The organism is Akkermansiaceae bacterium, from assembly GCA_017798145.1.
GTDB lineage: Bacteria > Verrucomicrobiota > Verrucomicrobiia > Verrucomicrobiales > Akkermansiaceae > Luteolibacter.
In genome coordinates, this window is sequence record CP059069.1 from 3,454,697 (window position 1) to 3,511,250 (window position 56,554).

Here is a 56,554-nt window from a genome sequence, read left to right on the forward strand (position 1 = left end):
GTGCATAAGAATCACCTCCCCCGATGACCGATCTCTCCCCAATCCTTACCGACCGATCGAACCCAATCCACATCCACCTGATCGGCGTCGCCGGATCCGGGATGAGCGGGCTGGCGTTGCTCTTGCTAGGCATGGGGCACAAGGTTTCTGGATGCGACCGCGTCACAACCTCTGAGACAGACCGGATGCAGGGGCAGGGGCTGTTGTTTTCCTGTCCGCAGACGGAGGCTTCCGGAAAAGGGGCGGATCTGGTGGTGTATTCCTCGGCGATCCGTCCGGAAAACCCAGCCTATGCCGCAGCGGTGAAGGCGGGCACCCCACTGATCCGCCGTGCGGAATGCCTCGCGGCCATCCTCCACACCAAGGCGGGCATCATCATTTCCGGCACACATGGGAAAACCACCACCTCCTCGATGGCCGCCCACATCCTCCGTGAAAGCGGGTTGAAGCCATCCTACTATGTCGGCGCGGAAATCCCGATTCTCGGCGCGAACGCCCGCTGGGAGGAGGATGGCCGTTCCATGGTCGCGGAGGGCGATGAATCCGACGGCACCCTCGCCCTCTACCGCCCGGAGCATTCCGTGATCCTCAACATCGAGGCGGAGCACCTCGATTTCTACCGCGACCTCGACCACATCAAGGAGGTTTTCGCGAAGCTCGCCGACCAAACTACTGGAACCATCGTATATTGTGCCGAGAGCGGGGTCGCCCGCGAAATCTGCGCCGGGCGGGCGAACGCGGTCTCCTACGGCTGGGAAAGCACCGACGAGCACACGGACTACACCGCTTCGGAGATCCGGGATCTGAAAGGTTCCTCCGCGTTCAAGGTGAAGAAGAACGGCAAGGTGCTCGGCGACATCGAGCTGGCCATCCCCGGCGAGCACAACATCCTCAACTCCCTCGCAGCGATCGCGGTTGCCGACAGCTGCGGCGCGGAGTTTTCCCTGATCGCCCGCGCTCTTTCCTCCTTCGCCGGTGCCAAGCGGCGTTTCGAGACGAAATATCTCACGCCCGCCTATCGCATCGTCGATGACTACGGCCACCATCCCACCGAGCTGGCCGCAACGTTGCAGACGGCGCGCTCGCTCAAGCCCGCGCGCGTGGTTGTGCTTTTCCAACCGCACCGCTACACGCGCACCCAGGCGCTGGCGGATGAGTTCGGGAAAGTCCTGCAGGCCGCGGATCTCGTTTTCATCACCGACGTCTATCCGGCATCCGAGCCGCCCATCCCCGGGATCACCGGCCAGACACTCGTCGATGCGATGAGGGAAAACGGCGATATCCCCGCGAAGTTTCTCCCCGACCTCGCCACCGCCCACCACGCAGTCGGCAACTCACTCGAGCCCGGTGACCTGCTCATCACCCTCGGCGCCGGCAACGTCCACGAAGCCGGCACCCGCATCGCCGCCGATCTCAAGATCCTCGAGGAAATGATCGCCCTGCTTCCGGAGGGGAACATCGACGGGAAACTCTACGAGCCGATGCGCAAGCACACCACGCTGCTCGTCGGCGGCCCGGCGCAATACTGGATCGAGCCGCATGCGTTCTATGCCTTCGCGTTCCTCGTGGATTACTGCCGGGGGCGCGGCATCCCGATCCGTGTCGTCGGGCGCGGATCGAATATCCTCGTCCGCGACGGCGGCATTCCCGGCGCGGTCATCCATCCCACCGGCGGGGCGTTTTCCGAACTCTCCATCGACGCAAAGGGTCATGTCGTCGCAGGTGTCGGCGTGCGCCTGAAGAAACTCGCATCGTACGCGGGCGCGCACGGGATCGGCGGATTCGAATGGATGGAGGGCATACCCGGGAACGTCGGCGGCTCGCTGCGCATGAACGCCGGGGCCATGGGGATCGAGACCTTCGACCAGGTTGTCCGCGTCACCTTTCTCGACGAGGATGGCGTGATCCGCACCCGCGAGCGGGATGAGATCGTCGCGGACTACCGGAACGTCCGCGAGCTGAGGAGGAACTTCGCGCTCCAGGCGGTTTTCAAGGGCAAGAACGACAGCCACGAGAACATCAGGGAGCGCTGGCAGGAATCCCGGGAGAAGCGCAAGAACACACAGCCCATCGCCGCCTCCGCCGGCTGCACCTTCAAGAACCCGGAGGAAATCCCCGCAGGCCGCCTGATCGACTCGCTGGGACTGAAAGGAAAGGCTGTCGGCCAGGCCGCCGTATCCGACGTGCACGGGAATTTCATCGTCAACAACGGCAAGGCCTCCGCCAAGGACATCATTTCGCTCATCGAATCCATCCGGAAAACCGCGAAGGAAGAACGCGGTGTTGACCTTGAAACCGAGGTCAAGATCATCGGCGAAGAGGAACCCACATTCTAAGACCATGCTCGAAACAACAAAGATCGCAGTCCTCATGGGTGGGCCCGGCGCCGAACGGCAGGTCTCGCTGGCCTCCGGAAAGGCCGTCCTGAACGCCCTCCTTTCGCTCGGTCTCGATGCCGTTCCCGTTGACGTCACCGGCATGGAGATCAATCTCCCGGAGGGCACCGGCCTCTGTTTCAACCTGATCCACGGCACCTTCGGCGAGGACGGCCAGCTCCAGGAAATCCTCGATGCAAAGGGCGTCCCCTACACCGGCGCGCGCGCCACCTCTTCTCGCACCGCCTTCGACAAAGGCCTCGCGAAGCAGGCTTTCCTCGCGGCGGATGTGCCGACCCCGAAGTCCGAAATCATCGACTGCACCGATGGTCCGGTACTGCCGTCGTTTCCGCCGCCCTTTGTCGTGAAGCCACCCCGGGAGGGATCTTCCGTGGGCATCGAGATTGTGAAAACCCAGGCGGAGGCGGAGACCTCCATCGCGAAAGCCTCCGGCCACTCCAAGGATCTGCTCATCGAGGAATTCATCTCCGGCCCTGAGCTTACCGTGCCGGTCATCGACGGGATCGCCTACCCTGTCATCCACATCATCCCTCCGGAAGGAGTTTATGACATGGCCGCGAAATACCCTTGGCTCACCGGGACTTCCAAAGGCTCCCAATACATCTGTCCCGCAGACCTCGATCTGGAGACCACCATGGCCGTGCAGGCTGCAGCCGTCGCCGCCCACAAGTCGCTGGGTCTTGAGGTGTATTCCCGTGTCGATGTCATGCTCGGTGCGGACAACAAGCCCTATGTCCTTGAGGCGAACACCATCCCAGGCATGACGGAAACCTCGCTTTTGCCGAAATCCGCCGCCGCCGCCGGGCTTCCTTTTCCCGAACTCTGCCGGAAGATCGCGGAGCTTTCCCTCGCCATCGGATAAGAATCCGAAAATCGGAAGCTGATTGACAATCAAGGTCAGCTTACTAGGATGCACCCGGCGCTGATTGTATCGTCCGGATTCCGCGATCCGGGCGGTAAGGTGCCATGCATCAGACACCCCGCTCCATGCGCAAACGATCCTCAAGGGCACGAAGCCACCGGCACCATGCAAAGGTTCTGCAGGCGGATGTGATGTCGCCGCGGATCGCATGGTTCACATTCCTCGGCTTCCTGCGGGGTCTCGGCAAGCTGGCGCTTGTCATCGTGGCATTGCTTGCGGCGGCCTACGGGATCCGGCAGGCCGTCGAGCATACCTTCCACCGGAATCCGGATTTCCGCCTCCAGGCGATCAAGCTCAACGAAAACGATGTCCTCGACGAGGAGGAGCTTGTCACCCGCCTGCGCATCGACCTTTCCTCGAACATCTTCGATTTCGACATAGGGCGGCTCGAAAGGGAGCTTTTGGAAATGCCGGCCATCGCCACTGCAGAGGTGGAGCGGAACCTGCCGGGCACTCTGGATTTCCGCATCACCACGCGCAAGCCCGCGGCGTGGATCGCGTGCGCGGAGGAGGGTTTCCAGGCCGGGCGGAAAGCTGGTCTGCTGCTCGTTGACCATGACGGCTTCGCCTATCCATGCCCTGTCGGCCAGGCGGAGCACGGCCAGGATCTTCCCGTCCTCATGCTGGCATCCGATCCCGCCCATCCCATCCGCCCTGGGAAAACCCTCGAACATCCGCAGTACGGGCATTGCCTCAAGTTGCTCAAGGCCATCGTGGCGAACCACCCCGGGGAGCTTCGGATGGTCGATGTGATCTCGCAGGCGAACGAATGGTCCCTTACCATGAGAACCCGCAGCGGAACGCTCGCGACCTTCGGGCTGGGGGATCACGGCAGGCAGCTTGGGAATCTCGCCATTGCGCTCGACCATTCCCGCACCAAAGGATACCACATCGAGACGATCAACCTGATCCCGAAACGCAATGTCCCCATCACAGTCTCCGGGGACGACGCCCCTCCCCGCGCCATCCCAGTGCCGGAGGAAAGCGTCGTGGGGGCACCTGCCGACAGGCGCGCCGAGGACATCCACAACCTGTTGAACCGAAACTGAGGATCCATGGCACGACGCACGAAAATTCATGTCGGATTGGAAATCGGCACCAGCAAGACCTGCATCGTCGTCGGCGAGGTGAAGCCCGACAGCGCGGTGAAAATCCTCGGCATCGGCGTCACGAAATCGGCCGGCGTGCGCAAGGGTGAGCTCTCCGATTTTCCGCAGGCACGCGCCTGCCTGAAGGACGCCCTGGCCAAGGCAGAGGACGCCAGCGACGTGGAGATCGGCTCCGTGTTCCTGTCCGTGACGGGCTCCCATCTGCAGGGGGTCAACAACAGCGGTGCCTTCCGGCTTCCCGAAGGCCAGCAGAACGTGCTTGAGGAGCACCTTGAGGAGGCTTGCAGCATCGCCCGCGACGTGCATTACCCCCAGGATCACGTCTGCCTCCACACGATCATCCGGCAATACCGCGTTGACGGGCTTGAACAGATGGCCTCGCCCATAGGTCTTTTCGCGAAGACCGTTGAGGCCGACTACCACATCGTCCATGGCATAGGCAACCGTATCCAGAACTCCATCAAGCTCGTCCGCGAGTGCCCTCTGGAGGTGGATGACATCGTATTTGCGCCCATCGCCACCGCACAGATGGCGCTCGACCGCGAGCAACGCCAGCGCGGTGCCCTGCTCATCGACATCGGCGGCGGCACGACCGATTACGCCTTGTATCTCGACGGTTGCATCGCCGCATCCGGCTGCATCCCGGTCGGCGGCGACCACGTCACCAATGACATCCACCTCGTCACCGGATTGCCGTTTTCCAAGGCGGAGAAACTCAAGTGCGCGGAGGGCAACGCCTCGAGCGATCCGTCGCTCTCCGTCGGCGTCGCGAAGCTTGCCGATGAGAGCGGCTTCGCGGATGTGGAGGTCAAGCGCTCCATACTCAACGAGGTCATCCGCCAGAGACTTGAGGAAACGCTGCGGCTGGTGCGTGCCAGGCTTCCCAAGGGCGCCGTCGAATCCCTCGGCGCTGGTGTTTTCCTGACCGGCGGAACCAGCCTGATGAACGGATTTTCCGAACTGGCCTTCGATGTTTTCGGGCGCGACATCTACCGCCCGGAGCCGCCCGATTCCACAAGCTCCGACCATCCGTCCTTCAAGGATCCGCGCTACGCCACTGCCATCGGCCTCATCCGCTACGCCCAGATCCTTGAGACGGAAAACTCCAGGCCACCCGGTTGCATCGGGAAATTGCTCGGCCTGTTCTGGCCGTTTGGCAGGTGAGTTGCCATGGTCGTGCATCAAACGCATGACAATTTTCCCGTAACAAATATCCTTTCCCGAAATGATCACATACACACGCGAATCCCTTGAAGACATCCCATCCACGGCCGTCAAGATCGTCGGCCTTGGCGGGGCGGGAGCCAACATGCTGGAGCGCATCGCCCTCGACGGCCTCGAAGGCACGGATCTGCTCGCCCTCAACACCGACATACGCACCCTCGGCTCCTGCCTTGCGAAGGAAAAGATCCAACTCGGCGTGAACCTCACCAAAGGCCTCGGCACCGGCGGGGATCCGGAGCTGGGCCAGCAAGCGGTGCTGGAGGCGGAGAACGAGATACGCAAAGCCCTCAAAGGGCAGGGGATCGTGTTCCTCTGCGCCGGGCTTGGCGGCGGCACCGGCTCCGGAGCTGCCCCCATCATCGCCAGGATCGCCAGAGAGGAAGGAGCCTTTGTGGTGGTGTTTGCGACGATGCCCTTCTTCTTTGAGGGGCGCCGCCGTCGCGAACAGGCGGAAACCTCGCTCAACCAGCTCGCCGTCCTTTCCAACGCCCTGGTCACATTCGACAACAACCGCATGGGCGAGCTCGTCCTTGCCAAGCAGGGAATCCACGAGGCGTTCGCCGCCGCGGACAGGATGATCTCGGAGTCGATCAAGGCGGTGATCCGACTCGTAGTCCGCCCCGGCATCATCAACGTCGGCCTGGACGACCTGATGTCCGCGCTGCGCACCACGCGCTCCCGATGCCTCTTCGGCTCCGGCATGGCGGATGGGAAAGACCGCGCCTCCAAGGCTTTGCGCAACGCCCTCTCCAGCCCGTTGCTCGACCAAGGCTCCTTGCTCAGGGAAGCCCAGACGGTGCTCGTCCATCTTTCGGGAGGCGAGTCGCTGACGCTCTTCGAGATCGAGCTGCTCATGCGCAGCCTCCAGAAGCATGTTCCGGAAAACGCCCACGTCCTCTTCGGCGCGGCGATCGACCCGGCGATGGGAGACAACCTTTCGATCACGCTCATCAGTGCGTTACCCGAGGATGCCCTGGCAGCCGGAGCGAGGGATTCCATCAGTTTTTCCGAGCCTGGCACGGAACCGCCCCGCGCCGAAAATGCGCCGGAACCTCCCATAGAAAACCCCTTCAGCGAGATCGACGGAAAGGAAAAGCAGAAGGAAGCGGAGCAAGCCGCCCCGCAGGAAAATTCTGGAGAAGCATCCGCCGAGGAGCCTCGGAAACAATCGATCCCGGAGCCGCGCTCCAAGATCGCAATCAACATCGGGGAGGATCTCACAGGGCTTTTCGGTGGCAGCGGCGAGGATGCCCCGGAGGAATCCGCCGCGCCGGAGCCTGAGGATAAAGGCGAGGATGAGCGCCCGTTCGCGGAAGTCGCGGCTGCGAAAGGCGGCGAACAGGCCGCGGATGAAGCGGCTGAGGAGAAATCGCCTGCCGAGGAACCGGTGAAAGAGAAAGCCAAGCCCACCTACCCTCCCTCGCCGAAGCGCCGCATCCCCTCGAAGCCGATCTGGGGCAAATCGGATTCATCCACCAAGCCGAAGGTGGAAACGGTCGATCCCTTCGAGGAAGGGGACATCACGGAGGAGAGCGAGCCGCCCGTCAAATCCCCGGGGCCGGATCTGAAGCTTGATTCCAAACATTCCACCGGCCAGAGCGAGCTGTCTTTCGACACCGCGCCGCGCGGGCGCTTCGAGGGTGAGAACCCGAACGTGTTCGATGGCGAGGATCTCGACCTGCCGCCATTCCTCCGCAAGAAGAAGTCCTGATGGAACAAAGGAAAATGCCTTCGCCCGTTTCCGGGGGAAGGCATTGGGAAGAGGTTTGCTTATCCGCGCTTATTTCCTTTTGCGGCGCAGGAGCATCAAACCGGATAGCGCAACCAGGCCCAAAGTGGCTGGCTCAGGGATCGCCTTGGAGCCGCTGAAGCCCACCATGTTCTGGTATTTGGAGTTCGTCAGGTAGGTGATGTTCGCCGCAGAATAACTGTTGATGTTCGTGAGATACTGGTTTGCCAGTGCCCTCGTGCTGGAACTCGGGCTTGTGTTGGTCACACTCACGTTACCGCTGGAGAGGCTGAACGTGGACGAATTCTCTGCCGTGACCTCCCAGATCGCCCATTGGATTGAAGTGGTCTCCTTTTCGTGGCCAGCATTTTTTCTGTTTTATTGATGCCTTTGGCGGGTCTTCGGGGGACTTGGTTGTTGTATTGGTTTCGTAGCGGGTGAGGTGAAATGGAGAGGCTGGAGCGTAGCGGAAGACTAGCAATGGAGCCTCACCCGCTACGCCGCCGCCCCGGTCAGGCGGCTTGGCAGGCTGGCGGTTCGTAAACCGACCACGGTGTGCCGTAGCCGTGAGTCTGGTGCTTCCGGCGGTGGTTGTAGAACTCCATCCAGTCGGCGGTCAGGGCACGGAGTTCGGGGATGGTCCGGTAGCTCCAGAGCCGCAGCTTCTCATACTTGAGGCTGCGCCACAGGCGCTCGATGAACACGTTGTCCATCCAGCGCCCCCGGCCATCCATGCTGATCTGGATTCCATGGCCTTGGAGTTCGGAGATCCAATCCGCCCCTGTGAACTGGCTGCCCTGGTCAGTGTTGAAGATCTTCGGCTTGCGCCCTGTGCTGCGCAGCGCGGCGCGCAGCGTGCGGACACAGAACGCACTGTCCATCGTGTTGCTGATCTCCCAGGCGAGCACGGCGCGGCTGTGCCAGTCCATGACCGCCACCAGGTAGGCGTGGCCTTTTTCCATGGGGATGTAGGTGATGTCGGCGCACCACACTTCATCAACGGTGCTGATGTCCCGGTTGCGCAACAGGTAGGGGAAGATCCTGTGCCCTTTGCAGGACACTCGTCGAGGGCTTCGGCACCAGGGCTTCGAGACCCATGATGCGCATCAGTCGCCGGATGCGCTTGCGACCGAGGAAATAGCCGTGATCCTTGAGGTTTTCGCGGAAGTTCCGCTGTCCGTAAAACGGGCATTCCATATGGAGGTTGTCCATGATGGCCATGATCCTGAGGTCTTCTTCGCTGGTCTTGGTGGGGCGTGCTGCGAGCCGGTTGCGGTTGATCCCCAGGAGCTTCGCCTGCCTGCGGATCGAGAGTTTCCTGTCGCTGGGATCGATCATGGCCTTTCGCTCAGATCGATTCCCAGCTGCTCGCACTTTTTTTCGAGGAACTCCTTCTCGATGAGCAGTTGGCCGATCTTTCGCTCCAGATGCGAAGTCCGGCGCTCCTGCTTCTCGGCGCTTTGGTCCGCCGCGTTCTTGCGCTCGAAGATCGAGGCCATGTGGTCTTCGAGATCCTTCTTCCAGGTGCTGACCTGTGAAGGGGCGATGTCGTTCTCCTGGGCGATCTGCTGGATGCTCTTCTCGCCCTTGAGCGCCTCGGTGGCGACGCGGGCCTTGAACTCGGCGGTGAGGTGTCTTCTCTTTCGTTTCATTGGTCTGATTTCGGGGTAATTCGCCCCTCTCAGACCAGTCAAAGTTTCAATAAACCGCTGGCTCCGTTTTCCGGGGCCACTTCACTGCGTCAAGTCAATCCCCACCCCTCCGCCATACGCTCACCATGGATCTCGTCCACTGGAATTTGCGGGCGGTCTCTCGGATGAGGAACGGCTCGTCGCCAACGCTTTCAAGTTCGAAGCTGTGGCGGAGGGAATCCCTTAGCCATGCAAGCGTATCACCGGTCGGCCATTTTTCAGGCGGTGTGAATTCCCCGAGCCAAGTGCAGGGCGTTGCTATGACCAGCTCGCCACCGGGGTTTAGCAGATCGGGCAGGCGCTCGAGCAAAAGCTTAGGATCCGTAAGGCGGCAGATCAGGTTCGCAGCGTGCACCCTGTCGAATTTTCCCAGATCCTCAGGCAGGTGCATGGCATCGCCCTGCATGAAAGCGGCTTTGGAAAGATCTGTTCCAGCGGGGGCGGTCGCCTTCATTGCAGTCGTGCGGTGTGCCTCTTCACGGCGGGCGTATGTCACGGAGTTTCCTTGTTGGAGTATCTTTGCGGCATCGATGAACGCGTGGGAGAAGTCGATCCCTGTCACTTGCGCGCAAAGGCGCGTCATTTCAAAAGTGGAGCGTCCCACAGCGCAGCCGAGATCTAGCCCGCGGGCGACATGCTTGTCCGAAAAGTGCGAGACGGTGCGCACCGCGAAATCCAGCGCATCATGCATCCCCGCAGGCCATCCCACATCCGGCGGCAGGATCTCCTCCGCACTCCCGTAATGGAAAAGCAAGTAATCGGCGAGCACCCCGCGATCTTCGTAAACGTCGCTCATCATTCAGGGTTCGAGGTTTTCCACGGCTTCCCTCGCCTCATCCAGCCTCGATAACCCGGCCTGCGCCTCTTCGAATGAGATCCTCGCATCCTTGTCGGTATCGTAGAAAGCGATGACATCCCCAACGGGTATGCCGCTCAGGCGCTCCGCATCCGTCAGCTCGGAAGCCGTCAGATGCCCGTCCCCGTTGTAATCCCAGCGGTCAAATTTTTCCAAAAGCCCTATCATCTGGCGCTTGACCGGCCCGGGGCTCGGGGCGCAGGCGGCTAGGGTGAAAACCAAAAGGCAAAACGGCTTTTTCATGTGGGAAGATGCTGGAGTGCCGGGGCGCATTGGGCAAGGTTTGTGCGATGAGATTTCGTGTGGTTGTCGCCGGGAAGCCCGCGCTGGATTATGCCAGGGCGGCGGTGGAGGAATACATGAAGCGCCTGCGAAGGCATGGCACCTATGAAATCGTGGTCGTGAAGGCGGGCGACAGCGAGGCCGTTTCCGCGAGGCTGCTGGATGCCTCCGAAGGCTGCTATCGCATCGCGCTCGACGAGCGCGGCGAAGCACCGGCTACACGCACACTCGCAGCAAGGATCGACGCGTTGGAAATGAATGGGGAGGTCAAGGCTGTTGCATTCCTGATCGGCGCTTCCGACGGCCACAGCCCGGAATTGCGAAAGGCTGCGGACATGGTGCTTTGCCTATCCAGCCTGACGATGCAGCATGAGTTGGCTCTGGTCGTGCTGCTGGAGCAGCTATATCGCCTTGCCACGATCAAATCCGGATCCCCATATCACAGGGACTGACAGAATCAGCGGCGGAACTGGTTTTGCGGCAACATGCCGAATTGCCCGCCGCCCTGCCCTGCGACAGGTGTGTTCCACGGAATGGGGCTCGTATTTGATACCGGGCCGTTGGGCTTAGTGGCCTCATCGGCACAGGATGGGAAGCTGATGGCTGCGATGGCGAGCAGGAGAATGCGTTTCATGGCTGAGAATGGAGCGGTTTTTCCGGCCAATGCAAGCGGCGGGCACAGGGAAGATCAGTTGCTGGAGGGTTTTGCAAGGATCACGCTGTCACCCGGCTGGATGCGGACTCCCGGCGAAAGCGCCTTGAGGTCGATCTCTGCGATGGTCTGCGTCGGTTCGATGGCGGATGGGTTGACCTTTGCAATGAGGCGGCCATCGCGTTTCACGAGCAGTGAAGTCTGCGGGGTGAAGCCGGAGTTGGAGCCGGCTCCGATGACCAGGAAGCCCCAGTCATGGTCAACTGCGGTGACGCGGGCTTCCATCGCATTGCGCGCGATGCGGTTGCTGCGAGCGTCCTTGCGCTCGACGAGGCGCTGCACCTCGGCCTGCTTGGTGGAAAGGGTTGACTTGGCTCCATCGACGAGGGTTTCGAGCTCCTCAAGCTTGGCGCGCCTGGTTTTGATGTCTTCGCTGATTTCGTTCACCTTCTCGGGGAGGTTTTCCAGGGTCACATCTCCACCGAGGTCGCCAAGCACTTTCTGGACTTCCTCGATGGCCTTGTTGAGTTCGGCAAGCTCCGAGTCCTGCGCGGCAATCTCCGCGTCGAGCTTGGCGCTCTCGTTTTTGAGTGCGTTGCCCGTCGATTCAAGGGCGATCACGCTTTGGGTGGCGACCTCAAGGTTGTTTTTGGATGTTTCGAGAAGGGCTTTCTCGTCCACGATGTCGGAGTCAGCCTTGTCAGCGGTAGCGGTGACCTGCTTGTTCGTTTCGATGGCCAGAAGGCGTGCGTCCTGGGTCGCCTGGAATTTTTCAGACATGGTGAAGCTGAAATAAGCGGCTGCGGCGCAGACGAGGATGGCCAGGATGGGAGCGATGAATTTCATGGATATGGGAAGGGGTTTTGGTCCGGTTCTGGGGATCAGTTGGCGGCTGCTTTCTTTTGCTTCGCGGAAGGCACCACGCGGTCTCCGACCATGAGGGTGACATCCTGGGCGATGGAGTCCGGGATGATGCTGGCCGATGCGCTGCGGCTTTCCACCGCCGTGACCAGCAGGCGTGCAACGGTTTCCCCCTCACGGACGACATCGAGAGTGGAGTTCGCGTTGACGCCGGCGTTGTTGCCGTCGTTAAGGGTCACGAAGCCCCATGTCGGGTAGATGCTACGGATGCTGGTATTGAGGGATGGCAGGGACTCCCCGTTGCCGAGGATCTTGAAGTCGTTGTTGCGCTTGTCCGCATCGGCTTGGGCGGCGGCGTTCTGTGCGGTCAGGTTGGCGAGGCTCGCCTCGGTGTCGGTGATGCTCTGGCCGAGTTCCTCGCGCTCCACGCGCATGGCCTTCATTTTGTCGGCAAGGCTGTTGATCTCGCCCACTTCGGCGATCTTTTGGCGGATGTCATCCAGCTGTGCCTTGTTCGCCTCGATGGTGGCGGCCTTGGTTTCGTTTTCCGACTTCATCTTCGCGTTGGCTTCCTGGAGTTTCGCCTCCTCCTCGGATTTCGCGGCAAACTGCTCATCGATGCCGGCACGCTCGATGGGCAGCGCGGCAAGCACCTCCAGGGCGGCCTTCAGGCGTGCCTGGCTTTGCGCAAGGCTGGCCTCCTCGCGGTTCTTATTGGAAATCTCATCCTCCAGGCGAGTTTTGTTTTTCATGGCCACAAATGCTGCGACCGCGAGGATGATTGCTGTGAAAATTCCTAAGATATTGGCCATGGGGTTTGGGAGTCGGATATTCCGGATGTGATGGGAGACTAGGGGCTCCTTCTCCGGGGCGGCAATCCCAAAGTGCGCGAAATTTCAAAATCATCCACAAGCCGAAGCTTGACTTTACAAAGACCTTTCCCACGCCAAGCGTCTGCGCCCAAGGCATGAACTCCGTAATCCGCGTATTTTCCTACCTCCGCCGCTACCCCGGGCTGGCAACCGCGCAGTTTTTCTGCGCCACCATCATGGCGGTTTCGGTCATTTTTTTCCCGAAAATCACCCAGGTCGTCATCGATGACGTCGTCCCCGATCCCGCGAAGCACCCCGATCTCCTTTTCTGGATCATGCTGGCCACCGCCTCCTACTTCCTGAAGGACGGCCTCAACTGCGCCCGCATTTTCGTCAACAACCACTTCGAACAGAACGTCATCTACGACATCCGCTCCGATCTCTACCGGAAAATCCAGCGCCTGCCGCTCAACTGGTTCGACTCCCGCCGCACCGGCGACATCATGACCCGCGTCGTCGAGGACGTCACCTCCATGGAGCGTGTGCTGATCGACGGCATCGAGCTCGGCCTCGTCGCCCTGATCCAGCTCATCGCCGTCGGGCTCGTGATGTATCTCACCGATTGGCAGGTCGCCCTGTGGGCCACGCTTCCCATCCCGATCCTGATCATCGGCGCGTGGATCTATTCGAAGGATGCCCGCCACCGCCACAAGGCAGAGCGCAAGGCCACCTCCGCCCTCAACTCCCTCCTCCACGATAACATTGCGGGCATACGCCAGATCAAATCCTACGCCGCCCAGGACGAGGAACACGCGAATTTCAACAACCTGTCCAACCGCGTCCGCAAAGCCACCCTACACCTCATGAAATGGTGGGCCGTCTACAACCCGTCCATGTCCTTCGCCAGCATGCTCGGCTATGTCCTCGTGCTCGGCTTCGGGGCGCAAGCGATGATCGCAGGCCGCATGACGGTGGGCGACCTGACATTTTTCTTCCTGCTCCTCAGCCTCTTCTACGAGCCGGTCGGAAAACTCCGCCAGCTCAACCAGATGATCTTCTCGTCCCGAGCCGCCGGTGACCGGGTTTTCGAGATCATGGACTCAGAGGACGAGGAAAACGCGGCCGAAGGGGAAACCCTGCCGGAGAGGATCCGCGCCCACGTCCGCTTCGAGAACGTATCCTTCGCCTACGGCAAACAGGCAACCCTGACCGGCCTCAGCCTCGACGCCCCGCCCGGCTGCACCGTCGCCCTCGTCGGCTCCACCGGCGCCGGCAAGTCCACCGTGCTCTCCCTGCTCAACCGCTTCTATGAGCGGGATTCCGGCAGCATCACCATCGACGGCACGGACATCGCCACGCTTTCCAAGAATTCCCTCCGGGAAAAACTCGCATACGTCACCCAGGAAGCCTTCCTCTTCAACGGCACCGTCCGCGAAAACCTGCTCCTCGCCAAACGCAACGCCTCCGAAGAGCAGATATGGAAAGCCCTGGAAGCCGCCAACGCCGCCCCCTTCATCCGCGCCTTGCCCAATCTGCTCGACACCAACGTCGGCGAGCGCGGCGTGAAACTCTCAGGCGGGGAAAAACAGCGCCTCTCCATCGCCCGCGCGCTCCTCAAGGACGCCCCGATACTCCTGTTAGATGAGGCCACGGCATCCGTCGATTCCGAAACCGAGCGCCAGATCCAGGCCGCGCTCGACCGGCTCATGGAGAACCGCACCGCCTTCGTCATCGCCCACCGACTCTCCACGATCCAGAACGCGGACAGGATCTACGTCATGGACAAAGGCAAGGTCATCGAGGAAGGAACCCACGTTGAGCTGCTCGCCCTGGAAGGGAAATACGCGGAACTATGCAGCCGGTCGTTTCTCGCGGAGCGGGAAGGGTGAGCAGGCCCGCATCCGGTTTTCACCGCTGCACCTGATTCGCGCCTCGACATCGCCCGGCCCGGTATCCAACCGTTAGGCCATCCGAACATGAAATTCCGTGCCGTCACCTTGTTCATGGCAGTCCTCTGCTGCGCCCTCGACCTTGTTCACGGCGCGGAGGCAGCCGCAACGGCATGGTCGGATAGGCTCGGCAGCGAAGACCCCGCCGTCTGGAAAAAGGCCGAGGCCGATCTCCAGGCAGAAGGCGCGGCCGCGCAGGGCGCCCTCACCCGCCTCGCGGAAAACCCCGACCCATGGGTCGCCGCCCGCGCCGAACGCCTCCTGATGGCCCTGCGCGGCATCGACCCGCGGCTGCCGCGCAACATCCAGCTCTCCCTCCTCGGCTACCCCGATCTCGGCGCAGCCGCCCGGGCGGAACTTTTGGATACCCTTTCCCGCCCCGGCCCAGGCCATCTCGGTGCCTTGATCTTCCTGATCGGGCAGCCGCAGACGGAGGGAGAAGGATGGAACCAGCGCCTGCGCAACGCCATCGCCCAGAATCCCGCCGACGTGGAACTGATCAAGCCCGAATCCGTCCCTCCGGCAACGCTCGGCCTCCTGTTCTCCTGCTTTCCCGACCACCCGCAGGGAGCCAAGGAGGAACGCTACGCGAAGTGGCGCGCCCTCAACCCGGACATCCGCTTCCACATCCGCCGCGACCAGGTGGAGCTGGAAATCGGAAGATTCAGGGAAAACGCGGAGACCGCGGAGCTGCTCTCATATCTCCCCCGGGTTCGCGACGCCGAAGCGAGGATCCACGCAGCCAGGTTCTCACGCGGCCTGATCATGGCGGACAAGAAGCTCGCCCCCGATTCCCTCGATGAAAACGCCAGCATCGGCCATCTCCTTGTGCTTTCATCGGATTCCAGCGCGGTCGAGTGGTATGCAAAGCACCTCGCCCGCCACCCTGGCATCGCGGATTCGCTGCTTCCCGAACTAACAAGCCTCACCATCAGGCACCTTTTGGCACAAAGGGATTTGGAGAAAGCGATCCTCCTCTTCCTCGCACCGCAGGATGAGACCTGGCACGTGCGCACGGTCGATTGGAATCTCCTCCGTGAGATCGGTGCAGCGCTGGGCAGCGATCCCGCAGCCCTGCCCGACGGCCTTCCCGAGATCAACAACCCATCCCGCTTCCCCATCATGGGCAGCATCCTTGACGCCTGGTTCAAGGCCAACCGCGAAAACAATGATAACGCGGCTCCCGGTGGAAAAACCGAGTGCTTCGACCGCTGGGCGAAAACCGATGAATGGCTGGAAGCCGCACACCGGCACGGCGCCCTCGACCTTTACCAGCGCCTCATGATACGACGCGGGAAATTCACGGAAACGCTCATTCTCCACGAAAGCGACAGGAACCATTACGCACTGATGAACCTCGGTGAGCTCCTCGTGTCCCAACCCAAGCTTGTCCCGCTTGTCCCCGCCGGGAAATGCACCGTGGAAACCCTGCGCTCCCTGCTGCACGGAGCCATTTCGAGCTACGAGTCCGCATGGCGCGAATCCAAGCCGCAGCCCTCCTTCGGGATGGCGGCGGCATGGCTGGAAACCCACCCCAACCTGTTGGAGAAAGACAGCTTCTCCACCGCGCCGCTCTATCAGGCCGCCCTCGACTGGAAGGCCGGCCGCCGCGCCCAGGCCGCCGCCGCACTGCTAGCCACAACCAAACCGATCATCACCGAGTTCGGCGGCCGCACCCACTCGAACCCCAACCCCATCGCCAGCCACGCCATCGCCATGCTCGCGGATCTGCTCGCAGCGTCCCCGGATGCCGACCTGCAAGCCCTGCTCCCCGCCGAAACCGCCACGCGCGAAAACCTCACCTTCATCCTCGAACGGCTCGGCAAACGCAAGAGCCACGCACCCGCTGACATCCGCATGAGCCTTGCCCTGACCGCCCTGATCCGCGAGCGCTTCGACCCCGAAGGCATCCTTTTCGCCATCGATGCATACAAAGGCCGCAGGATCTCACTCGATGCATGGATGGCCGGGGATGAAAATCTCGCCGGGGACATCCTCATCGCATCCTTCCTTTCCAATCCCGACAAGGAGGAGCAATACGACGGCGGGTCGGCATGGGCGATCGCACTGCTGGGACGCGCGGGGGAGGCCATGGAAAAACTCGACTCCGCGAAGGCCTCACTGGCCGCCCCGGTGTATCGCTCGAAACGCGCCCGCCTGCTCCAAGTCCTCGGCCGGACCAAGGAGGCCATGGAAACCGTGTCCCCGGAGCACCAGCCGAACCTACGCCTCGCCCTCGCCCTGGAGACGGGCGAATGGGATGCGGCGGCTTCCGCATCGGCGGCGGCTTATGACGAAATGAGCGCGACCGCAGCGGCGAGATCCTGCATCGATACCCTTTCCGGAGATCCCGACCGCGTCAAAAGGCACATCAACTCGAACCTCGGCACCATCCGCCTGCTCAACGGTGACAGCCTGCGGGAAGATGATCTCGTGGAAATGGCGCGGGATTCGGAGGTCGCCGCCGACTTTGAGCGCATCCTCGCCGCAGCGCTCGCCTCCGGGACGGACGTCCCCTACCTGCAGCTTTCCCAATACCTACAATATCCCGATCTGCTCCCCGACAAGCCCCGCGCCATCCAGCTCGCCGCGGAGGCCGCCGCCAGGGACACCGTCATCATCAACGGCGAGCCGGTCACCGGAGTCCACAAGATGGTCATCGCCGCAAGCCTGCTCAACCTCGGGCGCGGCGATCTCGCCTACGCGGCGGTTCGCCCGCTCTTTGCCTCCTCCCTCCGGGAAAAACCCGCCGTCCCCCTCAAGCGAAGCTACGGCTGGGGATACACGCCCCCGCTGTACGAAGCGTTCAACGCCATCCTCCGCCTCACCCAGATGGAGTGGCCCGATCTCCCTGCGGAAAAGCAGATGGGCAAACTCGATGCCATCCTCAGTCATGGGGATCCCTCGCTCCGCGCCCGCAACATGCTCGGGCTGATCTCGAAGCATCACTTGCAGCTCAACAAAAAGGAACTCCACGAACTTCTCTGGTTGCCGCTCTTCGATCTCTCCCACGCAGGCAAGGTGCCTCAGGAAATGAAAGACCGGGCCCTTGCCCTGATGGATTCCAAGCAGCCCGATGCCAACGACCGCAAGCGCCTCGCCAATGCATGGACACCCGAGATCTGGTTCATGGAAAGCCACCACCCGCCCGGCGGCACCGGCATGAGATACGAATTCGGATACACCCCGAAAGCGGGCAAAAAGCACGCGCCGCGCGGCAAGGATTTCGTCCTGATCGACGGCCTCGACGCAGCCCTCAAGCTCATCGCAAAAGGGGAGCGCGATGCTGCTGCGAAGCTGATCCGCGAATGCGTCATCCGCAACCTGCTAGACCCCGGCCTGACCGAGCAGCGCGTCCATTGGAACTCCAAGGAAGGCAGCGGCTGGGGCTCGGGTCGGGGTCATATCAGCGGCGGTTCATCGACCCTGGTTTCTTTTTTCGAGGCCTACGACCTGCCGCCGGAGATTTGCATCCCTCTCATCCGCGCCTGCACGGACACATGGAACAACACCTCCGACGACAATCGCTATCTCAATGCAGCCAACTACCTCGCTGCGAACGGCAGGCAAGGGGATGCCCTCGGCCTCTATCACCGCTTCCTGGTCGCAAGCAGCGGGGTTACAGGCAGCGGAATCGCAGGCCGCCCGCATGTGAGGAATTTCCTCAAGACGCGCGGCCTTCTGGCGGCACAGCGCGGTGACGGTGCCGCCGCCGTGCATGACATAGGCAGATTGGTGCAACTCGCCCCATACGAGCCGGAATCAGCAGCGGCGATCATCGCAGCCCTCACGGAAGGGGGGGACCAGAAAAGCCTCGACGCCGCCCGTGACGTTACCGACCGCTTCTGGCGCGTCCGCCTCATCGAAATCCCGACCAGCCGCACCTACGCCCATTGGAGGAAACAGTGGGAGAACCTGTTTCCCTGAGGTTCGGCATCGATCGAACGGACTCGGGAAAGCGGCTTGAAATGCCGTGTGTGGGAAACAAAAAACGCCCGGAGTTTCCTCCGGACGTTTCCTGAAATGATTTCCTGCCCGATCAGCGGGAGTAGAGCTCGACGATGAGCTGCTCGTTGACGAGCGGGTCGATCTCGGAGCGCTCCGGGATGCGGGACATCGTGCACTCCATCTTCTCACGATCCGTTTCCAGCCAATCCACCGAGGGGACTGCCTGGGTGAGGTCGAGCATGCGGAGCGCGAGCTGCTGCGAGGATGGCTTGGCGCCGACCTTGATATGGTCGCCGGGCTTCACCTGGTAGCTTGCGATATCAACGCACTTGCCGTTCACGAGCACGTGGCCGTGGTTGACCATCTGGCGGGCGGCCTGGCGGGAGTTGCCGAAGCCTGCGCGGTAGCAGATGTTGTCGAGGCGGCATTCGAGGAGCTGGAGGAGGATCACGCCGGTAACACCGCGGCGGCGGGCTGCCTCCTGGTAATATCCGCGGAATTGCTTCTCAAGCACACCGTATTGGAAACGGAGCTTCTGCTTCTCACCGAGTGCGACGGAGTATTCCGACTTCTTCTTGCGGCCTGCGCGGACGCCGTGCTGGCCTGGTGGGAAATTGCGGCGCTCCAAGGACTTGGATGGGCCGAAAAGTGCGACGCCGAAGCGGCGGGAGAGTTTGGTGCGTGGACCTGTGTAACGTGCCATGATATTAGAAAGTTGGGTGTTTAATGTGTTGGGTTAAACGCGGCGGGCTTTCTTAGGGCGGCAACCGTTGTGAGGGATAGGCGTGACATCGCGGATCGAGAGGATGTCGAGACCGAGGCCCTGGACGGCACGCACTGCGGACTCACGGCCGGAACCGGGACCCTTGACGCGGACATCAACCTCTTTCAGGCCGTGACCCATGGCCTGGCGGCATGCATCCTGGGAAACAACCTGTGCGGCGTATGCGGTGCTTTTCCTCGAACCCTTGAAGCCCATCTTGCCGGCGCTGGACCATCCGATGGAGTTTCCGTTCTGGTCGGTCACGCTCACGAGCGTGTTGTTGAAGGTGGCCGTGACGTGGACGATGCCGCGGGCGACGTTCTTCGAGCCCTTGGCCTTGTGGATCTTGATTTCCTCTTCGCCACCACCGATCTCAGCGAAGATATCCTTCTTCTGCTCTTTCTTCGGGGTGCCGTCGGGATTGAGGGCGGGAGCTGCCTCAGCGGCAGGTGCGGCCTTCTTGGATTCTTCCGGTTTTGCAGCGGGAGCGGCAGCCGGGGTTTCGGGTTTGGCCTCGGCAGCGGGAACCGCCACTTCTTCAGCTTCTGTGTTGTTTGTTTCTTCGGACATATGTCGGGAACGTTTCGGTCACCTCAGGCGACCGGGAAATTGTTGTTGCGCAACAGGCTTGTTACTTCTTGACGCCAACGGTCTTCTTCTTGCCCTTGCGGGTGCGGGCGTTGGTGCGGGTGCGCTGGCCACGGACGGGCAGGCCGCGCTTGTGGCGGATGCCGCGGTAACAGTTGATGGAGGTGAGGCGCTTGAGCTGCACCTGACGCTCACGGCGGAGATCGCCCTCAACCATGATCTGCTCGGCCTGGATCACCTGGGCGATCTTGACGAGCTGATCCTCGCTGAGCTGTCCGGTGCGGATGTCCGGATCGATGCCGGCGTGCTCGAGTATGCGGCTCGCCAGAGGGCGGCCTATGCCGAACATGTAAGTGAGGGAAGCCTCGATGCGCTTCTCGTTGGGGATTTCGATGCCTAGGATACGTGCCATTGTGTGCAGTAGTTCGCGTGTTTCGCGTGCTGCCGATCCATACCGGAAGCCCCGCGGGGCGGGTGATTTACCAGAAGATCACACTCTGGCAAGCCGGAAATGGAAAAAACCTGCACCCCGGGGAAGGTTTTTCCAAAAACTGTCCACACCCTGCGAACTTTCCCCATAACCGCCGTATCCCTTCTCGACAAACCGCGGGCTGCCCCTAGCTTCCTGCGAAACATTACGCACAAATGGACACCCATTCAGAAGCACCAGAGGAAATTCCCGCCGAGCTCGCAGTGGCAGCGGTGCCGGAAAACGCCCCGGACACCAACCCCTACCAGCTTCCGGCCGACGATGTCGCCGCGATCGACGAGCTCGGCAAGACCTACCAGGCCTTCCGTGAGGAACTCGCGAAAACCATCGTCGGCCAGGACGACGTGATCGAGAAGCTCGCCATCTGCCTCTTCGCACGCGGCCACGCCCTGCTCATGGGGGTGCCCGGACTCGCGAAAACCCTGCTCGTTTCCTCCGTGGCGCAGACCTTCGACCTCTCCTTCAACCGCATCCAGTTCACCCCGGATCTCATGCCCGCCGACATCACCGGCACGGACATCATCCAGGAATCCGGCGTGGACGGGAAACGCGAGTTCGAGTTCGTCAAGGGGCCGGTCTTCGCAAACCTCCTGCTTGCCGACGAAATCAACCGCGCCCCGGCCAAGACCCAGTCCGCCATGCTTGAGGCCATGCAGGAAAACAAGGTCACCGTCCTCGGCAAAACCTACGTGCTGCCACCGCCGTTCTTCGTCCTCGCGACGCAGAACCCGATCGAGCAGGAAGGCACCTACCCGCTGCCCGAAGCCCAGCTCGACCGCTTCATGTTCCTCATCGAGGTGGAATACCCCTCGGCTGCGGAAGAGAAGGAAATCGCCCGCTCCACCACCGGAGCCGCAAAGCAGGCGCTCTCCAAGCTCATCGACGGTGAGAAGATCATCGCCTTCCAATCCCTAGTCCGCCGCGTCCCCGTCCCGGACCACCTCTATGACTACGCGGTCGAGATCGTCCGCAAGACCCGCCCGGCCCAGCCCGAATCCCCCCAGTGGATCAAGGATACCGTCGGCTGGGGTGCCGGCCCGCGTGCCGTCCAATACCTCATCCTCGGTGCGAAATCCCGCGCCGCCCTGCGTGGCAATTACATGGCTTCCCTCGAAGACCTCGAGGCCGTCGCACCCGCCGTCCTCAACCACCGCGTCATCACCAATTTCGCCGCCGAGTCCCAAGGCATGACTTCCAAAAAGATCATCAAGAAGCTCATTTCGGAAATGCAGGAGGCCTAGTCCCATGTAGTGGAGAAAATCGCGGGAGCCACCAGTGGGCTCCCGCGAACAGACTACGGATTACCCGGAACCCTAAAATTCCCAGCCTATCGATGCATAGGCGAAACGTCCCGCGCTCGGGATGGCTTCACCCACAGCGAGATCACCTCCCGAGACGCGGTTCACACCTCCAAGATGTTGGGCATACCTTTTGTCCAAAAGGTTCTCCACGCCTACCTCGACGCGAACCGAATCAGCGAAAGTTTTCGCAACGCGAAGGTTGAGAATACCATAGCCCGGAGTCGAAGGCTCGTTCTGGAGTTGTGAAACCCGGTTTTGAGCGGAGGCCCATTCCCATTCAAGATGGGTCTCCCAACTGCTGCGCCTGTGAGCTAAGTCGAACATTCCGTGGAGCGGAGCAATTCGATAGAGACCATCACCCGTATCCTTGTTGCGGCCGCGCACATAGCTGACACTGCCGTCCAGTGACCACTCATCGGAAAACTCCCATCCTCCGGCAAGCTCAAGCCCGTAGAGTTCCGCACGATCGACGTTGTCATACTGAAGAACCGGCAAGCCACTCATGTCGTTCCGGCCGATGGGCATTCCTTGGATGTAGTTGTGCACGCTTTGGTAAAACGGCGTGATACCCGCATTCCAGGAGTCTCCTTGCCGGGTCGCGGCAAATGCGATCTCGAAGGACGTTTCGGGATCAAGATCAAGATTCCCCAAATACGTGCGACCATCCGCGAGACCAGCGCTCGCATTGAGCGGAGTCCACAAGTAACGCTCGATCAAAGATGGGGCCCGGCTTTTTATCGCAGCAGCCAGCTCAAAGCTGGTTGCTGCGTCCGGCTCGAAACGCAGCGCAGCGGTAGCGGAAGGAAGCACATCGGTGAACGAGCGATCCGCTGCATTGAAATTCGCCTGATCCGCGAGGATCGCGTTTCGCATCATACCCGGCGGGGGAAGAATCGCGTTGCTGACCGCATCGGCATCGCTTCTCACCACATCGCCACGCAGGCCATAGCGGGAGCTCCACCCTGCCGAGTGCTTTTGATCCCATTCCATGTAAATGCCATAGCGGCTTCGCTCATTGTCATTGAACGTATCACGCCTCAAGCCACTGGCGATGGCGACCTGTTCCGCATCGAACTCATTGCGATGAATGTCGATCCCCGCGCGTAGCTCGTTTTCCTGAAACGGAAGAGCGACCTCTCCACGCCAGCCGTAATCCCGGCTCGAAGCCGGAGCCTCCATCGCCATGCTTCCCGGTATCACGGGCCGCAGGGAGTAATTATCCATCCGGTGATCGATATCATGCACATAGAGGCGGTTCTCCACCACACCCCAACTGAAATTTTCCTTCTGGGTAAGTCCGAGGTTCCAGGAATCATCGCTTACCATATCCATCGGCAAAGCAGGGGTTCCCGCATCGCGGGTATAGGAAGCCCCGAAGTCCAAAGAGACAAAACCATTTGTGGTCCGCCAAGCCGTTGTCAAATTATGGCTGGTCGTATCGTAGCCGCTGGCACTCACCCTTCCACCGGGATACCGCAGATCGTTCGCGCTCGCCGCACTGCCCCGATAATGGAATCCAAGGTTTTCACCAGCTACGCTTAGATCCGCGCGGAACTGTGTCGCATCCTGATTCCCGAGAAATGACGATCCCAACGAACCATTCAAAAGCGCATTTCCGTCCTGTGAAAACACCGGATCCGCACGATTGATCAGAAGGCTGCCACCGATTTGATCCCCTCCTGCGCTCACAGGAGAAATTCCCGCCATCAACTCGATCACATCCCCGTCCGAGGGATGCGCGTAATGGAGTGGTGGATCCATGTGATTCGGACAAGCAGGGGTAATCTTCATGCCATCCACCTGCACACCTACCCGATCTCCGGAAAGCCCGCGAAGCTGCAGGATTCCGGTTTGGGATCCATTGCGGACAATCGCTGCGCCGGGCAGCTTTTGCACCATGGCAGCGGTGTCCGAGTAGCGCAGCACATCGGCTCCGACAATATGTTCAACGGGAGAACCCGCCGATGGCAATCGATTGGCTTGAACCGTGAGAGTATCCAGTGAACGCAGCGCATCTTGTGCGCTGGATGTTTGTGAAATCGCACCTGCCACAAGGAGGCTGATGACTGAGGAGTTTAAAATTTTCATGAGATAAAAATAAATTGAGGTATAAATTGAGGCGCTGAAACGCGCGCTGTAAGAGAACAACCGCGGGACAAATGCCCGCAGCGAATAGCCCGGACTCTCCGCCCTGAGCCTTCGAGTTTTCACGCCGATGAGGCGCGATGGAAATGTGCAGCCTAGCTCAACTCCGGCGGCGGCACCTCGGGGCCATCTGTCCCTTTTCCCCCACGAAATCGCTGCCAATCGTCGGTCACTGCCAGGTAATCTTCATACTTCGGCAGCGGTGCTCGGAGCCGTCCCGCAGACACAACCATTGCATCCCAAGCGAGACTCGGACGGAAAACTTTTGGAGCCGGCGGCACAGACGAATCATCCTCTTTCTGCTGCCGCAATTTAGCAACCTTCTTGCACAGCGAGCATGGATGCTCTCCATCGAAAGTCTTGATGACTCCGCGCTTAAACCCGCTCTCCTGCGAGTAGCTGACGACCATGTTCAACCATGCGACTTCCTGCAAAAAAATCGCCGGCCCCTGCATCAGCAGGAGCAGCAAGACTGCAATCAGGTTCCGAAGTATGGTCACGGGGAAGAAAAACATAAGAAGCCCGGAACCCGTAGTCAAAGCAAACCCTCTGGTTGGCCGATTGCGGATTCGCCCGCGAGGGCACGCTACCGATGCCGGCGGCGACCGATACGAATTCGTCTTTCGCCCCCGGAAGAGATGCCAGCCGGTCCTGAAGATCGAACCTTGTGCCCTATTTCCCATGATCCTGATTTTTGAAATGTCTATTCTCCATCCATCGGGCGACGCGTGTCTCCAGAGTCGCGTAAAGTGCCGGCAGCAGGAGCAAGGCCTGCCGTCCGTTCTGGAAGGTGCCGGAAAAATCTATTCATCCAGCGCCTCCAAGATTGCCTCTGACGAAAGACGAACGCCTTCAAACAACCCTGATGCCGTCTGAATTGTTTTCTTGCAGGTTGCCGTAGCGACCACAGCATACAAAGCAATCGAACAAACATGAGCACGCACTCCTTCATCGACTCCGACCTCCTCTCCCGCCTCGGCTCGCTCCCCATCGAGTCACGCGTCCCGATGATGGGGAATGTCGCGGGAAAACACCGCTCACCCCACCGTGGCTCCTCCGTCGAGTTCGCGGAGTATCGGAAATACGTCCCCGGCGATGATACACGCCGTCTCGATTGGAAAGCTTTCGCCCGCTCCGACCGTTTCTACATCAAGGAATTCGAGGCGGATACGAACCTCCGCGCTTACTTCGTCATCGACGCCTCCGGATCGATGAATTTCCACAGCCCCGGGCAGGACACAAAGATCGAATACGCCCGGAAAATTGCCGCATCCCTCGCATACCTGTTAGTGAACCAAGGCGACGCCGCAGGCCTCTCGATCTGCACGGACAAGCTCCACCTCGAAGTCCCGCCCTCACGCCGCGCCGCCCACTTGGAGCGCTTTTTCTCCACCATTGAAAAGGTCGAGCCATCCGGCGAGACCGGCCTCATCGAAGCCCTGCACGTCATCGCGGAAAAGATCAGCCAACGCGCCTTCGTCGTCATCCTGTCGGATTTTTTCACCGATACGGAAAAGCTTTCCGAAGCCCTCCAGCACCTCCGCTACCGCAAGCACGACATTTCCCTCTTCCACCTCATGGATCCTCAGGAAATCGGCTTCCAGTTCGATAGGCCGCATCGCTTCGTGGATCTGGAGGACGGCACCGCCCTTGTCGTGGAGCCGAACCTGATCGCCGACGAATACCAGACCGCCCTCAAGGAGTTCATGAAGAACGTCCGTGACAAGGCGCATGATGCCGCCGCCGATTACCAGCTGATCACCACAGACACCCCGCTGGAGCCCCTCCTCCGCGAGTTCCTCACCGCCCGCCTGCCGAAGGCGAAGCATTGAGGGTCTTCGCGCCCCGGTCATGGGGTTCAGGTATCCGATGGCGCGCCGCGCAAGCCTTCGCTGTTGGCTGATTGCCAAAAAATGGATTTCCCCCCGGGCGATTCCCATCCAATGTATTTGTCGTGAAACCCAACAGCAGCGAGAAAGAGATCAAGTCATTCATGGCCGGGCTGAAAAAGCGGAACCCGGGTGAGCACGAGTTTCACCAGGCGGTGCGCGAGGTGGTGGACACGATCATCCCCTTCACCGCGGAGCACACGAAATACCGGGACGCCTACATCCTGGAACGGATGACGGAGCCTGACCGCATCATCACCTTCCGCGTCACCTGGGAGGACGACAATGGCCGTGTCTGGGCGGATCGCGCGTGGCGGGTGCAGTTCAACAACTCCATCGGGCCTTACAAGGGCGGCCTGCGCTTTCACCCCACGGTCTCGCAGAGCGTCCTGAAGTTCCTGGGCTTCGAGCAGGTGTTGAAAAATTCCCTCACAGGCCTGCCTATGGGTGGCGCGAAGGGCGGATCGAACTTCAATCCCAAGGGGCGTTCCGACCGCGAGATCATGCGTTTCTGCCAGTCGATGATGATCGAGCTGCACCGCCACATCGGCGAGGACGTTGATGTCCCCGCCGGTGACATCAACGTCGGCGCACGCGAGATCAGCTACCTTTTCGGAACCTACAAGCGCCTGGAAAACCGCTTCGCCGGCATCCTCACAGGCAAAGGCCTTGCCTTCGGTGGCAGCCTCGTGCGCAAGGAGGCCACCGGCTACGGGGCGGTGTATTTCATGAAGCACATGCTCGAGCACGCGGGCGAGGAAATGAAAGGCAAGACCGCCCTAGTCTCCGGCTCGGGGAACGTCGCCCTCTACTGCATCGAGAAGCTCATCGAGCTGGGCGCGACCGTGCTGACCGCTTCCGACTCCTCCGGCTTCATCCACGATCCCAAGGGCATCACCCGCGAGAAGCTCGACTGGCTCATCGACCTCAAGGAAAACCGCCGCGGCCGCATCCAGGAATACGCGGAGAAATTCGGCTGCGATTTCCACCAGGGGAAAACCCCGTGGGGCGTGAAGGCGGATCTCGCATTCCCCTGCGCCACCCAGAACGAACTGTTGTTGGATGATGCGGTGGCAATGGTGAAAAACGGCGTCAAGGCCATCGCCGAGGGCGCGAACATGCCCTGCACGGCGGAGGCCACCGATCATTTCCTGGAGCACGATGTCCTCTTTGGCCCGGCGAAGGCGGCCAACGCGGGCGGGGTCGCGGTGTCCGGCCTGGAGCAGAGCCAGAACCAGCTCCGCATCAGCTGGAGCCGCAAGGAGGTCGATGACCGCCTCGTCGGCATCATGACGGACATCCATGGGAAATGCGTCAGATACGGCAGCCGCAATGGCAGGCCGGTCGATTACCGCTCGGGCGCGAACATCGCCGGCTTCGTCAAGGTCGCCGATGCGATGCTCGCCTACGGGGTTGTCTGAATAGGGATTCCCGGCATCGCGGCGCCCACCGAGATCACGCTTTCCTTGAGCACGCCGATGAACGGCAGGTTGCGGTAGCGGCCGTCGAAATCCAGCCCATACCCGACAACGAACTCGTCCTCGATCTCGAACCCGACATAGTCCGCATTCACTTCCACGGCACGGATGACTTTCTTGCTAAGAAGCACGCAGGTTTTGACGCCTGCGGCCTCGCCTTCCAGCAGCTTGGACTTCACCAACTGGAGCGTTCGCCCGGTGTCGAGGATGTCATCGAGGATCAGTACGTGTTTTCCCCGGACATCCGGCAGCCCGGTGCCCAGCAGCTTGACCACACCCGAGCTTTCCGTGCCGCCGTGGTAGCTCGAGGCACCGAGGGACTCGATGCGGAGCGGCATCTGGATGCGGCGGAGCAGATCTGCCATCAGGATGATCCCGCCGTGGAGGATCACGATCGCGGTCAGGTCCTTGCCCTCGTGGTCGCGGGTGATTTCCTCTGCCAGCTCGTCGAGGCGGGCGAGGATTGTGGATTCGTTGAAGAGGACTTTTTCGAGATCGGCACGCATGGTTCAGGAGTTGGTTGGGGGGTCTTCCGCAGCAGGCAGCGGGCATTCGAGATGATAGCCTTCCCCGTCGAGTCCTTTCCCCGGCCAGTCGAACTGGCTGTGGGGCGAGTAGTGGATTGCGGTCGCGAGGGCACGGTTGAGCAGGGCTTCGAAAAAGAAGACGGATGCCGGCTCTGGCACGGGGGAGGCAATCGTGCGGATCGGTGAATCGAGCCGCCCGAACATGGGCAGCAGATGCGCCGCAAGCGCCGTTTCCGCAGCGGATGCGGATGTGAAAATCCACTGCGCGCATGGTTCCGCATGATTCTGCTGAATCGGGCCATGTGCTGCCTGAAGGATATCGCGGCGGACGGGTTCGGGAAGAAACAGCCCCTCGACCCGCTTGAAACCGAGGTTCTGCGGATAATCGTTCGCCGGGCCGATGAAGTTGAATTCGACCCCCGAAATGAAATCTTCCGCAAGCGCATCCACTGTTTCCCGAGGGGTTTCATCGACGCTGGAAAAAATCCTTCCGACTTCCGAGGGATCCGGAGGCGCGGGCGTTCCGGGCAGCACGGAATGCAGCCATTGCCATGCGGTGAGGTAAGTGACCATCGGGCCGATCACCCGCAGCAGGATGGTGAATTCATCGGTCTCCATGCAACGGACGAACTCGATCTCATCTCCGGTGAAAGGCGTTTCATCCTGCTCCTTCGCGCTGAAAACGACCGTGCGCGCGAACGAAGGATGGTGGCGGAGGGCGATCCGTGCGTTGGATGAGAGTCCCTGGGAAAAAACGATGAGCGTTCCGTCCGGAGCGGCTGGGCCGGAGACGGCGAAAGACGAGGGGTTGGCGAAAGTCGCGGCACCCGGAGCCGTGCGATCCACGAGCGAGCAAAGGAACCGGGCATGCGCCTCGGAACTCCCTATGCCTGTCACGATCCATGGGAAGGGAGGCGGCTGGGAAGCCCCGATCCGCCTGGCCGCGGCCTCGCACAGGCGCTCGCGGGCGAGAGCCATCCGCGCTTTCAGGAGCGTTATGCTTTCTTCCCGTTTCATGCGCTCGCGTTCGGTGCGCTATCGAGGAAAATCCATTCCACGACCTCAAGGTCCTGCTCGCGGATCGCTGCGCCGTAGTCGCCCTTTGCAACCAGGCTCCTCGGCGAGTTCACGACCATCTTGACCTTGCTGCTGCGGAGGTGGGCGCGGAGCACCGAGAAGATCCGCTCGTAGTCGCGCTGGTCGAACTCGACCCCCAGCTTTGCGTAAGACTCCGCAGTGCTGTAGCTGCGCCCGCGCTCAAGCATCATGCGGTCGATCGCCAGCGCACCGAATCCGGCGCCGCGCCCGTCCTGATAGACCAGCACGATGCATCCGACGCCATACTCGACGATGTGCTGCACCGATTTCATGTATTTCGCCTTGTTGTCATCGACCATCACCGGGAAGCGGTTGAGGATGGACTCGCTCTGGATCCGCACGACCGGCACGTCGTAGCTGTGTGCCTTTCCGTGGGTGAGCACGACGATGTCATGCCCGCTCACCACGTCGTAGTAAACGTGCACCCGGAACCAATACGGCTTGTATAGCAGATCCACGAGCGGGTTTTCCGCATCGCTTTCCGACATCGCCTTGAGGCGCTCATAATCGATTTTGATCAAGACCCGGTTGTTGCGGATGATGCGGTAGCTGTGGACGACGCGATCCGGCAGGCGCATGTGCGCCTCGATGCCGTGATTCGGGAAAAGATCCTCCATTTCGGCGGTCGTGAGGAGGATCTCGTTGGCGATCGGGCGTATGGGAAGGAAATAGCTCGCCATGTAGATGAAGCGCTCGGCGCTCTCGAGCACGCGCGGCTTGAAAGGGATGACAGGCTCGGGTGGCTGCACGCTTCGCAATGCCGATAGCAGCGGGCGCTTCAGGAAATGCCCTGAATCGGCCTTGGACTGGAGGTAGAAGAGGTTGAACGGCTCCGGCTCGTATTCGAGCGTTTCGGTGCGCTCCACGGTCAGCCCGTTCTGTTGCATGGCCTCGACCTTGTCCGGGTTGTTGGTAAGGATGATCCACGACGCCTTGATGCGCAGGATTTTCACGATGTCGGCGACGTTGAGATACTGCCGGTAATCCTTTTTCAGCCCGAGCATCGCGTATGCCTCGAAGGTTGAGAGGCGGTCGCGGCTCGCCTGGACCAGCATGCGGTCGCGCGCCTTCGCCGTGTAGCCGACGCCACGGCCTTCCTGGAGCAGGTAGAAAAGGACGCCCCGCCCGACCTCGCTGATCCGCTTGATCGCGCCTTCGAGCTGCTGGACGCAGTCGCAATCGCAGCCGCGTAGCGTCTCGCTGGTCACGCAGCTGGAGTGCATCCGGGTGTGGAGCGGATCGTCCGAGTGGATGTCTCCGTGGGCCAGGGCGATGATGTAGCCCTTCTGGATGATGTCCTGGAAAATGTAGCCGACGAAGAGCCCGTAGCGGGTCGGCACCTTTGTCTCGGCCAGGAAAACGGTGGTGCCATAGGTGGGCCTGTCATCCGTGGCGGAGGGGTCGTAATGCGCGGCATCCCCGGCATATTTTTCCAGCTCGGCGAAGATCGGATCGAGGAGCGGCGGGTGGATTGTTGCGGATTCGCTCATGGTTGGTTCGGTGTGAGTTCGACAATCAGTTGGATCTCGACGGTGGAATTTTTCGGAAGTCCGGCGACAGCGACAGCGGCACGTGCATGCATCCCGGCATCGCCGAGCACTGTCAGGAAAAGGTCGCTTGCGCCGTTGATGACGAGCGGGCTTGAAGGGAAGCCTGCGATGGCGTTCACGTATCCGCTGAGCGAAACGATCTGTTCGACCGCATCGAGCGAGCCCGCCGCCTGCTTGATCACCGCGAGCGCATTGAGGGCGCAGACGCGCGCGGCTTCGTAGCCGGATTCGACCGTCTGGGTGTCGCCGACCTGGCCTTCGTGGGTGATTTCGCCCTCGCGGCTGGCGATGACGCCCGCGAGATAAAGCATGTTCCCGACGCGCTTGTAGGGTACGTAATTTCCGCCCGCCGCCGGTGGGGCAGGCAGGGTGATTCCTAGATTCGAAAGCTTTTTCTCTATGTCTGACATGGAATGGGTTCTGCTGGACAAGCAGAAATCCCGCCAGAATGAGAAATCCCCACCATTTGGCCAGAATCCATGAGCGGAGCTAGTTTCCATGGCGACGGTTTCGCGGATTTCGCGGCTTGGAGGGCTCTGGCGGCAGAAGGATCGACCCCGGCTGCGATCCGGCGGATGCAGGAGCGGCTTGCCGGGATGGACGGTGCGCAGCAGGCCTTGGCCGGAGGGAAGCTGTGGGAGGCCGCTGAACCACGGGACGGGCCGCTCGGCGGGGTTCCCTGGGTGCTCAAGGATTTGTTCGATGTGGCGGGGATGAGGACGCTCGCTTCGTCGCGATTGCTGGAGTCTCTTGCCAGCCCGGCGGAATCGGATGCCGCCGTGGTGCGTGACCTGAAACAGGCGGGTGCCGTGTTGATCGGGAAGACGCACCTGAACGAGTTCGCCTATGGTTTGGATGGGGTGAATCCGCATTTCGGCACGGTGCCGAATCCGCTGGTTCCCGGAGCCTTGGCGGGCGGGTCCAGCAGTGGTTCGGCATGGGCGGTGGCTTCCGGTTTGGTGCCGCTGGCCGTGGGAACGGATACCGGCGGATCGATACGGGTTCCGGCGGCCTATTGCGGGCTGTATGGATTCCGGATGGTGCCGGAGCATGCCTGGAGCCGCGAAGGGGCTTTCCCCCTGGCTCCGCGATTCGATACGGCTGGCTGGCTGGCCTGGCACCGGAGGGATATGGTGGAGATGCTGCGATGGATGGGAGCTGGTTCCGGCGCCGGGTGCGGGGCGGGCCTGGCGCTGGCCCCGGAGTTGCCCGGGCTGTCCTCGGGGTGGGCGGAGGAAGCCGGCTGCGGCGAGTTGGCGGATTGGAAAGCCGACACGGCGGATCTGGTGACGGCTTTCAATGTCCTGCAGAGCTCGGCAGCCTACGAGGTTCATAGTAGATGGTTGCACGCCAACAGGCGGGACTACGACCCGGCCACATGGGGGAGAATCGCCCGGGCGGAAGCTTGGACGGGGGATGAGCGGAGACGTGCGGAGGAAACGGCAGCCGTCTGGTCGTCATGTCTGGAAGGCTGGATCGGCAGGCACGGGTTTCTGGTCTTGCCGACGGTGCCGGGCTCCGCTCCCCCGTTGCGGCAAGGCATGGGCGATCAGGATCGGGAAACGGTGCTGGCATACACCGCGCCGGCGAGTCTCGCCGGGCATCCCGTGCTCTCGGTTCCGTTTGAGATGTCCGGAGGGTTTCCGAGCGCTGTCCAGGTGATCCTGCCGCGATCGCTCGACCGCGCCCTCGATGTGGCGCTGGTGGTCATGGCGCGGATCGATGCCGCAGGGGTCAAGCGGATTCGTTGAAAATCGCTTCGGGCAGGTAGCCTGAAATGGTCGTCACGGGCTGGTTCACAAGCTGGCTGACTTTCAGGTCGAGCACCACGCTGCAGAGCACATAAGCCTGCTCCGGGGAAATGCCGAGCCGCTTGGTGAGGTAGCCGATGAAGCGCCGGACAACGGCCTTGCAAGCCTCCCGGGGATCCTCATGGGACTCGATGAAAACGATCCAGTTGTTCCGGAGGTAACGGGGAGGCACAAGCGAAGGAGGCACGTTTGCGATGGGGCCACGGGGGGCGCCGCCTTTCACGCGCTCGATCTCGAAGGTGGCGGTCATCGGGGCTTCCATCCCGTTGATCGAAACCTCGCCATCCCCCTGCGCCGCATGGCTGTCTCCGGCGCAAAACCCCGCACCGGTGGTCGCGACGGGAAGCATGAGCTCGGCTCCGGCGATCAGGTGTTTGACATCCATGTTGCCGCCCCATGGGCCGGGTGCGCGTGTCCGGAATTCCCCCTCCGCCGCGCGTTGCACGCCGATGATCCCGCAGAAAGGGTGCAGGTCGAGCGTTACGCCGGGCATTGAGCTTGTCTGGGATTCATCGAGTTTCCAGTGGAAGAGGAAATGCTGCGGGAAATCCTCGGGCAGTAGGCCTAGCCCCGGGATGATGCTGGTCCATGCCCAGCCGTGGTGGCGGTATTCCAGGATCTTGATGCGAAGCGCGTCACCCGGCTCCGCCCCATCGATCCCGACGGGGCCGGTGAGTGCGTGGATGAGCATGGTATCGATGCCTGCGAATTGCGCGCTGGTCATTCCCGGGAAAACCTGTCCGCCGCTGGCATCCAGCATTTCAAGGGTGATCCTGTCGCCGGATTCGATGGTGTGGCGGGCAGGCACGCTGTTGTCCCAGCGGTGGATGGTTGGCTTGGCTTCGAGATGATGGTGGTTCATGGTTTCAGACTGTCCTTGGCATTTTCCAATGCGGCCCATTTCGCAAATTCCGCGATCGACTCCGCGAGGGCGCGGCTCCCGGCCTCCAGCCAGGCATGACCGTCCCCGGCTGTGGCAAGGGTGGCATCGCCGATGGTGCCGCTTGTGGAAAGGTCGGAGGTGATCCATGAGAAGATCGCGGGGGCGGCTTCCGCCCGCAGTTCGCCAGCCGAGCTGGCCGTCGCAGGGTATTCACGGTTGGCGAGATCCGCTTTCACGAGGCCGGGCGTGAGCGCGAGCATCCATGCGGTTTCGACCTGCCCGGCATGGAAGCCGTGGGCTTGCTCATGATCGCTGGCCGGCGGCGTGAAGCTTGGCTTGAGCAAGGCGGTGTGGAGCTTCGTCCCGGCCTGGATTTCGCGCAGGCAGGAGCGGACGACCTGGATGTTGCCGCCGTGCGTATTGAGCACGAGAAGGTGGCGGAAGCCCCATGTTTCGAGTTGGGCGGCGATGGAGCGGATCAGTCCGGCGAGCAGTTCCTTTCCGATGGAAAGGGTGCCTGCAAAGCCGGTGTGCTCGTTGCTTTTCCCAACCGTGATGGGCGGGGCGACGAGGCAAGGGACATCATCCGCCAAGAGCGGCAGCGCGAGGTCAAGCCAAGCCTGCGCCAGCATCGCATCCATCCCCACTGGCAAATGCGGGCCGTGTTGCTCGATTGCGGCCGTCGTGAGGATGACCGGCGTGATCGCCTTGTCGGGCAGCGCGGCGATTTCGCCGAGCCGCATGGCCGCCAGCGAGCGGTGCCGCCATGATGGGAGAGCGGCGTTCATGCGAGCGGCGGATGGTTCAGGATTTCGGTGGTGAGCCGGATCAAATGCTCGGCAGACCGTGCGAGTATTTCCGGTGCCGCCGCGTTGGCTTCGGCGAGCGAAAGCGGCTCAGGCATCGTCCACTCCGGCGGATCCCATGGCGCTTCCGCTCCGGCGGGCAACCCGGGTTTGTTAGGTGCGGGGCTGGCCCCGATGGCGGGCGGCTGACGTAGGATGGAAGTGACGAGAGTCTGGGCGCGCAGGCGTCCTTCCGGACAGGCCGGATGCAGGTCGATGCCGAGTCCGCTGAGGTTGATGATGAAAACCTGGATCCCGGATTCGGCGCGGAGATCCCGACCTGCCGCATCGACGATGTCCTCATGGAAAGGCGAGGCGTTGACGAAAACGAGTTTCCGGAATCCGCTTTCCGCCACGGATTTCCCCCAGGCGGCCAGGTGGGAGAACGCGATTTCCAGAGGCACGGGGAAGCTCGTCCGGGCATGTGGGCCGGCCGCGAAACGGCAGGGCGGGAGCGTCAGCCATTTGCCCTGTACCGGGTGGATTTCCGCAGCGTGGCGAAGCAGGGCCGTGATGATGAGTTCCTCCGCGTCCAACGGGTGGCCAAGCGCCCAGTCGCTGTGTCCTGTGACCGGGCAGAGCACCAGAGTCCCTGCCTTGTCCGGCCATTTCTCCAGCTCCTGCCAGCTCCTGTGCGGCCAGAAAGTCGGGGAATCGTGGATGCAGAGATCGGTGAACATGGCTTCAGTCGCAGGGGGATTCGAAGCCGGGATTCCGATAAAGGGCTTTCCCTTGGCGGAGGGTCATGAGCACCTCTGCCGGGGTGGTGCGGGTGATGATGGATGCGAGCAGGTTCCGGGTATGGCGGAGGTGGGGCGCATGGAAATCGAGCAGGCAGAGGTTCGCTGGAAGCCCTTCTTCGATGCGGCCTGGAAAGCGGTCTCCGAAGGCCAGGCCGGCGTTGGATGTGGCCATTTTCAAAATCGCGGCAGGATCCGGGAAACGCGGGTCCGCATACTGGCTGCGCGCGACCTTGTAGGTGAAGTCCAGTTCGGCGAGGAGGTTCGGGCTATTGAGCATGCCGTTGTCGGTGCCGAGGAGAAGCGTCACGCCCGCTTCCAGCAGGGCGGCGATGGGGGGTAGGGGGAGTCCGAGGGCGGCGTTCGCCCGCGGATTGATGACTGCGGGAATTCCGCTGGCGGCGAGGAGGGCGATCTCTTCCGCATCGGCGACCGTCAGGTGGATGATCAGGTCTGGCTCCAGGAGTTCGATGGCGCGGGCGAGGTCGCCCTTTCCGGTGCGGCTGCGGCTGAGTTCGCGGTATCCCGCATTTTCAAGGCAATGGATCGCGCGCAGCTTGCCCTTGCTGCGTGTGATGCCGCGGATCTCGCCCCAAGCGGGCGTTGTCAGGTCGTTCATCGTGCTCTCGCTGAAGCCGTCGGCGATTTCAAGCATCGCCTCCAGCTCTGCGATGGCGCTTGCCGGGAGGGAAGCCTGATCGAGATCCAGTTCCGCCATTTCAAAAGGCGCATCCTTGAACTGGCTCAGGATGATCGAGTCCACTCCGGTGGACAAGGAGGCTTTGCGAAGGAGCGCCGCACCGGCGGCACCCATCTCCCGGAAATCCGCATGAAGCGATGTGCCGCAGCGGGCCATGTAAAGGAGGTGCGCCTCGATGTCAGGCAGGATGGATTCGCCACGTGCCCCGAGCTCGCGGTATTTGTAGCCGTTCGGCCGGAAAAACCCCTCTTCGAGCGTCAGGCCGGTGGCTCCATCGGGCAGTGCGCTGTCGCCCATGTGGGTGTGGGCGTTTGCCATGGATGGCATGACGACCAGCGCCCCGTCATCCAGCTGCGTCGCCGGGGCGCGGCGGACGATGCGGCTGCACACGCCTCCGCTGACTTCCAACCCGTCCACCCACCACGGCTCCAGATCGGGGCCCAGCAGCGCGATGCAGTTTTTCAGCGAGAAATCATCCATCCACGGCTATGCGGTTAGTGTGACGGGAAACGAGGAATCCTTGGCGTTTCCGTAGGCGCTGCGGAATGCCTCCAGGCAGGGTTCCCCGGTTTGTTTGATTTCCCGGTAGGGGACTTCGACGGTGAGCGAAGGCATGTCGAAGGGATAGGGTGCCAGCTTGTAGCGGTCATTGCCAAGCGGTGTGCAGAGTATCGTTTCGTCGGTGCCGGAGGTGGTCGGATGTGCGTGCCTGAGCTTGATTGGGGAAGGGTAGCGCGAGCAGACCACAAGTGAGAGGCTGTCGCATGCCTGTAGCAGGCGGAAAGCCACGTTGAGCGTCCCGGCTGCTGTGAAGGGTGCGAGTCTCGCATCCCTGTTTGCCAGTTCTATGAGTTCCTGCTGGCGCTCGCGCTGACGCTCGACGAAACGCCCGTGCAGCTCCCTGTCATTTTCGGAGAGCGAGGAAAGGTCGGCCTGTTCGGTGAGCAGGTTGACGGTGTGCATGGAGACCAGCACCGCCGCGTAGGGATGATCCGCGGCGACCGCCTCCGTCGCCGCGCCGCGGACTTCGAGGTAGGCGGCGAGATCGATGTTTTCAAAAGCGGAGTAGGAGCCGACAAGGTCTTTCGAGAAACCGGCGGGCTCACCCGCCGGAGTGAGGTTCGGGCTCGCATCCGGCGCCGCCCAGGCATCGTCATGGCGTGAAATGCCATCAAGGATCGCCGCGAAAGGCTCGGGGCGGGTGAACTTCGCATTCCCCCAGTGGGAAGCGAAGGTTCCGGCAAGGCGCGCGTGATCCATGTGGCGGATGAGCCACCAGCTGTCGTTTCGTGCGATGCGTATCACGGGATAGAATCAGCACTTCGGATGCCAGAAAGCATTCTCCCTCATGTGGATGGGTCAAGCCTCTCCTCCACCACATCCCGTATCAGCCGTCCGATTTCAGGGATCTCCACCACGATGCGGTCGCCGCCCCTGAGGTAGCGCGGCGGGTTTTGCTGGTGGCCGACTCCCGAGGGCGTTCCGGTGAGGATGACAGTCCCCGCTTCCAGCGTAGTGCTGCCGCTCAGGAAAGCGATGAGTTCCATCACGGGGAAAATCATTTCCGTCCTGCTCCGCTGAACCAGCTCCCCGTTCAGGAAAGTCCGTATCTCCAGGCCCTGCGGATCCGGGATCTCCTCAGGTGTCCGCAGCACCGGACCCAGAGGGCAGAAGCTGTCGAATCCCTTTCCCTTGCAAAACTGGCCGCCGCCGAGATCGAACTGCCAGTCGCGGGCACTGACATCGATCGCCAGGGTGTATCCGGCGATGTGGGATATGGCTTCGCTTGCGGATACATTCTTGCAGCTGCGCCCGATGATCACCGCGAGCTCGCCCTCGTAGTCCACCTTGTCGGACCGGAGATGCCGGGGGAGCACGATGGGTTCGCCGTGGCGAGTGGCCGCCGCCGGGGGTTTCATGAAAACCATCGGGTGCCCTGGCGTCGGTTTGTTGACCTCACGCGCGTGGGAGAGGTAATTGAGGCCGATGCCGTAGATGGCGGGCAAAGGCATGGTGGTGAAATCCGGGATGGGCATTCGGGTCCTGTAAGCTAGCTTGATGCCAGCGGATGCGGCAAGTGACGGGAATCGGCGTGGAAGCTGCTACCCGCCCGCCCTCCATGGAGATATGATCGGTTCATTGAAACGGAACAGCTTTGTCATCGGGCTTGGTTTGGCTGTCTTGCTGGCCTGGCTCACTCCCGATTGGGGTGCGAGCGGCGGAAAACTCTCAAGCCAGCTATGGAACAAGGTCGGGATCATCATCATTTTCCTGACCCAGGGCTTCGGGCTATCCACGGAGAGCGTCGCTTCGGGTTTCAAGAACTGGCGGCTTCATCTCTTCACCCAGTTCTGGATTTCCCTGGGTGCCCCGCTCCTCGTTCTCGCGGCGCTGGCGCTGGCGGGCGAGCTTGTGCCGCCAGGGCTGCGGATCGCCCTGTTTTTCCTCTCGGTGCTGCCGACAACGGTGTCCTCGGCGGTTGCCTTGATCGTTGAGGCGGATGGGAATGTTGCGGGCGGGGTTTTCAACACCGTCCTGTCGAATCTTCTTGGTGTCGTGATTGTCCCGGTGGCGGTGGTGGCCTTCTCTGCGAGGGCGGGCGATGGCGCGCCGCTGGATGTCGTCCCGGCTCTGAAAATGATCGTATCCGTGGTGCTGCTGCCTTTCATCGTCGGGCACTTTCTGCGAAAGCCCCTCATCGGCTTCGTGCCACGTGTGAAAAAAATCGCCGGGCCGCTCAACCAGTTGATCATCTGCTTCATGGTGTATGCGAGTTTCTCGACCAGCTTCCGCGATGCGGTGTGGGACAGGGTGGGCGCAGGTTTCGCAGTCGCTGGGTTCGTGGCGGCCCTGGCGCTGCTTGTGCTCATGTCGCTGGCTGTCTGGGCAAGTGCACGGTGGATGCTCCGGGATGCGCAGGATAGGGTGTCGGCGTTCTATTGCGGCAGCCAGAAGAGCCTGGCGGTCGGCGTGCCATACGCAGCGGCGATTTTCACGCTTGGGGGCGGAGGTGTGGATCCGAGCGTGGTGCTGCTTCCGCTGTTGTTCTACCATCCCCTGCAACTTCTGCTGGGTTCCGCCCTGATCCGGTGGCGCGGGCGCCTCTTCGGCTGAATGAAATTTCTGGCATCGCCAGGCGCATCGTCCAAAGTCCCCGTGACATGAAACCCGAAACCATCTGCCTCCACGGCGGCCACAAGCCGGACTCCGATACGAACTCCCGCGCCGTCCCGATCTACCGCACCGCCTCCTTCGTTTTCAACTCCACCGAACACGCAGCCAACCTCTTCGCGCTCAAGGAACTCGGGAACATCTATTCCCGCTTGATGAACCCGACCAACGATGTGCTCGAAAAACGCATCTCCCTGCTGGAAGGAGCCCCGGAAATGGGCGGGCTCGCCCACGCCTCAGGCACTGCGGCGATTTTCAACGCGATCATCAACCTCGCCCAGGCCGGCGACAACATCGTCTCCGCACGGAACCTCTACGGCGGCTCCTACACGCAGTTCGCCAACATCCTCCCGCAGCTCGGCATCGAGGTGCGCTTTGTCGATTCCACCGATCCGGAAAATTTCGCCAAGGCCGCCGACGGCAAGACCCGCGCGTTCTTCACCGAGACGGTTTCCAACCCGGCTCTCGAAATCGCCGACCTCCGTGCCATCGCGGACTCCGCCCATTCCCTGGGACTGCCGCTCATCGTGGATTCCACCTTCACCACCCCGGCCCTGCTGCGCCCCATCGAGTGCGGCGCGGACATCGTCATCCACTCGCTCACAAAGTGGCTCGGCGGCCACGGCACCTCCATCGGCGGCATCGTCATCGACTCCGGGAAATTCAACTGGGCCGGTGGCAGGCACCCGCTCTACGACGAGCCGGACACCTCCTACCACGGCCTCCGCTGGGGACACGACCTGCCCGCTCCTCTCGCCCCGCTCGCCTATATCCTCCGCATGCGCACCGTCCCCCTCCGCAACCTGGGCGCCTGCCTCTCGCCCGACAACGCATGGGCCATCCTCCAGGGCGTGGAAACCCTACACCTCCGAATGGCGCGCCATTGCGAGAACAACCTCGCCGTCGCCAGGCACCTTGCGTCCCACCCGAAGGTCGCTTGGGTTCGCTACCCCGGCCTGGAAAGCGATCCCGAGTTCGCAAAGAACCAGGAATACCTCGGAGGAAAAGGTGGCCCCATGGTGGTCTTCGGGATCAAGGGTGGGGCGGATGCGGGGAAAAAATTCATCGAATCGCTCGGCCTCATCTCCCACCTCGCCAACGTCGGCGACGCGAAATCGCTGGCCATCCATCCGGCCAGCACCACCCATTCCCAGCTCAGCGCGGAGGCTCAGGTTTCCGCAGGCATCCCTCCGGAAATGATACGCCTGTCCATCGGCATCGAGCATATCGATGACATCCTCGCGGACATCGATCAGGCGCTCGCAGCCGGGTGATCCCCGGCAGTGAGCAGGCTATTTCCTTGCTATGGCAGTGTATATCGGGGGAAATGTCAGGCCTCTGATATGCGGTGGACTCCTATAGCATTGCTTTTCGGCTCTCTTGTCTCACTGGAAGGTCAGGGGCTGACAGTGGCTGATGTGCAGGCCGTCATCGCGCAATCCGTGCAGGAGTCCCTGGCGGTATCGCCTGATCGCCTGGTAGCGGTGGTTGACAGGGAGGGCTTCGTGCTCGGTGTGTGGGATGTGAACGGCGGGGCGCAGCCCTCCGCAACGGATGTTGCACGGGTGGTCTCGACCGCAGGTGCCGCCGCTTTCCTGAGCAGCAACCAGCACGCCTTCACCACCCGTACGGCAGGCTTCATCATCCAGCAGAATTTCCCGCCCGGAGTGGTGAACCGCCCGAACGGCCCGCTGGTGGGGGTGAATTTCTCCAGCATGGCCTTTTCCGATACGAATAAATACAAGGCTCCGGAAATCGACAACTCTTTCCCCGTTCCGCCGGTGCCTGGCGTCAGCGACCTTGCCAGCGCAACCCCCGCCGACGCCTTCCGCAGCGTGCCTTTCACCGCCCTCGCGCTGTCGGGAAATCCCGGCGGCGTTCCGCTTTTCAAAAACGGGATCCTTGTCGGCGGGGTCGGCGTCGTCGGCTATGCGGATGCGGCGGTGTCTGGATTTGATACCTCTTTCCTGGCCACCGACAACGAGCGCATCGCCTTGTCCGGGCAGGCGGGCTTCCGTCCCGCTCCGGTATTTGATGGCAGCAATGTGCTCATCGATGGCATACGCCTCGCCTATCTCGTGAACACAGGCTCGGACGCCACGGTTGCCGATCCCGCCGCCTTTCTGGCGAATCCCGCAAATGGCCAAGCGGTCGCCTTGGCTGACATTGATGGCATGCCTGCCTCATCGGACGATGGCGCGGTGGATTACTCGCCGAAGGCATCGCCCGCACCCGCCGTGTATCCGAATCCCTTCGGGCTGGTGGGCGTGAATGGGATCCCCGGCCAGCTCCGCTCCGCGATCCGCGCAGACCCTCTGCCCGGAACCATCGCGGGTGTTGCCCGGCTGAGCGCGGCTGAGGTGGAAAGCATCCTGCGCTTGGCCGCGGAGCGCTCGGAAATCACCCGCGCCGGGATACGGTTGCCGCGCGGACAGGTCGCCCGGGTCTGGATCTCCGTGGTCAGCAATCCCGCCTCCAATGGCGTTGAGCCGGCCGTGCTCGGCACCTACCGCACGCCGGATGCGACGATCTTCAGCTGGGATGTCGCCATCCAGAAAGCCCGCACCGCATTGTTTTTCTCGCGCGGGCTGGAGCGTGGCGCACCGCGTGCCTTTTCCTGCCGCGCCGTCGGGTTCCTCTCCCAGTCAATGTTTCCGCCCGGCATCCTCGGCACCCCGCCTGGTCCGCTGGAGGGTCTTCAGCTCGGGTTTTCCGTGAAAGATCTCGGCGGTGCTGTCGGCACACGGGTGCCATCCGAGGCCATCAACCCGAACGTGCCCAACGGCATCACGATCTTCCCCGGCGGCTTCCCTCTCTACCGTGGCGGTGTTCTTGTCGGTGCGATCGGTGTTTCCGGGGACGGCATCGAGCAGGACGATCTTGTCGGCGCTGCCGGAGCCCGCGATTTCCTCGCCCCTGCCGGCAGCCGCTCCGATGACATGGTCTATGAGCGCGCGCGCATCCCCTACGCGAAGTTCCCGCGCGCCGCATCGAGTTTCTGAGCCAAGCGCGCTTGCAGAAGCCGGGAGTCTGGCGATAATCCGCCCGATGGCATTCAACGGCAGGAGGGTTTCATACGGCAGGGGTATGCTCGCGCAGCTCACGCCGGTGGTGAAATGGCTGATCATCCTGAATCTCTCCTTCTTCTTCCTGGACATGCTTTTCCTCGATTGGAAGCTCAGGAACGAGTTCGCCTTCAGCGTGCGGTCCGCGCTGCTCGAGTTCCGCATCTGGGAGTTCGTCACCTTCCAGTTCCTCCACAAGGATCTGGGCCACGTGCTGCTCAATTGCGTCGGCCTGTTCTTCTTCGGCCCCTGGATGGAGCGCTGGTGGGGGGCGAGGCAGTTCCTGTTTTTCTACCTCGCATGCGGTGTTGCGGGCGCTGTGCTCTACTCCAGCCTCGGCCTGGCGGGATTCCTGCCGGGTGACAACCTGTACAGCGGCTTGGTCGGCGCCTCCGCCGGGATCTACGGCATCCTGGTGGGCGTGGCGGTCATCGCGCCCTCGCTGCGCCTCTCCCTGATCTTGCTGCCGGTCAGTTTCACCATGCGCCAGCTTGCGGTTTTCGCGCTCATTGTTTCGGCAGCATCCATCGCATTCCGCTTCGGCGGGAACGAGGGCGGCGAGGCGGGCCACCTAGGCGGTGCGATCATGGGGTATCTGATGATGAAAACGCATGGCTGGATGGGTTGGATGGGAAAAACGGTGCGCCGCCGCAAAGGCCGCCCGGCCTCCGATTTCACAGCGAAGATACGCCCGCGTACCATCGTGGATCTGGATGGCTCCACGGAGGTGGACAGGATACTTGACAAGATTTCCAAGGATGGTTTCCCCAGCCTGACGGATGAGGAGAGGGATTATCTGAGGAAAGCAGCGGAAAGCGGTGACAAGGCAGGATTATGACAGACCGGGAAATGATCGAAGGGACAGGAAAGGGCGGCGCCATAGCGCGCCTGCGGGCCATCATGCACCGGTTGCGCTCCCCCGGCGGATGCCCATGGGATGCTGAGCAGACCCACGAATCCATCATCCCCAACCTCATCGAGGAGGCCTATGAGACCGTAGACGCGATACGCCGCGGCGATGATGCCGACCTGCGTGAGGAGCTCGGCGATCTCCTGCTGCAGGTGGTTTTCCATGCGGAAATCGCAGAGGGAGACGGGCGCTTCGATCTCGATGCGGTGGCGGACGGGATTTCCGAAAAGCTGGTGAGGAGGCATCCGCATGTCTTCGGTGAGGCGTTGGCCGGTGATTCGGATGCGGTCCTGAAACAATGGGACGCGATCAAGCGCGGCGAGAAAGGGGAGGGGGAGGTGCCCTACCTGCACGGCACCGGGAAAGGCCTGCCCGCCCTCATCCGCGCCGCGAAGCTCCAGAAAAAGGCCGCCAAGGCCGGGTTCGACTGGCCGGTGGAGACGGGTGTGCTTTCGAAAGTCCGCGAGGAGTTGTTGGAGCTCCAGTCCGCCATCGATGCCCAGGACATGGCCGCCGTGGAGGAGGAGATGGGCGACCTGCTTTTCTCCGTGGTGAACCTTGCCCGCTTCCGGAAAATCGATCCGGAGGTGCTGATGGCCGCCGCGAACGAAAAGTTCGAGCGCCGCTTCGGAGGGATGGAGAGCATTCTCAAGGCGGCGGGCAAAGCCATCGGCGAGGCGAAGCCTTCCGAGATGGAAGAGGCATGGATGAAGGCGAAGCTCGGAGAAAGGCAGTAGGGGCATGGAATTTCCCGGCATCGCATCTCTTTTCTTGGTGTCCTGCGCCGCCCTCAGCGCCGGGCGAATGCCGAACGTGATCGTGGTCTTCACCGATGACCAGGGATACGCGGACATAGGTGCGAACGGGTTGCTCGCGGACATCAGGACTCCGCACATCGATGCGCTCGCCGCATCAGGCGTGAGGTGCACGGCGGGTTACATAAGCGCACCGCAGTGTTCCCCCTCGCGGGCGGGGCTGATCACCGGGAGGCACCAGCAGCGTTTCGGTTTCGACACCATCCCCGACGGGCCGCTGCCGCTGGAGGAGGTGACGCTCGCCGAGCGGCTCAAGGCGCTGGGTTACGCGACCGGGCAGGTGGGCAAGTGGCATCTGGAGCCGAACCGGCTTTCCCTCACATGGGCGCGCAAGGCCTGCCCTGAGGCGATCAAGGGAAACGAGCTCAAGCCTCCCGCCGCGCTGATCCAACGCTACATGCCGGGGGCGCAGGGCTTCGATGATTTTTTCACCGGGGAGATGAATCGCTACTTCGCCAACTACAACCTCGACGGCTCCGATGCGAAGCTTGGCGGCGAGACAAAGGTCTTTCCGGAGGAGAAATTCCGGGTCGATCTCCAGACGGATGCGGCGCTGGCCTTCATCGGGCGAAACCACGCGAAGCAGTTCTTCCTGTACCTGAATTACTACGCCCCGCACGTGCCTTTGGCCGCGACGGAGAAGTATCTCTCCCGCTTTGCCGGGGAGATGCCGGAGCGCCGCCGCACCGCGCTTGCGATGATGTCCGCCATCGACGAAGGGGTCGGGAAAATCCGCGCTGTGCTCGACAGCCACGGCCTCACCGATGACACGATGATATTCTACATCAGCGACAACGGCGCACCGCTCGGCGCGCAGTCTGGGGACGGTGCGATGGCGGATATCCTTCCGGTCGGGAAACCGGGGGCGGTATGGGATGGATCCCGCAACGATCCGCTGACCGGCGAGAAAGGGATGCTGATGGAGGGTGGGATCCGGGTGCCGTTCGTGGTGAGCTGGCCGGCAAAGTTCCCGCGGGGCGCAGTCCATGAAAAGCCTGTGATCTCGCTGGATATCGCCGCAACGGCGATGGCCGCCGCCACCGGGAAGGTGCCGGATGGCCTCGACGGCGTGGATCTCGCGGCGGTTTTTTCAGGACAGGACAGTGCCGAGCGCAGCCTGCACTGGCGTTTCTGGAACCAGGCGGCGATCCGCAGGGGGAAATGGAAATACCTCACCATGGGCGACGGCACCGAGATTCTTGTGGATCTGGAGGTGGACATCGCGGAGGCGAATAACCTCATCGCCGCCCATCCCGGGGTGGCGGCGGGGCTCAAGGCCGATCTCGATGCCTGGACGCAAGGCCTGAAACCGAAAGGCCTGCCGACCGCGAAACCGAACGACCAGGAAAGGAAGTGGTACCGGCACTACCTAGGCAGAGAGTGAAACAGGCTCACTTCCTGCGGCGGAGCAGGAGGCCGGCCCCGGCCAATCCGAGCAAGGCTGCGGAGGATGGCTCAGGGACTGAGGTGAAGGTGGCGTAATCGACCTCGAAGTTCTTGGTGTTGTCATTGCCCACCGGATCGAAGCGGAAGCTGTTGATGTTCTGGCTGTTGAGGGTCGGCGCGTTGGTGAGGTCGATGGTGAAAAGCTGCCAGCCGTCAGCCTGTGCGGTGAGGGTCCTGCCGTAGGTGTCGCCTGTAAATCCGCCGGTTCCCGTGACATTCCCGGAGCCTATGGCACCGACTCCGAGGTTGGCTGTGGATCCGTTGAAGAAGATGATCGTTCCGGCACCGCTAAACGCGGCACCCGTTCCACCAGGCGGGTTGGCGTTTAGCTGGCGGAAGCGGAAGGTGAAGGTGCTCCATGTTTCTCCGGCACCGAGTGTGATGAGCGTGGCCCCGGGCGTGGCGCTGCTGTAGGAGAGCTGGGGATCGCTCGCGCCGTTGACGAGGATATCATCGGCTCCGAAGACTCCGGTTGTTCCGTCGACACCGGTCCGTTGTCCGGCTCCTGCTACGTGAGCGGAGTTGGCATTCCAGCCGTGGTTGACTCCGGTGGTATTGAAGTGGTGGACGACGACGGCGGCGTTGGTCGCGGCAGTCAGGATGGCGCTTGCAAGGAGAGCTGAGGTGACGGGTTTCATGGTTTTTTGCGGGTTGGGATCATTCTGGTGATCTCCTACGATCATACGAATTTCCCGGTATTTTGATATGGCCGGAAATGGCCATGCCGCCGGGTGATTCACTTCGCCGTCCGGAAGCGGAACCAGTAGGCTCCGTCGTTGAGCTGGATGAGGGGCTCGCCGGCTATCTTCGCCCAGCCCCTGTCTGCGAGGAGGAAATAGGAGCTGTCCGGCTGGAGCTTGGGGAGATCGGTGAAAGTTACGGTATTTTTTCCCTGGGCGGGATCGTTGGGTTCCGGGTCGCTGGTCCAGACGGGGTTGTGCGGATCCTGCAGGCGGTAGAGACGGAGGGTTTTGCCTTTCGTGCCGGAAAAATCGAGTGGCTCGGTGAATGAGAAGGAAATGACCGTATCGACCGGGACATCGGCGGCGGAGCAGAGCGGGGAGGAGGTCTTGAAAGGCCATGCCAGCGTGAGGCGGTGGAAGCCCCAGCCGTGTTGCTCGCTGCGCAGGGGTGTGCGCCAGCCGGGCGGCATGGCGGTTTCATCGGCGAAATTCGCCCATGCCTTTGCGAGGGTTGCTAGTTTTTCCGGATGCCTGCCGGCGAGATCGGTCGTTTCGCAGGGATCCTCGCCGAGATTGAAAAGCCTCCACGGCCCTTCGTTGGTGGAGACGATCTTCCATGGGTGGTCCAGATAGCCGCGCGTGGTGTCCTCGACGGCCCAGGGGACGGGGTGGAGGGTTTGTGCCAAGGGGAGCTGCGGGTTTTCCAACAGGGGGACGAGGGATTTCCCTAGCAACGGGAGCTGATCGCCGGTGGGGGTGTATTGCGTCCCGGCGAGCTCCAGGAAGGTGGGGTATAGATCCGTGACATGTGTCTGGTGGCGGGCGATGGAGCCGGGCACGTGCTTCAGTCCGGCGGGCCAGCGGATGATGAAGGGCACGCGGACGCCGCCCTCGTATGCGCTGGTCTTGTAATGGCGGAAGGGTGTGCATTTCAGGTAGGCCCAGCCGTTGGACATGTAGGGGGGGTAGGATTTCGGGTCCCAGGGGACGACGGTGTGGTTGGCGCGGATGTCGCCGTTGGAGTAGTCGCCGCCGTTGTCCGAGAGGAAAATGACGATGGTGTTTTCGGAAACCTTCGTTTCATCGAGGAAGGCGAGCAGGCGGCCGACGTTGGTGTCGAGGTCATCGACGACTGCGGCGTAGGTCTGCATCCGGAAGGCCTCGTTCCTGCGGATTTCCGGGGCAAGCTCGTCCCATGGCTGGACATCGGCACTGGCTGGGGTGTCCTTGTGGCGGGAGTCGATGAGGCCGCTTTCCATGAGTTTCCGGAAACGGGTTTTCCGAAGCGCATCCCAGCCGGGATCGAAGCGGCCTGCGTATTTCTCCACGAGCTCGCGGCGGACATGGAGGGGGGTGTGCGGGGCGTTGAACGAGAGGAAGGCGAAGAAGGGCTTTCCGGTTGCGACGGCTTTTCCGATGGATTCGATGGTGTGATCCGTGAAAGCCTTGCTGGCCCACCAGCCTTTTCCGACAGGCTCCGGCTTGCGCTGGCGCATGATGTTTCCGGAGCCGGTGAAGTTGTTGATCTCGCCCCCGGGAAATCCGTAGAACTCATCGAAGCCCTGGTCGAGCGGGTGCTTGGGTTGGTGCCATTTTCCGGAAAGTGAGGTCGCGTAACCGGCGTCCGCGAGAGCCTTGGGCAGGGGTAGGGAGCGGCGGTAGCTTTCCGACTGCGAGTGCTCGTGGCCGGTGAGCAGGGAGGTGCGGGTGACGACGCACATCGGGTTGACGCGGAAGTTCGAGAGCCGCGTGCCCTGGGTTGCGAGATGGTCGAGTGCGGGGGTTTCGATTTCCGATCCGTAGCAGCCGAGATCGGAGAAGCCGAGATCGTCAGCGAGGATGACAAGGATGTTGGGGCGCTCCGCCGCGGTTGCTAGCGTGGCGAATGCCGCGAAGAGTGGGGCTCGCATCGTTCCGCGCATTCTCAGAAATCGGTGTAGCCGATGAATTGCCCGGAGGTGTCGCGGCGGCCCCAATCGATGTCCTCGGGATTGGCGAGGACGACGTGGCCATCGGCGAAGCAGACGTTCACCTTGCCGCCGTGGCGGGGCATCACGCCTTGGAACTGTTGGTTCCAGCCGCGGAAGAATACGGAGCCGGTGTTGGGCTGGTCCTTGCGCTCATTCCACGGGCCGGTGACATCGCCGCCCGCATCGGCGAACCAGACGACGCGCGCGGGATCCGGCACCTTCGAGCTGCGCGTCCACGTCAGGGATTCGTCCTTGGGATCCTGGTAGTTCGGTGCCATCGGGCCGTAGTTGATGCCGATGCCAAGGGGGTAGCGGTCGCTTTTGCCTCCGCCGGGCCCGCTGGTGGCGGGCTGCTTGAGTTTCGGGCAGGAGCAGATTGAGGTGACATCGCCGTAGGCGGAAAGGAGATCCGGCCAGAAATAGGCGGCGGGGTTGTTGCTGATCCTGTCCTTTTGCGGGATCGCGCCGGGGATGTAGCCCTCCCTCTCGGCGATGGCGTTGTAGACATGTAGGCGCGGCAGCTTGCCGTTGTGCTCGCTGGCGAATAGCTGTCCGAGGGCGGCGAGCTGGCGCATGTTGGAACCGCAGGTGGCGGCGTGCGCCCTATCCTTGAAGCGGGTGGTGACCTGCAGCGAGATCAGTGCGAGCACCGCGACGATGCTGATGACGATGAGCACTTCCGTAAGGGTGAACCCCGGTTCAGGCCGTGGGGGTTTGCTGCGGGCGGGCGCGAGATGTTTCATGGAGGTTGGGTTTCGGAACTTACTGCCCTAGGCAGGTCCGAAAAGGTAGCCGAAAATCCACGCCGGGCAAATGACTGGAATTGGCCATGCCTGCGTTTCGGCTTCCTTGCCACAGGCTTCCGGGTTTACTGGAGGGGTGAAGCCCATGCTGGAAATAGCCCTGATCGAAGACCACTACGAATTCCGCGAAGCTCTGCGGGAGGAGATCGATGCCCATGAGGGGTTCTGCTGCCAGGGTGCATACGGCTCGGTGCCTGCGGCGCTGGAAGCGATAGGGCGGGAGCGGTTCCCGGACATCCTCGTTCTGGATCTCGGACTGCCCATCGTGGACGGGCTTGCGGCGCTGCCGGATCTGCGCAAGGCGATGCCACGGACGAAGATCCTGGTGCTGACGATCAGCGAGGACAGGGTGCGGGTTCTGGAGGCGCTGGCAGCGGGTGCGAATGGCTATCTTCTCAAGACCGACCCCATGGAGCGCATCATCCAGGGCATTGCCAACATCGCGCGCGGCGAGGCACCGATGAGTCCGGCCATCGCGGAGATCGTTTTGCGGACTTTCCAGAAAAGCATCACCCCGGGGCTTTCGGAAATCCTCACCACGCGCGAGCTGGAGGTGCTGCAATCCCTTTCCGAAGGGCAGCCGCGCAAGATCGTCGCCTCGGAGCTTGGGATCAGCGAGAACACGGTGAACAACCACGTACGGCACATCTACGAGAAGCTGAACGTGAACAACCTTTCCGGGGCGCTGAAGAAGGCTGCGGAAGGGGGGCTGATCTGATGCGAGGCAGGGGGAAATCGCTTCCTCGCATCGCCGGGCTTGTGCTGCTTGGCGGGGTGGTGGCGCTGTTTCTCGCCGCGACCCGGAATCCGATCTTGGGCTTTGCGGAAAGCTCGGCCTTGCACCCGTTGTTCGGGCGCATCAGCCCGGAGTTCAGGGAACTCGGCGGGCGGATCGCGGCGATCTCGAAAGAGCTTTCGGAGCTGCCCGGCATCCCGCCGCCGGCCAAGCGGGGCAGCACCGGCTACCTCAGCGATCCCGCCGCCGATGGCCCGGCACCGGCTTGGGTGGAGTTTTCGTTCCCGCAGCCGAGGGTGATCGACGCCGTATCGTGCGTGCCTGCCCAGGAGCCGCGCGACCTGCATGACAACGAGGCGCTCAGCCTGGCGACCCGGATGGATGTCGTGCTGAAATCAGGCGGGAAGGAGGTTGGGAGGTTTCCCTTCGAAGTCAAAAAATCCGACAGGCCGCTGAGGAAGACGCTTCCGTATTTCCGGGAGTTCGATCCGGTGGAGGTGGATTCCGTGAGGATCGAGGACGCGCAGGCGCCGGGCGGGCCGCTGGATTTCGCGCTCGGCGAGGTTTTCCTTTTCGATGGTCTCGATCCGGTGGTGCATGAGGCGGAGATCGCCACGAACTCAAGCCGCCGGGGAGTGGCAGGGGTGGGCATCGACTACATCAGCGATGACCAGACAGGGCTGGGACTTGCGGAGATGCCGGAGCCGCACCCATACGTCGGCTTCCGCAGCGAGCCGAAGCCGCTGGCGGATTTCCCGATCGAGATCGTGATGAAATGGGACGAGCCGCAGAGCATGGACGAGGCAAGGCTCTATCCCGTCGGGAGGCTGCTGGGTGCGAGGGACGATGCGGCGGGCTTCCCCCGTGCGGTGGTGGTGGAGGCGTGGGATGGCACGGAGTGGATGCCCTTGCTATCCAGGGAGGGGGAGGAGTTCGAGTCGCCGGGATGGAATCCTGTGGCGCTGCGCTTCGGCGAAGTGGAGACGGACCGGCTGCGCCTTACTTTTCCGGTGCTGTGGAAGGCGACGAAACGATCGGCTGCGATCCTCGCCCTGGCGGAGATCGAGCCGAGGTTGCGTGGTGTGCGGCTGCCTGCGGCGGAGCTGGCCGTCTCGAGCCCGCCGCAGGATGGGAACGCCGCGCCGAATCCGGATGGCAGCCCCCGCGCCTGGGGGCTGGCCGGGCTTTGCGATGGGATGAGCACGGACGGGAGGATCATCCCGGAACGCGAGTGGCTGGCAATGCTTGCGCGGCGTGCGGAGCTGCTCATCGCTCTCGCGCCGCTGGAGGCAAGGTTGTCGGATCTCGGGCTGGCGCTGGGCCGGCTCGTTTCGCGGATTCTCATCGGGGCGGTGCTGCTGTTTTTCGGAGGCCTGCTATGGCTGATCTTCCGCCAGCAGGTAAGGCACCGGCAGGAGATGTTGGCGGTCAGAAACCGCCTCGCGGCCGATCTGCACGACGATCTTGGCAGCAACCTCAGTGCCATCTCGATCTATGCCCAGCGGCTGAAACGGCAGATCGAATCGCCGCCGGATTGCCTCGATCCCATGCAGCGACTGATCCGCGAGAGCCTGGGCAGCCTGAAGGAAATGGTCTCCTTCACCACGCCGGGGATTTCGCGGCCCATCAGCCTGGTGGCGCGGCTGCGGGAGATCGCGGAGATCCATTGCGCGGAAACGCCGCACGATTTCAGCGTCGCGCCTGGGCTGGAGGATCTGCGGGTTTCCTCGATCCACCGCCGCTGCCTGCGGCTGTTCCTGAAAGAGGCGGTGAACAACGCCGTCCGCCACAGCGCTGCGCGTCACATTTCCTTCCATATCCGGCGGGAGGATGACCGGGAGATCTGGCTTTCCGTCGCCGACGATGGCTGCGGCCTGCCTGCCGATGTGCTGGGAAAAGAGGGTTCGCTGCCTACCCTGCGCCTTCGCGCCGAGGAAATGGATGCCCGTTTCCGCGCAGGCAACCTTCCTGGCGGCGGCTGCGAGGTGGCGGTCACGATACGGCCTGAATCGGCGCGGACGGCTTCCGCTTCCCGGGGAGGAAACCTGCGGCCATGACCAGGAGCTGCGAGCCGATGAAGGCGCTGAGCCAGAGGAAGGCGGCATCGGTGAAGCCATAGGAATGCAGGCCGATTCCGAGCATGTTGGTGCCGAACCAGGACCAGCTGGTGACGATGTTCCCGAAAACCGCCATGACCATGAGGCCGCGTTCGCGGATCATGCCGCCCCAGCGGGCGTGGAGGATCATCGCGTTCCAGATGACGATGAGCAGGGCTCCGTTTTCCTTGGGATCCCAGCCCCAGAATCGCCCCCATGACTGATCCGCCCAGATGCCGCCGAGGACGGTGCCTACGAAGCTTGCGAGGGTGGCGAAACAGATCACGCCATAGGCCATGCCGCGCAACTGGGTGGCGACGGATTCCGGGATGTTCCAGAACGGGCGGATGAGGATGTAGGAAATGCCGATGATCCCGGCAAGGAAGGTGGCGGAGTAGCCGAGGGTGATGATGACGACGTGGGTGGCGAGCCAGAAGTTCGTGTCCAGCACCGCGCGCATCATCTCCAGCGTGTCGCCGGAGAGGGAGAGGTGGTGGGCGATGATGAGGGTGGAGAATCCGGTGATGGCGGCGACGGCCGTGCCGATCGCGTTTTTGTAGAACAGCTCCAGCAGCACGCTCAGTGCGATGGCACCCCAGCCGATGAAAATGGCGGAGGAGTAGAGGTTGGTGACGGGCGGGCGGCCTTCCAACAGCATCCGCACGATCAGGCCGGCGGTGTGGATCGCGAGGCCGACGAGCAGGACGCGGAAGGCGGCGGTGCGGAGCGCATGGCCGGCACCGAGCCAGGAAAGCAGGGCGCAGAGAAACGCGAGGGTGTAGACCGCCATGCAGGTGTAGAAGGGCGCGAGGCGGTTGAACACGGTCTCGGCGTGCGCTTTTCCGAGATCGTCCGGACGGTGTGTTGCCAGCCATTCCGAGTATCCGGAAAGCGCGGTGTTGAAGGCTGCGGGGTCGCCTTTCCGCCATGCGTCGCCCATGCGGGCGAAGGCTAGCGTGGAGGGATCGAGCTCCTCCTGGCCGATGGCATCCACTGCTGCATCCGGCAGTTTCCGCCACTCGGATGCAAGCTTTCCCATGGCCGGTGGTTTGGTGAAAACCTCGGTCTGCGTGGACCACTCGGAGAGCACTTTCATCCGCGCCCCTGCCGCATCGGTCAATGCGGCGGCGAACGGTTCGCCGCGTGCGCGTTTTTGTTCCTCGCCCTTTGCCTCGCGCGCCTTTTCGACAAGCAGGGTGAGATCGGACTCAAGCCCGGCGGACTCCGGGTGGGCGATGGAGAACTTGAGCTGCTGGTAGCTCCCAAGGCTTTTCCAGAGCTGCATCATCGCCTTTTCGTAGGGGCTGCGTATTTGCGGATCCTTGGTGGCGATTCGAGAAACCTCGCCCGACATCTCGCCGAGGCGCGGCACGAGCTGGAGGAAGGAAAAAGATTTCCCGTCCTCCTGCTTCAGCTCGAACTGGCCGAGCACCTCGTCGTGGTGGATGGGAAAGATCGGGCGCTTGTCCGCCTGCTGCGGGGTGAAGGCGAGCTCCGCGAGCCAGCCTGCGGGCGATGGCGGAGGGTTTTCGCCCGGGACGCGCTGCTTGCCCTGGATGGAGAGCAGGCGGTTACGGGCCAGCGAATCGAGTGGCTGGATGCGCCCGTTGGAGACCACGGGGAGGGTCGCGAAGCCTTCCAGGTCGAAGCCATCCCCCGATGGCCGCATTGCGCGCCATGACCAAGCGGCAAGCGCCACCACGCAAAGCGCTGGGATCAGCCATGGGACGATGCGGGCAAGGGTGTTCACGGTTCGGATCTGCGGCGACGCCTGATCGCCTTGATGAGGTGCTGTGAAAAGATCCACACGAGGCCGATGCCGACCATCGCGCAGGATACGTATGGCATCGTCCATGCGGGGTTGCGGACGACCTGGAGGATGCTGGTGCTATCGTCGTTGTCGAAGCCCGCCTGATAGAAAGTCAGGCCGCCGTAGCGCAGCGGGTGGTTCATGTAGATGAGCGTCTCGCGATCCTCGCCTTCGCCGGGATTGAGCAGCCGGATGCGGCTGGAGAAATTTTTCGGGATCTGCGTGCCGAGGTAGCGCTCGTGTGTGAAGTCCAGGAGCCGGATGGAGAAGGGATGGTAAAAGCGCTTCTGGCGTATCGACATCTTCCAGGTCTTGCCGCCGGCATCGAACCGCTCAACACCCGCAAGCGCGTTCGAGAGCAGCCAGCGGCCCAGCGGGGTGCCGTCGGCGAGGCGGATCTCGACGAAGGCGGAGGAGAGGTCGCGGAGATCCATCGCCGTCTCGCGGGGTTTCTCCCGGACTGCCAGCGTTGCTCCCATGCCTTTGTCCGCACGCATGGGATCGAAGCTGCCGTCCGCCAGCCGGGCATCCTGGATCTCGCTGTTTCGGAAAAAACGCAGCACCCGCAGATCGAAACCATCGAAGGCGAAGTCAGACCCGTCCGCAAGGCGGCTGAAGGGGATCGCGTTCACCGTTTCGATCCCGTCCATATCCCGGGAAATGACCGCCAGCTCGATCTCGCGCGGGCTGGCCGAATGATTCGACGTCTGTCCCTCGTCGAGGCGCATCTGGGATTCCTCGGAGAGGAGGGCGGTGAAAAGCTCGCCGAGCAGCATCAGCACGATGCCGGTGTGGACGAGGATCATGCCCGCCTTTTCCCAGCGCAGCTTGAAGCGGCGGATGTGCGCGGCGAGCAGGTTCAGCAGCAGCAATGCGCCGAGCAGCATCCCGCCGGGAAACGGGATGGGAAAACTCTTTTCCCCCGGCACCACATCGAACCACGCGATCCATGCCCGGAAATACCTGAGCTGCACCTCGTGGATGCCCATCTGCACCTGCAGCAGGGTGGCCCAGAAAATCAGGATCATGCAGAGACCCAGCAGGAGCACGGTCAGCCGCAGCGAGCTGAAGACCGCGATGGGTGCCGCGAGCATGTTCCGGGTGCCGCTCACGGGAGTTTGGCGGAGAGGACGAAGGCCTCGAATTTTTCGCGGTTGGCGGCGACAAGCCCCGCCTCGCCCGCGAGCTTGAAGAACCATGTGGTATCGCCTTCCCTGAGGATGGCGGTGCTGATCGCGCCCCTGCGGCTCTCGTCGAAAACATTCTCCTCGCTGACGATGTGCGTTATGAGCATCTCGCCTGAGGCTCCGGAGGCCTTTTTGCCGATCGCGGGATCGTCCTCGGAGGGCAGCGCACCGAGCTTGAGCTGGGCGCGCCAGCGATTGACGTTTTCCAGGATGCTGCCGGACTCGCCGGCCAGGGGGATTACCGAGACATCGCCGTCGGGGAAGCCATCGCCCGGTATGGCGAAGCTGGCGACGCGCATCGAGCTGCCCTCGCTTTTCTTCCAGCCCTCAGGCACTTCAAGGCCTATGCCCGGCTCCCCCGCGGGGGCTTCCGGAGCTGCGGGCGCTGCTGCCGAAGCCCCGGCGGTTTTCGCGGCGAACTCGATGCTTGTAAGCATCGCCGAGAATTCCTTGCCCTTCGCCGTGATCGCAGCGGTCGGCGCGTTGAGCTTGAAGAACCATGTTTCGGCAGGCAGGGAAATGATCGCCGCCATGATGCTCTCGGCCTCGCCCTCGAGCTGGCACCATTTCACGGTGATCCCGTCCCCTTCGGTCGCCACGGTCTCCATGGAAACCTGATCGAGGGGCTCCAGCCCCACCTGCTGCCGCCAGCGGTTCACGTTCGCCGTTTCCCCGCCGGCATCGCCGGGGAGGTTTGAAACGGAGACCTTCCCACCGCCGCCGAGATCATAGAGAGCCGTCTGGAACTGCCCGGCCTGCTCCTTTTCCCAGCCATCTGGCACCGTCCACCGCAAGGCGCCGGAGGCTGCCGCAGCATCCTGGACGATGGCAGCCGCTGCAGGCTGCCCATCATCCGGCGCAACCCGGTAGGTACGGATTTTCTCCTCGGTGCAGGACAGCGAGACGAGCGTGGAAACAAGGGCGAGCGGGAAGGGGAGGTGACGCATCTTAGCCATGGCAATCAATTGGAAATGCTCCCGCGATCCATGGCATGAGTCAAGGGGCATGTCTTTTCCCGGCGGCCACACCCCTTCCTTACGCCAATGCCGGATTTCCCCTTGGCATTCCTGACGGTTCCATTTCCCAAGGGTTCCGGGTCATCGGGAGTCGTTGTCCCCGGTGGATGCCCCCTGGATTTTTATGGCTCACTTTTGTCTTGCCAAGAAGCGCCGATCCCGTAGCTTTCGCGCCCCATGCCAAGAGTTGGAGGAAAAGCAAAAACACGGAAGGCCGTCGCCAAGCGCTTCAAAGTCACTGGCACAGGGAAGATACTCCGTCGTCACCAGGGAAAACGCCACTTGCTTCAGTGCAAGAGCCGAAAGCGCAAACGCGCCCTCGGCAAGGCCGGACTGGTGTCCGACGCCGACATCAAGAATGTCAAGGAGAACCTTCCCTTCCATTGACCGCGTAGAAACGACAGCCCACGACCCCGTCCGCGTAACGGACGGACTTCACGCAGCCTGATCCGGCAAACCCGGAGACACGAACAGGTGAGACTGCGGGAGTTACGATAACGAAACGACTTGTTCACAACCACAGAATACAATGCCAAGAGCCACAAATTCGCCCGCCAGCCGCAAGCGCCGCAAGCGCGTGCTCCTGAGGGCAAAGGGCTTCCGCGGTTTCCGCTCGAAGCTCTTCCGTTACGCCAAGGACGCAGTCCGCAAGGCGCAGCAACACGAATACCGCGACCGCAAGAGGCGGAAGGGTCAGTTCCGCCGTCTCTGGACACAGCGCATCAACGCCGCCGTCCGCAACGAGGGGATGACCTACTCCCGCTTCATCGAAGGCCTCAAGGCCGCTGGCATCGAGGCCGACCGCAAGATCCTCTCGGATCTCGCGATCACCGATGCCGCAGCCTTCTCCGCCATCGTCGCACAGGCGAAGCAAGCCCTCGAAGCCAAGGCCCAGGCCTCCGCATAAACGGCAAAGCCAGCGATCCGATCCAAAGCCGCCGCGCAGCAATGCCCGGCGGCTTTTTCGTTTGTAGCTGCGGCCCCATGCCGTGCGAAATCCTCCCAGCCGATGTTCAATCTTGAATCTTCGTTGATCGGCGTTCATAAGAATGCCATGAGACCTGTAATCGTCTGCCTCCTCCTTTCCGCCGGAGCCTTCGCCACAACGATTTCCGTCGTCCCGGTCTATGAACCCATCAGTCTGCACGGCACCGATGTGGACGATATCATCTCGGACACCGGCGAGGCTCTCCAGGCAACCGTCCTTTCCCGCCCCATGGCGCTGACCGGCGCTTTCCCAGAGGTTCTCGTGGAGTCCATACGCAGCCCCCACCGGCTGCCCACCAACAACCCGAACTTCAAGGCCGAAGAGGCCAACCTCCTCGTCCTCTGCAAGGTCGGCATCGGCGCGGAAATCACGGAAGAAGGCCTCCTCGTAAGCCTGGATGTGAGCGAGCTCTCCATCCCCCCCGAAGTGGACCTGACCAGCCGACAGCTCCTCAAGCTCACCCTGGTCGCCCTCCAGCGCACGCTCGGGCATTACCAAAGTCCCCAGATGGAACCGCTCAAGGTGATCCTCGCGATCAAGGGAACGACAGAGAACAACGCCTCGCTCAAGGATCTCGAGGCCGCTTTCACGCTCCAGCCCAGTCCCTGACCAGGTTCGC

Annotated in this window: 53 protein-coding genes; 23 read left to right on the plus strand and 30 right to left on the minus strand. The window is 62.2% G+C overall.

The features are described 5' to 3' along the window. Positions 1–23: 23 nt before the first annotated feature. The 5 genes from murC (at position 24) to HZ994_14790 (ending at position 7,362) form a co-directional block, all read left to right on the plus strand. On the plus strand, positions 24–2,336 hold the full coding sequence (gene murC, locus HZ994_14770; GenBank protein ID QTN33521.1) for a UDP-N-acetylmuramate--L-alanine ligase: 2,313 nt from the start codon (positions 24–26) through the stop codon (positions 2,334–2,336). Between the two features lie 4 nt (positions 2,337–2,340). After that, positions 2,341–3,258, plus strand: a complete 918-nt coding sequence (locus HZ994_14775; protein ID QTN33522.1) for a D-alanine--D-alanine ligase — start codon at positions 2,341–2,343, stop codon at positions 3,256–3,258. 104 nt (positions 3,259–3,362) lie between these two features. Further along, positions 3,363–4,367, plus strand: coding sequence for an FtsQ-type POTRA domain-containing protein (locus HZ994_14780; GenBank protein ID QTN33523.1), 1,005 nt, complete (start codon positions 3,363–3,365; stop codon positions 4,365–4,367). A gap of 6 nt (positions 4,368–4,373) precedes the next feature. Next, positions 4,374–5,591 (plus strand): cell division protein FtsA, encoded by a 1,218-nt coding sequence (gene ftsA / locus HZ994_14785; GenBank protein QTN33524.1) that lies wholly within the window; start codon positions 4,374–4,376, stop codon positions 5,589–5,591. Between the two features lie 61 nt (positions 5,592–5,652). Next, a complete protein-coding gene (locus HZ994_14790; GenBank protein QTN33525.1) occupies positions 5,653–7,362 on the plus strand; it encodes a hypothetical protein in 1,710 nt (569 codons plus the stop codon). A gap of 69 nt (positions 7,363–7,431) precedes the next feature. Here the strand turns inward: HZ994_14790 and HZ994_14795 are convergent, their stop codons facing one another. The 6 genes from HZ994_14795 to HZ994_14820 all read right to left on the minus strand — a co-directional run bounded on the left by HZ994_14795 (position 7,432) and on the right by HZ994_14820 (position 10,170). Continuing rightward, complete coding sequence (locus HZ994_14795) at positions 7,432–7,647, minus strand: PEP-CTERM sorting domain-containing protein (GenBank protein QTN33526.1); 216 nt, start codon at positions 7,645–7,647, stop codon at positions 7,432–7,434. A gap of 245 nt (positions 7,648–7,892) precedes the next feature. Then, positions 7,893–8,441 (minus strand): IS3 family transposase, encoded by a 549-nt coding sequence (locus HZ994_14800; protein ID QTN33527.1) that lies wholly within the window; start codon positions 8,439–8,441, stop codon positions 7,893–7,895. Continuing rightward, positions 8,377–8,718, minus strand: coding sequence for a transposase (locus HZ994_14805; protein ID QTN33528.1), 342 nt, complete (start codon positions 8,716–8,718; stop codon positions 8,377–8,379). The genes HZ994_14800 and HZ994_14805 overlap by 65 nt, the downstream gene beginning before the upstream one ends. Further along, positions 8,715–9,032: a transposase gene (locus HZ994_14810; protein QTN33529.1), complete on the minus strand. Its 318-nt coding sequence runs from the start codon at positions 9,030–9,032 to the stop codon at positions 8,715–8,717. The genes HZ994_14805 and HZ994_14810 overlap by 4 nt, the downstream gene beginning before the upstream one ends. A 94-nt stretch (positions 9,033–9,126) precedes the next feature. Next, complete coding sequence (locus HZ994_14815) at positions 9,127–9,867, minus strand: putative 4-mercaptohistidine N1-methyltransferase (GenBank protein ID QTN33530.1); 741 nt, start codon at positions 9,865–9,867, stop codon at positions 9,127–9,129. A 3-nt stretch (positions 9,868–9,870) separates the two neighbouring features. Continuing rightward, on the minus strand, positions 9,871–10,170 hold the full coding sequence (locus HZ994_14820; protein QTN33531.1) for a hypothetical protein: 300 nt from the start codon (positions 10,168–10,170) through the stop codon (positions 9,871–9,873). Positions 10,171–10,217: 47 nt separating this feature from the next. Here HZ994_14820 and HZ994_14825 point away from each other — a divergent pair, with 47 nt between their 5' ends. Then, entirely contained in the window at positions 10,218–10,661 is a 444-nt protein-coding gene (locus tag HZ994_14825; GenBank protein QTN33532.1) for a 23S rRNA (pseudouridine(1915)-N(3))-methyltransferase RlmH, read from the plus strand. 5 nt (positions 10,662–10,666) lie between these two features. On the opposite strand, the gene HZ994_14830 is transcribed toward HZ994_14825, so the two are convergent. The 3 genes from HZ994_14830 to HZ994_14840 are packed head-to-tail and all read right to left on the minus strand — an operon-like array spanning position 10,667 to position 12,474. Further along, on the minus strand, positions 10,667–10,843 hold the full coding sequence (locus HZ994_14830) for a hypothetical protein (GenBank protein QTN33533.1): 177 nt from the start codon (positions 10,841–10,843) through the stop codon (positions 10,667–10,669). Positions 10,844–10,897: 54 nt separating this feature from the next. Further along, positions 10,898–11,707: a hypothetical protein gene (locus tag HZ994_14835; protein QTN33534.1), complete on the minus strand. Its 810-nt coding sequence runs from the start codon at positions 11,705–11,707 to the stop codon at positions 10,898–10,900. Positions 11,708–11,742: 35 nt separating this feature from the next. Continuing rightward, on the minus strand, positions 11,743–12,474 hold the full coding sequence (locus tag HZ994_14840) for a hypothetical protein (protein QTN33535.1): 732 nt from the start codon (positions 12,472–12,474) through the stop codon (positions 11,743–11,745). Between the two features lie 215 nt (positions 12,475–12,689). Here HZ994_14840 and HZ994_14845 point away from each other — a divergent pair, with 215 nt between their 5' ends. Continuing rightward, positions 12,690–14,423 carry an ABC transporter ATP-binding protein gene (locus tag HZ994_14845; protein QTN33536.1) on the plus strand — a complete coding sequence of 578 codons (1,734 nt, stop codon included), beginning with the start codon at positions 12,690–12,692 and terminating at the stop codon, positions 14,421–14,423. Between the two features lie 87 nt (positions 14,424–14,510). Continuing rightward, positions 14,511–18,410, plus strand: coding sequence for a hypothetical protein (locus HZ994_14850; protein ID QTN33537.1), 3,900 nt, complete (start codon positions 14,511–14,513; stop codon positions 18,408–18,410). Positions 18,411–18,522: 112 nt separating this feature from the next. Here the strand turns inward: HZ994_14850 and rpsD are convergent, their stop codons facing one another. From rpsD to rpsM, 3 genes are all read right to left on the minus strand, one after another. Continuing rightward, on the minus strand, positions 18,523–19,134 hold the full coding sequence (gene rpsD / locus HZ994_14855) for a 30S ribosomal protein S4 (GenBank protein QTN33538.1): 612 nt from the start codon (positions 19,132–19,134) through the stop codon (positions 18,523–18,525). A 33-nt stretch (positions 19,135–19,167) separates the two neighbouring features. Continuing rightward, a complete protein-coding gene (rpsK, locus tag HZ994_14860) occupies positions 19,168–19,764 on the minus strand; it encodes a 30S ribosomal protein S11 (GenBank protein QTN33539.1) in 597 nt (198 codons plus the stop codon). A 61-nt stretch (positions 19,765–19,825) separates the two neighbouring features. Next, positions 19,826–20,194: a 30S ribosomal protein S13 gene (gene rpsM / locus HZ994_14865; GenBank protein QTN33540.1), complete on the minus strand. Its 369-nt coding sequence runs from the start codon at positions 20,192–20,194 to the stop codon at positions 19,826–19,828. A 233-nt stretch (positions 20,195–20,427) separates the two neighbouring features. Between rpsM and HZ994_14870 the strand changes: the two genes are divergently transcribed. Then, entirely contained in the window at positions 20,428–21,513 is a 1,086-nt protein-coding gene (locus HZ994_14870; protein ID QTN33541.1) for an AAA family ATPase, read from the plus strand. Positions 21,514–21,585: 72 nt separating this feature from the next. Here HZ994_14870 and HZ994_14875 read toward each other — a convergent pair whose 3' ends face one another. Together HZ994_14875 and HZ994_14880 are read right to left on the minus strand one after the other, a co-directional pair. Next, entirely contained in the window at positions 21,586–23,661 is a 2,076-nt protein-coding gene (locus HZ994_14875; GenBank protein QTN33542.1) for a TonB-dependent receptor, read from the minus strand. Positions 23,662–23,813: 152 nt separating this feature from the next. After that, positions 23,814–24,233, minus strand: a complete 420-nt coding sequence (locus HZ994_14880; GenBank protein QTN33543.1) for a hypothetical protein — start codon at positions 24,231–24,233, stop codon at positions 23,814–23,816. Between the two features lie 417 nt (positions 24,234–24,650). Here HZ994_14880 and HZ994_14885 point away from each other — a divergent pair, with 417 nt between their 5' ends. Both HZ994_14885 and gdhA read left to right on the plus strand, forming a co-directional pair. Then, complete coding sequence (locus tag HZ994_14885) at positions 24,651–25,550, plus strand: DUF58 domain-containing protein (protein QTN33544.1); 900 nt, start codon at positions 24,651–24,653, stop codon at positions 25,548–25,550. A gap of 161 nt (positions 25,551–25,711) precedes the next feature. Continuing rightward, complete coding sequence (gdhA, locus tag HZ994_14890) at positions 25,712–27,028, plus strand: NADP-specific glutamate dehydrogenase (protein ID QTN34412.1); 1,317 nt, start codon at positions 25,712–25,714, stop codon at positions 27,026–27,028. Here gdhA and hpt read toward each other — a convergent pair. From hpt to HZ994_14910, 4 genes are read right to left on the minus strand one after another with little or no spacing between them, the layout of a single operon-like run. Continuing rightward, the gene (hpt, locus tag HZ994_14895) at positions 27,013–27,591 is read right to left on the minus strand and encodes a hypoxanthine phosphoribosyltransferase (protein QTN33545.1); all 579 of its coding nucleotides are present in this window, start codon (positions 27,589–27,591) and stop codon (positions 27,013–27,015) included. The two genes, gdhA and hpt, sit on opposite strands and share 16 nt — an antisense overlap. Positions 27,592–27,594: 3 nt before the next feature. Then, the gene (locus HZ994_14900) at positions 27,595–28,629 is read right to left on the minus strand and encodes a hypothetical protein (protein QTN33546.1); all 1,035 of its coding nucleotides are present in this window, start codon (positions 28,627–28,629) and stop codon (positions 27,595–27,597) included. Further along, on the minus strand, positions 28,626–30,200 hold the full coding sequence (locus HZ994_14905) for a GTP cyclohydrolase (GenBank protein ID QTN33547.1): 1,575 nt from the start codon (positions 30,198–30,200) through the stop codon (positions 28,626–28,628). Before HZ994_14905 ends, HZ994_14900 begins: the two co-directional genes overlap by 4 nt. Next, positions 30,197–30,670 (minus strand): RidA family protein, encoded by a 474-nt coding sequence (locus HZ994_14910; GenBank protein QTN33548.1) that lies wholly within the window; start codon positions 30,668–30,670, stop codon positions 30,197–30,199. Before HZ994_14910 ends, HZ994_14905 begins: the two co-directional genes overlap by 4 nt. A 69-nt stretch (positions 30,671–30,739) precedes the next feature. Between HZ994_14910 and HZ994_14915 the strand changes: the two genes are divergently transcribed. Beyond that, positions 30,740–32,011, plus strand: coding sequence for an amidase (locus HZ994_14915; protein QTN33549.1), 1,272 nt, complete (start codon positions 30,740–30,742; stop codon positions 32,009–32,011). On the opposite strand, the gene HZ994_14920 is transcribed toward HZ994_14915, so the two are convergent. The 6 genes from HZ994_14920 to HZ994_14945 form a co-directional block, all read right to left on the minus strand. Further along, positions 31,995–32,933, minus strand: coding sequence for an acetamidase/formamidase family protein (locus HZ994_14920; GenBank protein QTN33550.1), 939 nt, complete (start codon positions 32,931–32,933; stop codon positions 31,995–31,997). The two genes, HZ994_14915 and HZ994_14920, sit on opposite strands and share 17 nt — an antisense overlap. Next, entirely contained in the window at positions 32,930–33,742 is an 813-nt protein-coding gene (locus HZ994_14925; protein QTN33551.1) for a creatininase family protein, read from the minus strand. Before HZ994_14925 ends, HZ994_14920 begins: the two co-directional genes overlap by 4 nt. Further along, the gene (locus HZ994_14930; protein QTN33552.1) at positions 33,739–34,479 is read right to left on the minus strand and encodes a creatininase family protein; all 741 of its coding nucleotides are present in this window, start codon (positions 34,477–34,479) and stop codon (positions 33,739–33,741) included. The genes HZ994_14925 and HZ994_14930 overlap by 4 nt, the downstream gene beginning before the upstream one ends. Before the next feature lie 4 nt (positions 34,480–34,483). Further along, on the minus strand, positions 34,484–35,719 hold the full coding sequence (locus HZ994_14935) for an amidohydrolase family protein (protein QTN33553.1): 1,236 nt from the start codon (positions 35,717–35,719) through the stop codon (positions 34,484–34,486). Positions 35,720–35,725: 6 nt separating this feature from the next. Further along, positions 35,726–36,499, minus strand: a complete 774-nt coding sequence (locus HZ994_14940; protein ID QTN34413.1) for a DUF3891 family protein — start codon at positions 36,497–36,499, stop codon at positions 35,726–35,728. Between the two features lie 86 nt (positions 36,500–36,585). After that, on the minus strand, positions 36,586–37,275 hold the full coding sequence (locus tag HZ994_14945) for a fumarylacetoacetate hydrolase family protein (protein QTN33554.1): 690 nt from the start codon (positions 37,273–37,275) through the stop codon (positions 36,586–36,588). A gap of 91 nt (positions 37,276–37,366) precedes the next feature. Here HZ994_14945 and HZ994_14950 point away from each other — a divergent pair, with 91 nt between their 5' ends. The 6 genes from HZ994_14950 to HZ994_14975 all read left to right on the plus strand — a co-directional run bounded on the left by HZ994_14950 (position 37,367) and on the right by HZ994_14975 (position 44,584). After that, positions 37,367–38,353, plus strand: a complete 987-nt coding sequence (locus HZ994_14950) for a bile acid:sodium symporter (GenBank protein ID QTN33555.1) — start codon at positions 37,367–37,369, stop codon at positions 38,351–38,353. A 47-nt stretch (positions 38,354–38,400) separates the two neighbouring features. Next, positions 38,401–39,684, plus strand: coding sequence for an O-acetylhomoserine aminocarboxypropyltransferase/cysteine synthase (locus HZ994_14955; GenBank protein QTN33556.1), 1,284 nt, complete (start codon positions 38,401–38,403; stop codon positions 39,682–39,684). A gap of 90 nt (positions 39,685–39,774) precedes the next feature. Continuing rightward, positions 39,775–41,412, plus strand: a complete 1,638-nt coding sequence (locus HZ994_14960; GenBank protein QTN33557.1) for a heme-binding protein — start codon at positions 39,775–39,777, stop codon at positions 41,410–41,412. Positions 41,413–41,458: 46 nt separating this feature from the next. Next, positions 41,459–42,313 carry a rhomboid family intramembrane serine protease gene (locus HZ994_14965; GenBank protein ID QTN33558.1) on the plus strand — a complete coding sequence of 285 codons (855 nt, stop codon included), beginning with the start codon at positions 41,459–41,461 and terminating at the stop codon, positions 42,311–42,313. Next, positions 42,310–43,122: a nucleoside triphosphate pyrophosphohydrolase gene (gene mazG / locus HZ994_14970; GenBank protein ID QTN33559.1), complete on the plus strand. Its 813-nt coding sequence runs from the start codon at positions 42,310–42,312 to the stop codon at positions 43,120–43,122. Before HZ994_14965 ends, mazG begins: the two co-directional genes overlap by 4 nt. Before the next feature lie 19 nt (positions 43,123–43,141). Beyond that, positions 43,142–44,584 (plus strand): sulfatase-like hydrolase/transferase, encoded by a 1,443-nt coding sequence (locus tag HZ994_14975; protein QTN34414.1) that lies wholly within the window; start codon positions 43,142–43,144, stop codon positions 44,582–44,584. A gap of 7 nt (positions 44,585–44,591) precedes the next feature. Here the strand turns inward: HZ994_14975 and HZ994_14980 are convergent, their stop codons facing one another. Genes HZ994_14980 through HZ994_14990 form a run of 3 tightly spaced genes read right to left on the minus strand, consistent with a single transcriptional unit; the run spans position 44,592 to position 48,042 of the window. Next, a complete protein-coding gene (locus HZ994_14980) occupies positions 44,592–45,329 on the minus strand; it encodes a PEP-CTERM sorting domain-containing protein (protein QTN33560.1) in 738 nt (245 codons plus the stop codon). A 53-nt stretch (positions 45,330–45,382) separates the two neighbouring features. After that, positions 45,383–47,239, minus strand: a complete 1,857-nt coding sequence (locus HZ994_14985; protein ID QTN33561.1) for a sulfatase-like hydrolase/transferase — start codon at positions 47,237–47,239, stop codon at positions 45,383–45,385. 14 nt (positions 47,240–47,253) lie between these two features. Continuing rightward, complete coding sequence (locus HZ994_14990) at positions 47,254–48,042, minus strand: prepilin-type N-terminal cleavage/methylation domain-containing protein (GenBank protein QTN34415.1); 789 nt, start codon at positions 48,040–48,042, stop codon at positions 47,254–47,256. 145 nt (positions 48,043–48,187) lie between these two features. On the opposite strand from HZ994_14990, the gene HZ994_14995 reads away from it, so the two are divergent. Beyond that, positions 48,188–48,820 (plus strand): response regulator transcription factor, encoded by a 633-nt coding sequence (locus HZ994_14995; protein QTN33562.1) that lies wholly within the window; start codon positions 48,188–48,190, stop codon positions 48,818–48,820. After that, positions 48,820–50,895, plus strand: coding sequence for a hypothetical protein (locus tag HZ994_15000; GenBank protein ID QTN33563.1), 2,076 nt, complete (start codon positions 48,820–48,822; stop codon positions 50,893–50,895). The genes HZ994_14995 and HZ994_15000 overlap by 1 nt, the downstream gene beginning before the upstream one ends. Here the strand turns inward: HZ994_15000 and ccsA are convergent. The 3 genes from ccsA to HZ994_15015 are packed head-to-tail and all read right to left on the minus strand — an operon-like array spanning position 50,831 to position 54,887. Then, entirely contained in the window at positions 50,831–52,684 is a 1,854-nt protein-coding gene (gene ccsA / locus HZ994_15005) for a cytochrome c biogenesis protein CcsA (protein ID QTN33564.1), read from the minus strand. The genes HZ994_15000 and ccsA overlap by 65 nt on opposite strands. Then, positions 52,681–53,856, minus strand: a complete 1,176-nt coding sequence (locus HZ994_15010) for a cytochrome c biogenesis protein ResB (GenBank protein ID QTN33565.1) — start codon at positions 53,854–53,856, stop codon at positions 52,681–52,683. Before HZ994_15010 ends, ccsA begins: the two co-directional genes overlap by 4 nt. After that, positions 53,853–54,887, minus strand: a complete 1,035-nt coding sequence (locus tag HZ994_15015) for a hypothetical protein (GenBank protein QTN33566.1) — start codon at positions 54,885–54,887, stop codon at positions 53,853–53,855. The genes HZ994_15010 and HZ994_15015 overlap by 4 nt, the downstream gene beginning before the upstream one ends. Before the next feature lie 237 nt (positions 54,888–55,124). Between HZ994_15015 and rpmI the strand changes: the two genes are divergently transcribed. The 3 genes from rpmI to HZ994_15030 all read left to right on the plus strand — a co-directional run bounded on the left by rpmI (position 55,125) and on the right by HZ994_15030 (position 56,544). After that, positions 55,125–55,334 (plus strand): 50S ribosomal protein L35, encoded by a 210-nt coding sequence (gene rpmI / locus HZ994_15020; protein QTN33567.1) that lies wholly within the window; start codon positions 55,125–55,127, stop codon positions 55,332–55,334. Between the two features lie 142 nt (positions 55,335–55,476). Next, a complete protein-coding gene (rplT, locus tag HZ994_15025; GenBank protein QTN33568.1) occupies positions 55,477–55,854 on the plus strand; it encodes a 50S ribosomal protein L20 in 378 nt (125 codons plus the stop codon). 147 nt (positions 55,855–56,001) lie between these two features. Continuing rightward, positions 56,002–56,544, plus strand: a complete 543-nt coding sequence (locus tag HZ994_15030) for a hypothetical protein (GenBank protein QTN33569.1) — start codon at positions 56,002–56,004, stop codon at positions 56,542–56,544. The last annotated feature ends 10 nt before the right edge of the window (positions 56,545–56,554 follow it).

Coding starts and splice junctions, on each gene's coding strand:
- HZ994_14805 (QTN33528.1), bottom strand. CDS start 8,718: ATGATCGATCCCAGCGACAGGAAACTCTCGATCCGCAGGCAGGCGAAG.
- HZ994_14820 (QTN33531.1), bottom strand. CDS start 10,170: ATGAAAAAGCCGTTTTGCCTTTTGGTTTTCACCCTAGCCGCCTGCGCC.
- HZ994_14775 (QTN33522.1), top strand. CDS start 2,341: ATGCTCGAAACAACAAAGATCGCAGTCCTCATGGGTGGGCCCGGCGCC.
- HZ994_14920 (QTN33550.1), bottom strand. CDS start 32,933: ATGAACCACCATCATCTCGAAGCCAAGCCAACCATCCACCGCTGGGAC.
- HZ994_14835 (QTN33534.1), bottom strand. CDS start 11,707: ATGAAATTCATCGCTCCCATCCTGGCCATCCTCGTCTGCGCCGCAGCC.
- gdhA (QTN34412.1), top strand. CDS start 25,712: ATGGCCGGGCTGAAAAAGCGGAACCCGGGTGAGCACGAGTTTCACCAG.
- HZ994_14810 (QTN33529.1), bottom strand. CDS start 9,032: ATGAAACGAAAGAGAAGACACCTCACCGCCGAGTTCAAGGCCCGCGTC.
- HZ994_14930 (QTN33552.1), bottom strand. CDS start 34,479: ATGTTCACCGATCTCTGCATCCACGATTCCCCGACTTTCTGGCCGCAC.
- HZ994_14875 (QTN33542.1), bottom strand. CDS start 23,661: ATGAAAATTTTAAACTCCTCAGTCATCAGCCTCCTTGTGGCAGGTGCG.
- mazG (QTN33559.1), top strand. CDS start 42,310: ATGACAGACCGGGAAATGATCGAAGGGACAGGAAAGGGCGGCGCCATA.
- hpt (QTN33545.1), bottom strand. CDS start 27,591: ATGCGTGCCGATCTCGAAAAAGTCCTCTTCAACGAATCCACAATCCTC.
- HZ994_14790 (QTN33525.1), top strand. CDS start 5,653: ATGATCACATACACACGCGAATCCCTTGAAGACATCCCATCCACGGCC.
- HZ994_14900 (QTN33546.1), bottom strand. CDS start 28,629: ATGAAACGGGAAGAAAGCATAACGCTCCTGAAAGCGCGGATGGCTCTC.
- rplT (QTN33568.1), top strand. CDS start 55,477: ATGCCAAGAGCCACAAATTCGCCCGCCAGCCGCAAGCGCCGCAAGCGC.
- rpsM (QTN33540.1), bottom strand. CDS start 20,194: ATGGCACGTATCCTAGGCATCGAAATCCCCAACGAGAAGCGCATCGAG.
- HZ994_14980 (QTN33560.1), bottom strand. CDS start 45,329: ATGATCGTAGGAGATCACCAGAATGATCCCAACCCGCAAAAAACCATG.
- HZ994_14845 (QTN33536.1), top strand. CDS start 12,690: ATGAACTCCGTAATCCGCGTATTTTCCTACCTCCGCCGCTACCCCGGG.
- HZ994_14780 (QTN33523.1), top strand. CDS start 3,363: ATGCATCAGACACCCCGCTCCATGCGCAAACGATCCTCAAGGGCACGA.
- HZ994_14940 (QTN34413.1), bottom strand. CDS start 36,499: ATGGATCACGCGCGCCTTGCCGGAACCTTCGCTTCCCACTGGGGGAAT.
- HZ994_14965 (QTN33558.1), top strand. CDS start 41,459: ATGGCATTCAACGGCAGGAGGGTTTCATACGGCAGGGGTATGCTCGCG.
- rpsD (QTN33538.1), bottom strand. CDS start 19,134: ATGGCACGTTACACAGGTCCACGCACCAAACTCTCCCGCCGCTTCGGC.
- HZ994_14955 (QTN33556.1), top strand. CDS start 38,401: ATGAAACCCGAAACCATCTGCCTCCACGGCGGCCACAAGCCGGACTCC.
- HZ994_14850 (QTN33537.1), top strand. CDS start 14,511: ATGAAATTCCGTGCCGTCACCTTGTTCATGGCAGTCCTCTGCTGCGCC.
- HZ994_14925 (QTN33551.1), bottom strand. CDS start 33,742: ATGAACGCCGCTCTCCCATCATGGCGGCACCGCTCGCTGGCGGCCATG.
- HZ994_14990 (QTN34415.1), bottom strand. CDS start 48,042: ATGAAACATCTCGCGCCCGCCCGCAGCAAACCCCCACGGCCTGAACCG.
- murC (QTN33521.1), top strand. CDS start 24: ATGACCGATCTCTCCCCAATCCTTACCGACCGATCGAACCCAATCCAC.
- HZ994_14870 (QTN33541.1), top strand. CDS start 20,428: ATGGACACCCATTCAGAAGCACCAGAGGAAATTCCCGCCGAGCTCGCA.
- HZ994_14815 (QTN33530.1), bottom strand. CDS start 9,867: ATGAGCGACGTTTACGAAGATCGCGGGGTGCTCGCCGATTACTTGCTT.
- HZ994_14995 (QTN33562.1), top strand. CDS start 48,188: ATGCTGGAAATAGCCCTGATCGAAGACCACTACGAATTCCGCGAAGCT.
- HZ994_14905 (QTN33547.1), bottom strand. CDS start 30,200: ATGAGCGAATCCGCAACAATCCACCCGCCGCTCCTCGATCCGATCTTC.
- HZ994_14880 (QTN33543.1), bottom strand. CDS start 24,233: ATGTTTTTCTTCCCCGTGACCATACTTCGGAACCTGATTGCAGTCTTG.
- HZ994_14885 (QTN33544.1), top strand. CDS start 24,651: ATGAGCACGCACTCCTTCATCGACTCCGACCTCCTCTCCCGCCTCGGC.
- HZ994_14950 (QTN33555.1), top strand. CDS start 37,367: ATGATCGGTTCATTGAAACGGAACAGCTTTGTCATCGGGCTTGGTTTG.
- HZ994_14945 (QTN33554.1), bottom strand. CDS start 37,275: ATGCCCATCCCGGATTTCACCACCATGCCTTTGCCCGCCATCTACGGC.
- rpsK (QTN33539.1), bottom strand. CDS start 19,764: ATGTCCGAAGAAACAAACAACACAGAAGCTGAAGAAGTGGCGGTTCCC.
- HZ994_14985 (QTN33561.1), bottom strand. CDS start 47,239: ATGCGAGCCCCACTCTTCGCGGCATTCGCCACGCTAGCAACCGCGGCG.
- HZ994_15015 (QTN33566.1), bottom strand. CDS start 54,887: ATGGCTAAGATGCGTCACCTCCCCTTCCCGCTCGCCCTTGTTTCCACG.
- HZ994_14830 (QTN33533.1), bottom strand. CDS start 10,843: ATGAAACGCATTCTCCTGCTCGCCATCGCAGCCATCAGCTTCCCATCC.
- HZ994_14910 (QTN33548.1), bottom strand. CDS start 30,670: ATGTCAGACATAGAGAAAAAGCTTTCGAATCTAGGAATCACCCTGCCT.
- HZ994_15000 (QTN33563.1), top strand. CDS start 48,820: ATGCGAGGCAGGGGGAAATCGCTTCCTCGCATCGCCGGGCTTGTGCTG.
- ftsA (QTN33524.1), top strand. CDS start 4,374: ATGGCACGACGCACGAAAATTCATGTCGGATTGGAAATCGGCACCAGC.
- HZ994_14915 (QTN33549.1), top strand. CDS start 30,740: ATGAGCGGAGCTAGTTTCCATGGCGACGGTTTCGCGGATTTCGCGGCT.
- HZ994_15030 (QTN33569.1), top strand. CDS start 56,002: ATGAGACCTGTAATCGTCTGCCTCCTCCTTTCCGCCGGAGCCTTCGCC.
- HZ994_14935 (QTN33553.1), bottom strand. CDS start 35,719: ATGGATGATTTCTCGCTGAAAAACTGCATCGCGCTGCTGGGCCCCGAT.
- HZ994_14840 (QTN33535.1), bottom strand. CDS start 12,474: ATGAAAAACAAAACTCGCCTGGAGGATGAGATTTCCAATAAGAACCGC.
- HZ994_14825 (QTN33532.1), top strand. CDS start 10,218: ATGAGATTTCGTGTGGTTGTCGCCGGGAAGCCCGCGCTGGATTATGCC.
- rpmI (QTN33567.1), top strand. CDS start 55,125: ATGCCAAGAGTTGGAGGAAAAGCAAAAACACGGAAGGCCGTCGCCAAG.